Origin of the sequence: Stappia albiluteola, assembly GCF_014050225.1 — a bacterium.
Lineage (GTDB): Bacteria > Pseudomonadota > Alphaproteobacteria > Rhizobiales > Stappiaceae > Hongsoonwoonella > Hongsoonwoonella albiluteola.
Window position 1 is genome coordinate 56,973 of record NZ_JACFXV010000066.1, and the last position, 57,671, is coordinate 114,643.

43 protein-coding genes, 1 tRNA gene, 4 pseudogenes and 1 riboswitch (1 of these 49 only partly in view) are annotated in these 57,671 nt (G+C 64.4%); of the genes and pseudogenes, 18 read left to right on the forward strand and 30 right to left on the reverse strand.

Annotated elements, in window-relative coordinates:
* Positions 1-310: 310 nt before the first annotated feature.
* The 3 genes from choV to H2509_RS18795 all read right to left on the reverse strand — a co-directional run bounded on the left by choV (position 311) and on the right by H2509_RS18795 (position 3,249).
* The gene (choV, locus tag H2509_RS18785; RefSeq protein WP_182168004.1) at positions 311-1,372 is read right to left on the reverse strand and encodes a choline ABC transporter ATP-binding protein; all 1,062 of its coding nucleotides are present in this window, start codon (positions 1,370-1,372) and stop codon (positions 311-313) included.
* On the reverse strand, positions 1,369-2,214 hold the full coding sequence (gene choW, locus H2509_RS18790; protein WP_182168005.1) for a choline ABC transporter permease subunit: 846 nt from the start codon (positions 2,212-2,214) through the stop codon (positions 1,369-1,371). Before choW ends, choV begins: the two co-directional genes overlap by 4 nt.
* 84 nt (positions 2,215-2,298) lie before the next feature.
* Positions 2,299-3,249 carry a choline ABC transporter substrate-binding protein gene (locus H2509_RS18795; protein WP_182168136.1) on the reverse strand — a complete coding sequence of 317 codons (951 nt, stop codon included), beginning with the start codon at positions 3,247-3,249 and terminating at the stop codon, positions 2,299-2,301.
* 330 nt (positions 3,250-3,579) lie between these two features.
* Between H2509_RS18795 and betI the strand changes: the two genes are divergently transcribed.
* The 3 genes from betI to betB are packed head-to-tail and all read left to right on the forward strand — an operon-like array spanning position 3,580 to position 7,349.
* Complete coding sequence (gene betI, locus H2509_RS18800) at positions 3,580-4,179, forward strand: transcriptional regulator BetI (RefSeq protein WP_182168006.1); 600 nt, start codon at positions 3,580-3,582, stop codon at positions 4,177-4,179.
* The gene (betA, locus tag H2509_RS18805; protein ID WP_182168007.1) at positions 4,172-5,839 is read left to right on the forward strand and encodes a choline dehydrogenase; all 1,668 of its coding nucleotides are present in this window, start codon (positions 4,172-4,174) and stop codon (positions 5,837-5,839) included. The genes betI and betA overlap by 8 nt, the downstream gene beginning before the upstream one ends.
* A gap of 46 nt (positions 5,840-5,885) precedes the next feature.
* On the forward strand, positions 5,886-7,349 hold the full coding sequence (gene betB, locus H2509_RS18810; protein ID WP_182168008.1) for a betaine-aldehyde dehydrogenase: 1,464 nt from the start codon (positions 5,886-5,888) through the stop codon (positions 7,347-7,349).
* Positions 7,350-8,680: 1,331 nt separating this feature from the next.
* On the opposite strand, the gene H2509_RS18815 is transcribed toward betB, so the two are convergent.
* Positions 8,681-9,271 (reverse strand): TetR/AcrR family transcriptional regulator, encoded by a 591-nt coding sequence (locus H2509_RS18815; RefSeq protein ID WP_182168009.1) that lies wholly within the window; start codon positions 9,269-9,271, stop codon positions 8,681-8,683.
* A 326-nt stretch (positions 9,272-9,597) separates the two neighbouring features.
* Here H2509_RS18815 and H2509_RS18820 point away from each other — a divergent pair, with 326 nt between their 5' ends.
* Genes H2509_RS18820 through H2509_RS18835 form a run of 4 tightly spaced genes read left to right on the forward strand, consistent with a single transcriptional unit; the run spans position 9,598 to position 12,798 of the window.
* Positions 9,598-9,906: a hypothetical protein gene (locus H2509_RS18820; protein WP_182168010.1), complete on the forward strand. Its 309-nt coding sequence runs from the start codon at positions 9,598-9,600 to the stop codon at positions 9,904-9,906.
* Positions 9,906-11,546 (forward strand): sodium:solute symporter family transporter, encoded by a 1,641-nt coding sequence (locus tag H2509_RS18825; RefSeq protein WP_182168011.1) that lies wholly within the window; start codon positions 9,906-9,908, stop codon positions 11,544-11,546. The genes H2509_RS18820 and H2509_RS18825 overlap by 1 nt, the downstream gene beginning before the upstream one ends.
* Positions 11,540-12,043 (forward strand): YIP1 family protein, encoded by a 504-nt coding sequence (locus H2509_RS18830; protein WP_182168012.1) that lies wholly within the window; start codon positions 11,540-11,542, stop codon positions 12,041-12,043. Before H2509_RS18825 ends, H2509_RS18830 begins: the two co-directional genes overlap by 7 nt.
* A gap of 17 nt (positions 12,044-12,060) precedes the next feature.
* Entirely contained in the window at positions 12,061-12,798 is a 738-nt protein-coding gene (locus H2509_RS18835; RefSeq protein ID WP_182168013.1) for a haloacid dehalogenase type II, read from the forward strand.
* 103 nt (positions 12,799-12,901) lie between these two features.
* Here the strand turns inward: H2509_RS18835 and arsC are convergent, their stop codons facing one another.
* From arsC to H2509_RS18850, 3 genes are read right to left on the reverse strand one after another with little or no spacing between them, the layout of a single operon-like run.
* On the reverse strand, positions 12,902-13,249 hold the full coding sequence (gene arsC, locus H2509_RS18840) for an arsenate reductase (glutaredoxin) (protein ID WP_182168014.1): 348 nt from the start codon (positions 13,247-13,249) through the stop codon (positions 12,902-12,904).
* Positions 13,246-14,349, reverse strand: coding sequence for a quinone-dependent dihydroorotate dehydrogenase (locus tag H2509_RS18845; protein WP_182168015.1), 1,104 nt, complete (start codon positions 14,347-14,349; stop codon positions 13,246-13,248). The genes arsC and H2509_RS18845 overlap by 4 nt, the downstream gene beginning before the upstream one ends.
* The gene (locus tag H2509_RS18850; RefSeq protein ID WP_182168016.1) at positions 14,346-14,690 is read right to left on the reverse strand and encodes a DUF952 domain-containing protein; all 345 of its coding nucleotides are present in this window, start codon (positions 14,688-14,690) and stop codon (positions 14,346-14,348) included. Before H2509_RS18850 ends, H2509_RS18845 begins: the two co-directional genes overlap by 4 nt.
* A gap of 539 nt (positions 14,691-15,229) precedes the next feature.
* Between H2509_RS18850 and H2509_RS21285 the strand changes: the two are divergent.
* The 3 genes and pseudogenes from H2509_RS21285 to H2509_RS18860 all read left to right on the forward strand — a co-directional run.
* Positions 15,230-15,431: pseudogene (locus tag H2509_RS21285) on the forward strand (helix-turn-helix transcriptional regulator); the annotation flags it as partial.
* Positions 15,432-15,502: 71 nt separating this feature from the next.
* Positions 15,503-15,880: pseudogene (locus H2509_RS21290) on the forward strand (S24 family peptidase); the annotation flags it as partial.
* Positions 15,881-15,959: 79 nt separating this feature from the next.
* Positions 15,960-16,850: a thermonuclease family protein gene (locus tag H2509_RS18860; protein ID WP_182168018.1), complete on the forward strand. Its 891-nt coding sequence runs from the start codon at positions 15,960-15,962 to the stop codon at positions 16,848-16,850.
* Here H2509_RS18860 and H2509_RS18865 read toward each other — a convergent pair.
* Positions 16,825-18,471, reverse strand: a complete 1,647-nt coding sequence (locus tag H2509_RS18865; protein WP_182168019.1) for a lysine--tRNA ligase — start codon at positions 18,469-18,471, stop codon at positions 16,825-16,827. The genes H2509_RS18860 and H2509_RS18865 overlap by 26 nt on opposite strands.
* Positions 18,472-18,737: 266 nt before the next feature.
* Here H2509_RS18865 and H2509_RS18870 point away from each other — a divergent pair, with 266 nt between their 5' ends.
* The gene (locus H2509_RS18870; protein ID WP_182168020.1) at positions 18,738-19,151 is read left to right on the forward strand and encodes a tellurite resistance TerB family protein; all 414 of its coding nucleotides are present in this window, start codon (positions 18,738-18,740) and stop codon (positions 19,149-19,151) included.
* A gap of 628 nt (positions 19,152-19,779) precedes the next feature.
* Here H2509_RS18870 and H2509_RS18875 read toward each other — a convergent pair.
* Both H2509_RS18875 and apaG read right to left on the reverse strand, forming a co-directional pair.
* A complete protein-coding gene (locus tag H2509_RS18875; RefSeq protein ID WP_182168021.1) occupies positions 19,780-21,687 on the reverse strand; it encodes a putative bifunctional diguanylate cyclase/phosphodiesterase in 1,908 nt (635 codons plus the stop codon).
* 317 nt (positions 21,688-22,004) lie between these two features.
* Positions 22,005-22,397, reverse strand: a complete 393-nt coding sequence (apaG, locus tag H2509_RS18880) for a Co2+/Mg2+ efflux protein ApaG (protein WP_182168022.1) — start codon at positions 22,395-22,397, stop codon at positions 22,005-22,007.
* A gap of 476 nt (positions 22,398-22,873) precedes the next feature.
* On the opposite strand from apaG, the gene H2509_RS18885 reads away from it, so the two are divergent.
* Positions 22,874-23,482: a CDP-alcohol phosphatidyltransferase family protein gene (locus H2509_RS18885; protein WP_182168023.1), complete on the forward strand. Its 609-nt coding sequence runs from the start codon at positions 22,874-22,876 to the stop codon at positions 23,480-23,482.
* Between the two features lie 48 nt (positions 23,483-23,530).
* Here the strand turns inward: H2509_RS18885 and H2509_RS18890 are convergent, their stop codons facing one another.
* Complete coding sequence (locus tag H2509_RS18890; protein ID WP_182168024.1) at positions 23,531-24,733, reverse strand: O-succinylhomoserine sulfhydrylase; 1,203 nt, start codon at positions 24,731-24,733, stop codon at positions 23,531-23,533.
* Between the two features lie 43 nt (positions 24,734-24,776).
* Positions 24,777-24,856: riboswitch (SAM riboswitch) on the reverse strand.
* Positions 24,857-25,094: 238 nt separating this feature from the next.
* On the opposite strand from H2509_RS18890, the gene H2509_RS18895 reads away from it, so the two are divergent.
* The gene (locus H2509_RS18895; RefSeq protein WP_182168025.1) at positions 25,095-27,089 is read left to right on the forward strand and encodes a bifunctional 2',3'-cyclic-nucleotide 2'-phosphodiesterase/3'-nucleotidase; all 1,995 of its coding nucleotides are present in this window, start codon (positions 25,095-25,097) and stop codon (positions 27,087-27,089) included.
* 41 nt (positions 27,090-27,130) lie between these two features.
* Here H2509_RS18895 and H2509_RS18900 read toward each other — a convergent pair whose 3' ends face one another.
* From H2509_RS18900 to H2509_RS18910, 3 genes are all read right to left on the reverse strand, one after another.
* Entirely contained in the window at positions 27,131-29,218 is a 2,088-nt protein-coding gene (locus tag H2509_RS18900) for a PAS-domain containing protein (protein ID WP_182168026.1), read from the reverse strand.
* Positions 29,219-29,398: 180 nt separating this feature from the next.
* A complete protein-coding gene (locus H2509_RS18905) occupies positions 29,399-31,657 on the reverse strand; it encodes a CHASE2 domain-containing protein (protein WP_182168027.1) in 2,259 nt (752 codons plus the stop codon).
* Between the two features lie 95 nt (positions 31,658-31,752).
* Entirely contained in the window at positions 31,753-32,826 is a 1,074-nt protein-coding gene (locus tag H2509_RS18910) for a FecR family protein (RefSeq protein ID WP_182168028.1), read from the reverse strand.
* Positions 32,827-33,310: 484 nt separating this feature from the next.
* On the opposite strand from H2509_RS18910, the gene H2509_RS18915 reads away from it, so the two are divergent.
* A complete protein-coding gene (locus H2509_RS18915) occupies positions 33,311-34,405 on the forward strand; it encodes a 2'-deoxycytidine 5'-triphosphate deaminase (RefSeq protein ID WP_182168029.1) in 1,095 nt (364 codons plus the stop codon).
* A 116-nt stretch (positions 34,406-34,521) separates the two neighbouring features.
* Positions 34,522-34,595 (forward strand) — tRNA-Gly (locus tag H2509_RS18920).
* Here H2509_RS18920 and H2509_RS18925 read toward each other — a convergent pair.
* Positions 34,561-36,528 carry a glycosyltransferase family 2 protein gene (locus H2509_RS18925; RefSeq protein WP_182168030.1) on the reverse strand — a complete coding sequence of 656 codons (1,968 nt, stop codon included), beginning with the start codon at positions 36,526-36,528 and terminating at the stop codon, positions 34,561-34,563. The genes H2509_RS18920 and H2509_RS18925 overlap by 35 nt on opposite strands.
* A 189-nt stretch (positions 36,529-36,717) precedes the next feature.
* Here H2509_RS18925 and H2509_RS18930 point away from each other — a divergent pair, with 189 nt between their 5' ends.
* Positions 36,718-37,476 carry a transporter substrate-binding domain-containing protein gene (locus H2509_RS18930; protein WP_209002062.1) on the forward strand — a complete coding sequence of 253 codons (759 nt, stop codon included), beginning with the start codon at positions 36,718-36,720 and terminating at the stop codon, positions 37,474-37,476.
* Positions 37,477-37,498: 22 nt separating this feature from the next.
* Positions 37,499-38,143 carry an alpha/beta family hydrolase gene (locus H2509_RS18935; RefSeq protein WP_182168032.1) on the forward strand — a complete coding sequence of 215 codons (645 nt, stop codon included), beginning with the start codon at positions 37,499-37,501 and terminating at the stop codon, positions 38,141-38,143.
* A gap of 6 nt (positions 38,144-38,149) precedes the next feature.
* Here H2509_RS18935 and H2509_RS18940 read toward each other — a convergent pair whose 3' ends face one another.
* The 5 genes from H2509_RS18940 to H2509_RS18960 all read right to left on the reverse strand — a co-directional run bounded on the left by H2509_RS18940 (position 38,150) and on the right by H2509_RS18960 (position 46,285).
* Complete coding sequence (locus H2509_RS18940; protein ID WP_182168033.1) at positions 38,150-41,545, reverse strand: efflux RND transporter permease subunit; 3,396 nt, start codon at positions 41,543-41,545, stop codon at positions 38,150-38,152.
* Positions 41,546-41,549: 4 nt separating this feature from the next.
* Positions 41,550-42,944 (reverse strand): efflux RND transporter periplasmic adaptor subunit, encoded by a 1,395-nt coding sequence (locus H2509_RS18945; RefSeq protein ID WP_182168034.1) that lies wholly within the window; start codon positions 42,942-42,944, stop codon positions 41,550-41,552.
* A 184-nt stretch (positions 42,945-43,128) separates the two neighbouring features.
* Positions 43,129-44,151 carry an Hsp33 family molecular chaperone gene (locus H2509_RS18950; RefSeq protein ID WP_182168035.1) on the reverse strand — a complete coding sequence of 341 codons (1,023 nt, stop codon included), beginning with the start codon at positions 44,149-44,151 and terminating at the stop codon, positions 43,129-43,131.
* The gene (gene argF, locus H2509_RS18955; protein ID WP_182168036.1) at positions 44,148-45,089 is read right to left on the reverse strand and encodes an ornithine carbamoyltransferase; all 942 of its coding nucleotides are present in this window, start codon (positions 45,087-45,089) and stop codon (positions 44,148-44,150) included. Before argF ends, H2509_RS18950 begins: the two co-directional genes overlap by 4 nt.
* The gene (locus tag H2509_RS18960) at positions 45,086-46,285 is read right to left on the reverse strand and encodes an aspartate aminotransferase family protein (RefSeq protein ID WP_182168037.1); all 1,200 of its coding nucleotides are present in this window, start codon (positions 46,283-46,285) and stop codon (positions 45,086-45,088) included. The genes argF and H2509_RS18960 overlap by 4 nt, the downstream gene beginning before the upstream one ends.
* Before the next feature lie 739 nt (positions 46,286-47,024).
* Between H2509_RS18960 and H2509_RS18965 the strand changes: the two genes are divergently transcribed.
* A complete protein-coding gene (locus H2509_RS18965; protein WP_182168038.1) occupies positions 47,025-47,555 on the forward strand; it encodes a GcrA family cell cycle regulator in 531 nt (176 codons plus the stop codon).
* A gap of 81 nt (positions 47,556-47,636) precedes the next feature.
* Here the strand turns inward: H2509_RS18965 and phoB are convergent, their stop codons facing one another.
* From phoB to H2509_RS19010, 10 genes and pseudogenes are all read right to left on the reverse strand, one after another.
* Positions 47,637-48,335 (reverse strand): phosphate regulon transcriptional regulator PhoB, encoded by a 699-nt coding sequence (gene phoB / locus H2509_RS18970; protein WP_182168039.1) that lies wholly within the window; start codon positions 48,333-48,335, stop codon positions 47,637-47,639.
* Between the two features lie 51 nt (positions 48,336-48,386).
* Positions 48,387-49,097 (reverse strand): phosphate signaling complex protein PhoU, encoded by a 711-nt coding sequence (gene phoU, locus H2509_RS18975; protein WP_182168040.1) that lies wholly within the window; start codon positions 49,095-49,097, stop codon positions 48,387-48,389.
* Positions 49,098-49,143: 46 nt separating this feature from the next.
* Entirely contained in the window at positions 49,144-49,890 is a 747-nt protein-coding gene (gene pstB / locus H2509_RS18980; RefSeq protein ID WP_235975109.1) for a phosphate ABC transporter ATP-binding protein PstB, read from the reverse strand.
* Between the two features lie 108 nt (positions 49,891-49,998).
* A pseudogene (pstA, locus tag H2509_RS21205) lies at positions 49,999-50,898 on the reverse strand (phosphate ABC transporter permease PstA); the annotation flags it as partial.
* 441 nt (positions 50,899-51,339) lie between these two features.
* Positions 51,340-51,819, reverse strand: a pseudogene (locus H2509_RS21210) (DUF3333 domain-containing protein); the annotation flags it as partial.
* Positions 51,812-53,188 (reverse strand): phosphate ABC transporter permease subunit PstC, encoded by a 1,377-nt coding sequence (gene pstC / locus H2509_RS18990; RefSeq protein ID WP_182168042.1) that lies wholly within the window; start codon positions 53,186-53,188, stop codon positions 51,812-51,814. The pseudogene H2509_RS21210 and the gene pstC, both read right to left, overlap by 8 nt.
* Positions 53,189-53,293: 105 nt before the next feature.
* Complete coding sequence (locus H2509_RS18995; protein WP_328805128.1) at positions 53,294-54,313, reverse strand: PstS family phosphate ABC transporter substrate-binding protein; 1,020 nt, start codon at positions 54,311-54,313, stop codon at positions 53,294-53,296.
* Between the two features lie 160 nt (positions 54,314-54,473).
* Entirely contained in the window at positions 54,474-55,814 is a 1,341-nt protein-coding gene (locus H2509_RS19000) for an ATP-binding protein (protein WP_182168043.1), read from the reverse strand.
* A 201-nt stretch (positions 55,815-56,015) separates the two neighbouring features.
* Positions 56,016-56,498 carry an SRPBCC family protein gene (locus tag H2509_RS19005; RefSeq protein WP_182168044.1) on the reverse strand — a complete coding sequence of 161 codons (483 nt, stop codon included), beginning with the start codon at positions 56,496-56,498 and terminating at the stop codon, positions 56,016-56,018.
* A 194-nt stretch (positions 56,499-56,692) separates the two neighbouring features.
* Positions 56,693-57,671, reverse strand: partial view of an ABC transporter ATP-binding protein gene (locus H2509_RS19010; RefSeq protein ID WP_182168045.1) — the 3' portion only. The gene runs 77 nt beyond the window's last position; only the last 979 of its 1,056 coding nucleotides appear in the window; its start codon lies beyond the right edge, outside the window; the stop codon is at positions 56,693-56,695.

Here is a 57,671-nt window from a genome sequence, read left to right on the forward strand (position 1 = left end):
TTCGCCGGGCCCAGACCCGGCGATCCATGGAGAGTCTGCGGCAAGGGGAGACGCAGATTGGATACGCGGGTCAAGCCCGCGTATGACGAGCCGAGGGGTACGGCAGAGAGGCGGCCACATGCCCTGCCATGCCTGCACAGCCGCACATCCTGTTACGGACCAATGGGCCCACAATCTCTGTCATGCCCGGCTCGACCGGGCATCCAGTAGCCGCCAACGCCGGAGATTCAGCCACCAACGCATGCGTTTACTGGATCCCCGTTTTCACGGGGATGACACCGGAGTGTGGGGCGGACGGAGACAAACAACCTCAAAGCAGGCATTCGAGAATTTCCGCCTCGCCGATGGTGCCGACGGGGCGGCCGGCCTCTTCCACCAGAACCGGCATGCCGCCGCCATCGCCGATTGCCGCGGTCCGCAGGGCGATCACCTCGCGCACCGGCGTACGCGGCTGGCAGCGCGGAGCATTGTCCGGACAGCCGGTGCCATTGAGCGGCTTCATGATATCGCGGGCGCGCAACACGTTGAGGGGGTTCATATGGGCGACGAAATCGGCGACATACCGGGTGGCGGGCTTCCGGACGATCTCCTGCGGCGTGCCGAGTTGGATGACGCGACCGCCTTCCATGATGGCGATGCGCGAGCCGATCTTCGCCGCCTCGTCGAGGTCGTGGCTGACGAAGATGATCGTCTTGTTCAGCTTGTCCTGCAGGGCGAGAAGCTCGTCCTGCAGCCGGTCGCGGATCAGCGGATCGAGCGCGGAAAACGGCTCGTCCATCAAAAGGATCGGCGCGTCGGTGGCGAAGGCGCGGGCAAGCCCCACGCGCTGCTGCATGCCGCCGGAAAGCTCGTGCACCGTCTTGCCGCCCCAGTCGGACAGGCCGACGAGATCGAGCTGGTGGTCGACCTTCTCGGCCCGCTCGGCCGCCTTCATGCCGGCAAGCTCGAGCCCGAAGCCGACATTGTCGCGCACGCTGCGCCAGGGCAGCAGGGCGAACTGCTGGAAGACCATGGCGATGCGCGAGCGCCGCAACCGGCGCAGCCGCTCCGGCGCGCAGCTGGTGGGATTGACCCATTCCTCGCCGTCGCGCACCTCGACCTCGCCGCGAATGACGCGGTTGAGCCCGTTGACGGCGCGAAGCAGCGTCGACTTGCCGGAGCCCGAAAGGCCCATCAGCACGATCACCTCGCCCTCGCGGATATCGAAAGTGGCGCCGGCGACGCCGAGGATCTGGCCGGTCTCGGCCTGGATCTCCGCCCGCGTGCGGCCGGCGTCGATCAGCGGCAATGCCGAGCGCGGCTTGCCGCCGAAGACGATATCGACATTCCTGAAGGAGACGATGGCGTCTCCCGTGCCCGCCTGCGAGTTCATCGGCTCCCCCCGTTTTCGCGCACCCGGAAGAAGCGGTCGAGCACGATGGCGATCAGCACGATCGCCACGCCGACCTCGAAGCCCCTGGCGATGTTGACCGTATTGAGCGCGCGAAGCGTCGGCACGCCGAGCCCGTCGGCGCCGACGAGGGCGGCAATCACCACCATGGACAGCGACAACATGATGGTCTGCGTGAGGCCGGCCATGATCTGCGGCATGGCATAGGGCAGCTCGACCTTCCACAGAAGCTGGCGCTTCGTCGCGCCGAAGGCCTCGCCCGCCTCGATGAGCTGGGTGGGCGTGGAGGAAACGCCAAGCTGGGTCAGGCGGATCGGCGCGGGAATGGCGAAGATCACCGTCGCGATCAGGCCCGGCACCATGCCGAGGCCGAAAAGGATGAGTGCTGGAATGAGATAGACGAAGGTGGGGATCGTCTGCATCAGGTCGAGCACCGGCCGCATGGCGGCATAGAGCTTCGGCCGGTGCGCGGCGGCCACCCCGAGCGGCACGCCGACCGCCATGCAGACCGCCGAGGCTCCGACGACCAGGGCGAGCGTCTCGGTCGTCTCTTCCCAGTAACCCTGGTTGATGATGAGCAGCAGGCTCGCCAGCACGAAGAGCGCGAAGCCGACGGTGCGGTGAACGAAATAGGCAAGGCCGGTGGCCAGCGCCACGATGACGAGGGGATGCGGCGTCTGCAATAGCCAGAGGATCCCCGAGATCATCGTCTCCAGCACCATGGAGATGCCGTCGAAGAACCATGTCGCGTTGTCGGTGAGCCAGTCGACAAGCGCCTTGGCCGAGGGGCCGATCGGCAGCTTGTGGTCAGTCAGCCATTCCAACGGCTTGCCTCATTTTCTTGAAAGGAAATCGTCTGCGGGAAATGCCGCGCCGGAGACCGTCCCGGCGCGGCGGATTTCAGGTCCTCAAAGACCGAGCGACTGCTTCACCGCGGCGAAGGAATCGCCGCCGTCGAAGGTGGTCACGCCTTCCAGCCAGCCTTCGAACGTCGCCGGCTGCTCCTTGAGCCATGCGGCCGCGGCCTTGGCCGGCTCCTCTCCGTCATTGAGGATCGCGCCCATGATCTCGTTTTCCATGGAGAGCGTGAACTTGAGGTTCTTCAGGAGCTTGCCGACATTCGGGCACTCTTCGGCATAGCCCTTGCGCACGTTGGTATAGACCGTCGCGCCGCCGTAATTCGGGCCGAAGATGTCGTCGCCGCCTTCAAGATAGGCCATCTCGAAATTGGCGTTCATCGGATGCGGCTCCCAGCCGAGGAAGACGATGTCCTCCTTGCGCTTGGTGGCGCGCGCCACCTGGGCCAGCATGCCCTGCTCCGAGCTTTCCACCACCTCGAAGCCCTTCAGGCCGAAGGTGTCCTGGTCGATCATGTCGATGATCAGCCGGTTGCCGTCGTTGCCCGGCTCGATGCCGTAGATCTTGCCGTCGAGATCGCCCTTGAACTTGGCGATGTCGGCAAAGGACTTCAGCCCCTTGTCATAGGTGTATTTGGGCACGGCGAGCGTGTATTTGGCGCCTTCCAGGTTCTCGCGCACCGTCTCCACCGAACCGTCCTCGCGATAGGGCGCGATATCGGCCTCCATGGTCGGCATCCAGTTGCCGAGGAAGACGTCGATGTCCTTGTTCTTCAGCGATGCGTAGGTGACCGGGACCGAGAGGATCTTGATGTCGGTGTCGTAGCCGAGCGCCTCGAGAACCACGGAGGTCGCCGCCGTCGTCGCCGTGATGTCGGTCCAGCCGACATCGGAGAAGCGGACCGTCTTGCAGGCTTCCGGCTCGGCGGCAGTCGCCGCCCCGCCAAGCGCCCCGGCATTGACAACCAGGGCGAGCGCTAGCGCGGGCGCAAGCGTGCTCATGCCGGCCTTAAGACCGGAAATCATAGTCCTCATAGGCAAATCCTCCTGCAAATTCGTGCAAGCCCCGGTGAAGGGCAATTCTCAGCCAGTAATTCCCCTCTTCGCCGATTGTTTCGGCTGTAGATTTTCCTGCCGGCTCGCCGCTTCCCTGCGTCGCGTTGCATGTTTATGCCGCGATGCAATCCCAGCGGAGCGATCCGGCGCTATCAAACCACCTTTCACTCACTTTGGCAAATCCGCCCCAAAAACCGGTTTTTTTATTGATTGAACGATCAATCAAAATTAAATCTGCTATTGCTTGGGTTTGCCGGGTGGACCGTGGAGTTTGCGATGCCGCGCATTGGAATGGAGGCTCACCGCCGCAAGGCGCTGATCGACGCGACTGTGGAAACAATCCACGCGCGCGGCTTTCCGGATGCGACCATGGCCGAGATCGCCCGCCGCGCCGGCGTCTCGGGCGGGCTTGCCCATCACTATTTCGGCTCCAAGGCGGGGCTTTTGAACGCGACCATGCGCGCCCTGCTGGCCGACCTTTCCCGCGACCTGCGCGCCCAGATGGCGAAGGCCGAAACGGCCCGCGAGCGCATTTCCGCGACGATCGCGGCAAGCTTCGGCCCGGGCCAGTTCCAGCCGGCGCTGATCTCGGCCTGGCTTGCCTTCTACCTGCAGGCACGGGTGGAGCCGGAAACGCGCCGGCTCCTGCGCATCTACCACCGCCGCCTCGTCTCCAACCTCGCCCACGACTTCGCCCTGCTGATGGGCCGCGAGGAGGCGCGCCGCGCCGCGGAAGGCACGGCGGCGATGATCGACGGGCTGTGGCTGCAGCGCGTCTTCAGCGAGGGACCGCCGCAGCCGCGCTCGGCGGTCCGCATGGTCGAGGATTACGTGGAGCGGCAGATCGTGGCGGGCGGGCGCGACCGGCATGCGTAAAGCGACCTACATCATCGTCGGCGCCGGCTCGGCCGGCTGCGCGCTGGCCTACCGGCTTTCCGAGGACCCGGCCAACCGGGTGCTGGTGCTGGAATTCGGCGGCACGGATGCCGGCCCCTTCATCCAGATGCCGGCCGCGCTCAGTTACCCCATGAACATGTCGCGCTACGACTGGGGCTTTGCCAGCGATCCCGAGCCGAACCTGAACGGACGGCGGCTCGCCACGCCGCGCGGCAAGGTGATCGGCGGGTCGTCCTCCATCAACGGCATGGTCTATGTGCGCGGCCATGCCTGCGACTTCGACACCTGGGCGGAGATGGGCGCGCGCGGCTGGGACTATGCCCATGTGCTGCCCTACTATCGCCGCATGGAGACGAGCCACCATCCGGGTCATGACAGCGAACCGGGCCTGCGCGGCACGGACGGCCCGCTGCACGTGACGCGCGGCGCCAAGTGGAACCCGCTCTACGAAGCCTTCATCGAGGCCGGCCGGCAGGCCGGCTACGAGACCACCGCCGACTATAACGGTCTGAAGCAGGAAGGCTTCGCCGAGATGGAGATGACGGTGTGGAAGGGCCGGCGCTGGTCGGCCGCCAACGCCTATCTGAAGCCGGCCTTGAAACGCGGCAATGTCGACCTCGTCACCGGCGCGCTGGTGCGCAAGGTGCTGTTCGACGGCAGGCGGGCGATCGGCGTGGAATACGAGCGCGGCGGCCGCATCGAGACGGTGCGCGCGGAACGGGAGGTGGTGATCGCCGCCTCCTCCATCAACTCGCCGCGCATCCTGCTGCAGTCCGGCATCGGCAGGGCAGCCGACCTGCAGGCGCTCGGCATTGCCGTCGTCGCCGACCGGCCGGGCGTGGGCGCCAACCTGCAGGACCACCTGGAACTCTATATCCAGCAGGCCTGCACCCAGCCGATCACGCTCTACAAGCACTGGAACGTGTTTTCCAAGGGGCTGATCGGGCTGCAGTGGCTGTTGCGGGGCACCGGGCTCGGCGCCTCGAACCATTTCGAGACCTGCGCCTTCATCCGCTCGCGCGCGGGGATCAGGTATCCCGACATCCAGTACCACTTCCTGCCTTTCGCCGTGCGCTACGACGGCAGGGCGGCGGCCGAGGGCCACGGTTTCCAGGTGCATGTCGGGCCGATGCGCTCCAAGTCGCGCGGCCGTGTGGCGCTGACCTCGCCCGATCCGAAGGCGCCGCCCTCGATCCGCTTCAACTACATGTCGCACCCAGACGACTGGACGGAGTTCCGCACCGCGATCCGCCTGACGCGGGAGATCTTCGCGCAACCCGCCTTCGCGCCCTTCCGTGGCCAAGAGATCCAGCCCGGCGAAGCGGTGCAAAGCGACGAGGCGCTCGACGACTTCATCCGCGAGCATGCCGAAAGCGCCTTCCACCCCTGCGGCACCTGCCGGATGGGCGCGGCCGACGACCCCTATGCCGTGGTCGATCCGGAAGGCCGGGTGATCGGCGTCGACGGATTGCGGGTTGCCGACAGCTCGGTCTTCCCGCAGATCACCAACGGCAATCTCAACGCGCCGTCGATCATGGTCGGCGAGAAGATGGCCGACCACATCCTGGGCCGCGATCCGCTGCCGCCTTCCAACCAGGAAGCCTGGATCCATCCGCACTGGCAGACAGCCCAACGCTGATTACAATAAGCCGGTCAGGGCCACCGGCAGGACGAGGAAATTACCCATGCGCGCGCAGCCGACCGCATCCCATTACATCAACGGCGCCTATGTGGACGACCCGGAGGGTGCGGCGATCGAGAGCCGCTATCCGGCGACCGGCGAGGTGATTGCGCGGCTCAACGCGGCCAGCCACAGGACGGTGAACGCGGCGGTGGCGGCCGCGCGCGACGGCTTCAGGGTCTGGGCCGCGACGCCGCCGGCCGAACGCGGCGCGGTGCTCAGACGGGCCGCCGACATCCTGCGCGCCAGGAACCGCGAGCTTTCGGAACTGGAAACGCTCGACACCGGCAAGCCGTTGCAGGAGACGCTGGTCGCCGATGCGGCCTCGGGTGCCGACTGCCTCGACTATTTCGGCGGGCTGACGCGCACGCTGACGGGCGAGCATATCGATCTCGGCGGCTCCTTCGCCTATACGCGGCGCGAGCCGCTCGGCGTCGTCGCGGCGATCGGCGCCTGGAACTACCCGATCCAGATCGCCTGCTGGAAGGCGGCTCCGGCGCTCGCCTGCGGCAACGCGGTCGTCTTCAAGCCCTCGGAACTGACGCCGCTTTCAGCACTCAGGCTTGCCGAAGCGCTTACCGAAGCCGGGCTTCCGGCCGGCGTCTTCAACGTCGTGCAGGGCTATGGCGACACCGGCGCGCATCTCGTCTCGCATCCGGAAGTGGCGAAGGTATCGCTGACCGGCTCCGTGCCGACCGGCGTCAAGGTGGCGGAGCTGGCTGCGAAAACGCTGAAGCACGTGACGCTGGAGCTCGGCGGCAAGTCGCCGCTGATCGTCTTCGACGACGCGGATGTGGAGAACGCCGTCTCGGCAGCCATCAACGCCAATTTCTACTCCACCGGCCAGATCTGCTCGAACGGCACCCGCGTCTTCGTGCAGAAGGGCATCAAGGAAGCCTTCCTCAGGCGGCTCGCGGAACGCACCGCGAAGGCAAGGCTCGGCGATCCGCTGGACGAGGAAACGCATATCGGCCCTCTCGTCTCCAGGGCGCAGATGGACAAGGTGCTGGCCTATATGCAGCTGGGCCGCAACGAGGGCGCGCGGCTCGTCTGCGGCGGCGGGCCGGCCGAGGTCGCAAGCCTGCCCGAGGGCTATTTCGTGCAGCCGACGGTGTTCGCCGACGTCGCCGACCACATGCGCATCGCCCGCGAGGAGATCTTCGGCCCGGTCATGTGCGTGATCGACTTCGACACGGAAGACGAAGCGGTGGCCCGCGCCAACGCCACCGAGTTCGGCCTCGCCGCCGGCGTCTTCACCCGCGACCTTGCCAGGGGTCACCGGGTGGTGGCGAAGCTCCACGCCGGCACCTGCTGGATCAACACCTACAACCTGACGCCGATCGAAATGCCCTTCGGCGGATACAAGCATTCCGGCATCGGCCGCGAGAACGGCCATGCGGCGATCGAACACTACAGCCAGGTCAAGTCGGTCTATGTGGAGCTCGGCGACGTGGCGAGCGCGTATTGAATCAGGCGTGAGAGCGGGCTTTCGCCCGCAAAGATTTCCGGATCCCGGCTCATCGTTCGGCTACGCCTCACTCGCCCGGGATGACGGCGGAGAGTGCGGTCGCCTCTTTGCCGTAACCCCTCGGCTCGTCATCCGCGGGCTCGATCCGCGTATCCACACGGTGCCAGCACGTTTCGCCGTCGCCCGATGGATCGCCGGGTCTGGGCCCGACGAAGACGAGGGGAGAGGCAGTGCGTCCGTTGCGCAGCAGAATTAGATGCAGCCCCCCGCCCCACACTCTGATGTCATCCCCGTGAAGACGGGGATCCAGTAAACGCATGCGTTGGTGGCTGAATCTCCGGCCACCGTGGTTACTGGATGCCCGGTCGGGCCGGGCATGACAGAGATTGTGGCAGACCGCTTGCCACGTACTCCCGTCATCCCGGGTCATCGCTCGGCTGCGCCTCACTCGCCCGGTATAACGGCGGAGTATGCGGTTACCTCTCTGCCGTAGCCCCTCGGCTCGTCATACGCGGGCTTGACCCGCGTATCCAAGCGGCAGCACCGCTTGCCGCAGAGCTTCATGGATCGCCGGGTCTGGGCCCGGCGATGACGAGCGGAGAGGAAGTGGGTCTCGTCGAAGGCCGGCGGTCAGGCATGGAGTTGCCCACACTCCGGTGTCATCCCCGCAAAGACGGGGATCCAGTAAACACCTGTCTCAGCGGCCAAATTTCAGGAGCTGGCGGCTACTGGATGCCCGGTCGAGCCGGGGCATGACAGAGATTGTGGGCCCATTGGTCCGCAACAGGATGTGCGGCTGCGCAGGCATGGCAGGGCATGCTGCCGCCTCTCTGCCGCAACCCCTCGGCTCGTCATACGCGGGCTTGACCCGCGTATCCAAGCGGCGCCTGCATCGTGTACCACCGCCCTTGGATCGCCGGGTCTGGGCCCGGCGAAGACGAGGGGAGAGGCAGTGCGTCATCCGACGGTTGAGGAGTGAGGCTGGCGCCTGCCCTAAACTCTGATGTCATCCCCGTAAAGACGGGGATCCAGTAGACACCTGCCTCAGTGGCTAAATCTCCGGCGTTGGCGGCTACTGGATGCCCGGTCAAGCCGGGCATGACAGAGTATGCGGTAAACGCCCAACCCAGACTCCCGTGTCATCCCGGACCGCAGGCGCGCATGCGCATCGCGAGAGCCGGAATCCAGACATCGCTCGCGCAATGCGCGTCTTGAAATGATTAGGGAGCGGGCCACGCCCGCAAAGATTTCCGGTTCCCGGCTCATCGTTCGGCTTCGCCTCACTCGCCCGGGATGACGGAGTGTGCGGCTGCTTAGGGTTGCTGAAGGACCTACGCCGCCACGGGCTCGCGGCAGGCGGACAAAGCGGCTGAAACGATGCCCTCAAGCCGGGCGCGATCCGGCGATGTGCGGGCAATGACGTTGAGGCCCTGCGCGACGCAGACGAGGTAGCGGGCGAGATCCACCGGCTTCTGCCCGAGATGGACCAGGCCCGGATCGCGCTCCAGCGCGCGGCGGAAGGCATCCTCAAGCCGCAGGAAATGCTCCGCCATGATCTGCTGGACGAGGTCGTCCCGCTCGCCAAGCTCCATGAAGGCATTGGTGCCGAGGCAGCCCCATTGCCGCCGGCCGGCGACGATGCCGTCGATCAGGTAATCGAAATAGGCGCGGATGCCGCCAATGCCGGACGCGCTCTTCTCGATCCGGCCGATGCCCTCGCGGGTAACGTCCGAGATATACCGGCGCATGGCCAGCAGGAAGAGGTCGTGCTTGCTGCCATAGGCGGCATAGACGCTGCCGGGATTGAGGCCCATCGCCTCGCAAAGCTCCTGCATGCTGGCTGCGGTATAACCCCGCTTCCAGAACACGTTCAGAGCGCCGGCAAGCGCCACTTCCTCGTCAAACTCACGATGTCGAGCCATGGACCGCGCGTATCCTGTCTGCTCAGATCATTTGAACACATATGAATTGTAACGTTAGTTCGATCCGCCCCGCCCGGCAAGTGCGGGAAACCGCGGAATATACCCGAAAGCGCCAATAGACCGGCACCTCGCATCCTCCAATATGCTAACGTCGATTAATCTTGAATTGACATTCACGAAATTTCCTGAATTCTCGTTCAACATTGCGAGAGCCCGCGACGGGGGACGATTCCGGACAACCGGCATCGCACGAGCGTCGGCCTTGCAGCACAAAACACACCGCAAAGGTGGCCCCATCGACAAAACCGTCCAGGGAGCGACATGTCATGAATGCCTACAGGAAGGAGTGGCGATCGACGCTGGTCTTCGGCGCCCTCTATCTGGTGCTGGCGCATACCGGCCTCATCGCCATCTATACCGGGGTCGACAACTCCGTCCGAGTGCTCGGCTTTCCCATTCACTATTTCCTCGCGATCGTCCTCGGCTCCGCCGGCGTGATGGTGGTCTCCATCCTGTGGAACCGCTACGCGGACAATCTGGAAGACGAGATCGAGATGGAAAACGGCAAGGCGCCCCGCACGGGTGACGCCGAAATGCCGAACGCCGCCGCCCTCGCCAGGGAAGGAGCGCGCTGATGACCGAAGCGGACTGGCAAATCCAAAATATCTGGCTCGGCATGGGCATCAGCCTTGCCGTCTTCGCCATGTATTACATCGTCGCGCTGATCTCCAACAAGCAGACCCACACCTCCGCCGACCTTTACGTCGCCGGCCGGTCGGTCGGCCCGATGGTGAACTCGCTCGCCGCCGCCTCCACCTGGATGAGCGTGGCAACCTTCTTGGGCGTCGTCGCCCTGATCCAGCAGCTCCACCTGCCCTTCGTCTACATGTGGGTGCAGCTGATCCTCAGCGTACCGCTGCTCGTCCTGCTCTACGGCGCCTCGCTGTGGCGCGTCGGGGTCTATACGTCGGTGCATTTCGTGCAGCTGCGCTACGGCCGCACGGCCGGCTACCTGGCCGCCGGCTGGATGCTGCTGATCATGCTCATGTACATGGTCGGCCAGTTCATCGGCATCGCCAAAGTGTTCGAGGTGCTGCTGGGCCTGCCCTACCTGCCCTCGCTGATCATCTCGGCGTTGGTGATCACCGGCTACATCACCATCGGCGGCATGAAGGGCGCGACCTATAACGACGCCATCCAGATGGTGATCATGATGATCGCCCTGCTGGTGCCGCTGGCCGCGATCCTCAAGCAGATGGGCGTTTCCGGCTACTGGTTCCCGCCGCTCGGCTATGGCGACATGACCGATGCGCTGCTGGAGCGGATCCCGACCTTCTTCGACCTGAAGTTCGAGCCGCGCTTCTACATGGCGCTGTTCGTGGCGCTCACGCTCGGCACGCTCGGCCTGCCCCAGCTTGCCCAGCGCGTGCTAACGTCCTCCAGCATCAAGGCCGCGCGCCGCGTCGTGCCTTGGTTCTGCCTCTGGGTCGGCCTGATGTTCCTTGGCACCTATGCCATGGGCTTCGCCGGCGTCTATCACTTCGCCCTGATCGGCGAGACGCTGACGCCGGAAGCCGCCGACAAGACGACGCTGCTGCTGAACCTCGCCTACAATCCGGAATGGGTCAGCGCCTTCGTGATCGCGGGCGTGCTGGCGGCCGGCGTGTCGACCATCGCCGGACTGATGATCGGCGTCGCCACCATCGTCGGCCACGACATTGTCGGCAGCTTCAAGCCGGACATGCCGGACGTGAAGAAGCTGCGCTGGGGCTATATCGCGCTGGCCGGCACCGGCGTCGTGTCGCTGCTCGTCTCGCTCGACCCGCCAGCCTTCCTCATCACCAGCATCTTCTGGGCCTTCGGCCTGTGCGCCACGGCCGTGACGCCGATGGTGGTGCTGGGCGTGTGGTCGACCCGCATCAACCTGTGGGGCGCGATCCTGGGCAGTGCCGTCTCCGGCGCTCTCTACATCTGCCTGTCGCCCTACGTGTTCCCCGACTTCTCGGTGGGCAACGGACTGATCGCCAAGCTCGGCTATTCGGTGGCGCTGATCACCGTGCCGGTCGGCTTCATCGTCACGATCCTCGGCTCGCTGGTTGCCGAGAACCTGTTCGGCGAAAAGGCGAGCGGCGAACTGTCCCGCGCCCAGGAACTGGTGGAGCAAATGCACGGCTGGGCCACCGTCACGCGCGAGCGCTACAACGGCGTGCAGTGGCTGCTGATCCTCAGCGCGCTGTGGGTACCCGTCCTGATCTGGGGCCTGCAGCCTTGGTAACGGCAAACAAGCTGGCGCAGTACCGGGGGCTTACGGCCCTCGGTATTCCCCTGACCGGAATCCTCTGGAGCACCGGAGTGTATTTCGGCCGCGCCGGCGAAATCGAGGCTCTCGACGTTTCTCCGGCCCAGGCTTTCTTCCTGGTCGCAGTCGGCGGGGTCTCGCAAACGGTCGCCCTGTGGTTCGGCCTTGCCGCCGTAACCTGGGCGATGATCCGGGTGCTTCGCGCACGGATCGCCTTCATCCGGCTGCTTGCGCTTCTGTCCACCGCCTCCGTGGGGCTGTGGGCAGGAGCGCCGGCAGCCGGCTTTTATCTCACTTCCGAAGGACCGGCACGCCCGGCCGCCGCACTGATCGCCCTTGCCGGCGTGGCGGCGAGCCTTGTCATCGCCGCCGACGGCATCCGCGAAGCGACCGGCTGGACGAGCACCCGCGCCTGGTGCGCCATCGTCTTCACCGCGATCTTCGTGGCGAGCTTCGCCTCACTTTCAATCTGAACAACAGGACACGTACCATGACCGTGAAAGCCGTCGTTTTCGATGCCTACGGCACTCTCTACGACGTTCAGTCGCTCTCCTCGGTGACCGAGGAAATGTTCCCCGGCAAGGGCGAGCTGATCACCCAGGTCTGGCGGCTGAAGCAGCTGGAATATTCCTGGCTGCGCTCGCAGATGGGCGCTTTCCGCGACTTCTGGTCGATCTCGCAGGAATCGCTTGCCTATACGCTCGACTGCCTCGGCGTCGCCTATGACAAGGCAGTGTTCGAGACGATCATGGACAAGTACCGTCATCTCGATCCCTATTCCGACACGATCTCCTCGCTGCAGGGCCTTTCCAGCCTGAAGCGCGCGATCCTGTCGAACGGCAGCCAGGGGATGCTCGACGCGCTGGTGAAGAACACCGGCCTCGACCAGCATCTCGACGCCTGGATCAGCATCGACGCGGTGGAAATCTTCAAGCCGAACCGCAAGACCTACGGCCTGATCGAGGAAAAGTTCGGCGTCAAGCCGGAGGAAGTGCTGTTCGTCTCCTCCAACGCCTTCGACGCCTGTGGCGCCAAGAATTTCGGCCTCAAGGTGGCATGGATCGAGCGCGTGACCGCGCAGGCCCTGCGCGACGAGGTCGCCGGCCTCGACGTCGTCGGCCCGACCACCATGTTCAAGCTGCTGCGCATGCGCATGGAGCACTGGGGCCTCGACCCCGACTACCGGCTGAAGTCGCTGAACGAGCTGCCGGCGCTTTGCGGCGTCTGATACGCGGCAGTTCAGAAAATGAGTCAAGGCGCGGGGCCTTGTCCCGCGCCTTTTTCGTTTTTTCCTCTCAAGTGAGCCGCCTCATCCGGCCGCTAAGCGACCTTCAGATGATGTCCAGCACGGCTTCGGGCGGCCGCCCGAGCGCGGCCCTGCTGCCGGCGAACACCACGGGCCGCTCGATCAGGATTGGATTGGCGGCCATGGCGGCAACGAGAATGTCCGGGTTGATGACCTCGGCAAGCTTCATTTCCCTGTAAAGCGCCTCGCCCGTGCGCATCAGCTTGCGCGGGTCGTCGAAGCCGAGCGCGAGAAGCGCCGAGCGGATCTCCGCCTCGTTCGGCGCGTCCGACAGGTAGTCGCGCACCCGCACCTTCTCGCCCTTCTCCTCAAGCAGCGCCAGCGTCTGGCGCGACTTGGAGCAGCGAGGGTTGTGCCACATCAAGACGCTCATTCCGCTTCCTCCCCAAGTCGGGCCCAGGCGTCGCGATTGACGCCGCTTGCCTCGGAAATGCTTTTCAGGCCATGCGCATCGAGCTGCCGCGAAAGATGCTTCAGGATGCGCGCCACCAGGCCCGGACCTTCGTAGACGAGGCCGGTATAAAGCTGGATCAGCGTGGCTCCGGCGGCAATCTTCGTCCAGGCGGATTCGGGGCTGTCGATGCCGCCGACGCCGATGATCGGCAGATCGGGCCCGACCAGCTTGCGCATGCGGGCAAGCACGATGGTCGACTTGCGAAAGAGCGGCCGCCCGGAAAGTCCGCCGGCCTGTTTCGCGGTCGCCTGATCTCTCAGCCCGTCGCGGACGATCGTGGTGTTGGAGACGATGAGGCCGTCGACGCCCGAGGAAAGCACCTCTTCCGCGATCTCTTCCTGCGAAGCGGCATCGATGTCGGGGGCGATCTTCAGCAGGACCGGCACCTTGCGCCCCACCCTCTGGACAGCCGCATCGCGCGCGGCGAGCGAGCGGGCCAGCAGCTCGGCCAGAGCCTCGCGCGCCTGCAGGTCCCGCAGGCCCGGCGTGTTGGGCGAGGACACGTTGACGGTGAAATAGGAGGCGAGATCGGCGAAACGCTCGACCCCCGCGACATAGTCGGCAATGCGGTCGGACGCATCCTTGTTGGCGCCGACATTGACGCCGACGATGCCGCCGCGATGACGGCGCGCGGCAAGCCGCTCATACATCGCCGCATGGCCTTCGTTGTTGAAGCCGTAGCGGTTGATCACGCCGTGGTCCTCGACAAGGCGGAAGACGCGCGGCTTCGGGTTGCCGGCCTGCGCCAGCGGCGTCACGGTTCCCGCCTCGGTGAAGCCGAAACCGAGCTTCAGCACCGCATCCGGCACCTCGCCGTTCTTGTCGAAGCCGGCCGCCATGCCAAGCGGATTGGGGAAGGTGAGATCGAAAAGGTTCACGGCAAGCCGCCCGTCGCCACCGGGCGCGCAGCCCGGCATGAGGCCGCTCGCCAGCGCCTTGATCGTCAGACCGTGCGCGGTCTCCGGATCCAGAGAAAACAGGGCGCTGCGGGCCAGCCCGCCGACAAGACCGCTGATCATGCCAGATCCTCCGGGAAGCGATGGCCGCCATCGGCGCCGAGCGGCAATTCGACGACGAAGGACGCGCCTGCCGGGTCGAGCGGCGCATAGAGATGCGGGAACAGCGCGCCGCCGCGCGACACTTCCCACTTCAGCGCATCGCCCAGCCTTTCCGCCTCGACCGCGACGAGAAGGAGATCGCCCTGGCCCCTGAAATGCCTGGCAGCGGTCTCCCTCACCTGGGTGCCGTCGGAGAAATGAATGAAACCATCCGCATGATCGACGGGCGCGCCGTCGAAACGTCCCTTCGCTTCGGCTTCCCGCCACAGGGCCTTCGGAACGATCTTGTAAATCAGGGTCATCGGCAGCCTTCCGCTTCGCTTGCGAGGCTTTTAATGCGCTTTCCCGCGCGGGGAAACCACCTGCCCTCCACGATGGCTGCGGAAAACGGCCGACAGGGAAATGACGCAGCGGATAAAGGCTAGTCACTGGAACAAAACAGGAATATAGGGTCAGGACTCATTAATTTGACTGGAATGGCGTTCGAGATGACGAGAGATGGAAGGAAAAGCTCGAAGAGCGGGGCTATTCCCCCGGTCGAGGGCTTTGACGCGGCAGGTCGAAGTCAGCTCGATCGTCCTTTGGATCGGGCGGATCCGCACGGACTACTTTGTCGCAAACCCTTGCAAGGCTTTAGCCTTCCTGTGGGCTTGCTCCTCGTATCCGCACAAATCCGCTCCGACCATTTCAGCCAAATTAATGGGTCCTGACCCTAAACCGTGATCAACAACATAAAGGGATAAATTCCTCAAGCCTCCTGCAATGCCCGCACGGGTTCTGCAAGGTCTCTGTGCCAAGGCCCGGACCTCCGCCGGGCTGCGCTTCGCAAAGGAGCGATCCAATGCTTTCGCATGACAAGGTGTGGTCCGCCATCGACACCCTCGCCCGCCGCAACGGTCTCACGCCTTCCGGCCTCGCCCGGCGCGCGGGACTGGACCCCACGACATTCAATCCCTCCAAGCGGGTGGCAGGTGACGGGCGACCGCGCTGGCCGTCGACGGAATCGCTCGCCAAGGTTCTGGAGGCAACCGGCGCCGACCTGACCGAGCTGGCCGTGCTGGTCAACCAGGGCGAAATGGCCGCTTTCGGGCGGACGGCTTCGCTGGCACGGACCGTGCCGCTGCTCGGCCTCGCGCAGGCGGGCGCCGGCGGATATTTCGACGACGGCGGCTTTCCGGCCGGCACGGGCTGGGACGAGATCTCCTTCCCCGTTGCGCATGGCGAAAATGTCTACGCGCTGGAAGTCAGCGGCGATTCCATGCAGCCCCTTTACCGGGACGGCGACATCCTGATCGTCTCGCCGGGCGCGGCCATACGGCGCGGCGATCGCGTCGTGGTGCGTACGCTGGAGGGCGAGGTGATGGCCAAGGTGCTGCATCGCCAGACGGCGAAGAACATCGAACTGCACTCGCTCAATCCGGCCCATCCCGTCCGCCTGTTCGAGATGAAGGAGATCGAATGGGTGGCCCGCATCGTGTGGGCAAGCCAGTAGCCTTGACGTCGAGGCGCCGTTACACTGAGCCGGAATCGATGCTGGCAATATCCTGATCACACCCTGACGGGAGGCTCAGATGGGATGGCGGAGCTGGGCTTTCGTGGCGCTGGCGGGCCTTGCGGGCCTTGGCGGACTTAGCCTGATGCCCTCGCCCGACGACGGCCGGCAAAACGCCTCGGATGCCACCGTGCAGGCGCCGCTGATAGCCGCCCCGCCGATCCACCCCGACACGCTGCGCGACGTGACGCCGACGGGCATCCTGCCCCATCCCCCCGTCCATGCTCCCCTGAAGCGGGTGGCCCGCGAAAAGCCGAAGGAGCCGGAGAAGGAAAAACTTCCTGAGGTTCTGGAATTTCGCCTGCCGCTGGTGCTGGACGCCCGCACGCTGCGCGTGAAGAAGACGACGATCCGGCTTGCCCATCTCGAGGGGCCGGAGCTCAACGAGGAATGCTCCTCGCGGCTCGGCGGCAAATGGCCCTGCGGCATGCGCGCCCGCACCGCGCTGCGCTCCCTTGTGCTGCGCAACGCGATCCGCTGCGGAGACATTGCCGAGACGGAGAGCGACGAGGTGGTGGCGCATTGTGAGAAGGGGGCAACGGATCTGGCGCTGTGGATGCTGGGCCAGGGCTGGGCGCGGGCTGCCGAAGCCGCTCCCGCCGCCTATCGCGAGGCACAGGAAAAGGCGGAGGCCGCACGCAAGGGCCTCTGGCAGCTCGAAGGCCCCGTTCCCATCGCAGGAAGCGCGGATACGCCCTCCCTTCCCTCGCCCAATATCCTGCTTGAAGACATCGAGATCACGCCCGACGACGGCAGGGCCGTCGAGGCGGACGAAGGGTTATCCCAAGCAGAAGGCCGGGCGGACGAAGGACTGCCGCCGCCGGTGGAAGACCAGGCGGCCGCGGCCGTTCCCCGCAGCGAGCGACCCGCGGCTTTCGGCGCTTTCAGTGCGCCAGCGCCCTTGCGATGAGCGCCCGCGTCTCGGCAATGCCGTAAAGCGCAACAAAGGAGCCGAAGCGCGGTCCCCGCTCCTGCCCCAGCAGAAGCTGGTAGAGCGCCGCGAACCAGGCGACCGAAACGCCCGGACCGCCGTCCGGGCTTTTCTTCGCGTGATCCTGGTAGCGCTCGATCGCGCGCGCCACGTCGAGCACGGCATCCTGGATCTCCTCGCCGCTCGCGCCCTGCGGCAGCGAGGCAAGCTTGGCATCGAGCGCCTCGAGCGCCTGCCGCTCGGTCTCGTCCGGTTCGCGGAAGCTCTTGGTCGGCTTCACGAAATCGTCGAAGTAGCGGATCGCGTAGCCGACGAGTTCATCGAGCTTGGGATGGGTGGCCGGCGTCACTCCCGGCGAATAGCGGGAGATGAAGGCCCACAGCACATCCTTGTTTTCCGCGTTCGAGGCGGAGACGAGGTTCAGCAGCAGGGCGAAGGGCACCGGCATGTCGATCGCCGGCGGGTTGCCGGAATGGATATGCCAGACCGGATTGGCGAGCTTCTGCTCGACCGGCATGCCCGAAAACTTGCCGAGGAAGGTGAAATACTCGTCCACCGCCTTCGGGATGACATCGAAATAGAGCTTCTTGGCGGTACGCGGCTTCTGGAACATGTAGAGTTCCAGGCTTTCGGTCGGGGCGTAGGTCAGCCACTCGTCGATGGTCAGGCCATTGCCCTTGGACTTGGAGATCTTCTCGCCCTTCTCGTCGAGGAAGAGTTCGTAGACGTAGTGCTCAGGCGGAGTGCCGCCCAGCGCCGAACAGATGCGGTCGTAGATCGGCATGTTCGGCCCGTGATCCTTGCCGAACATCTCGAAATCGACGTCGAGCGCCGCCCAGCGCGCGCCGAAATCCGGCTTCCACTGCAGCTTCACCTGGCCCCCGGTGATGCCCTGGGTGATCTCCTCGCCGTCCTCGTCGATGAAGGTGATGGTGCCCGCCGCCGCGTCGACATGCTTCATCGGCACGTAGAGCACGCGGCCGGTCTTGGCCGAAATCGGCAGGAACGGCGAATAGGTGGCGCGGCGCTCCTCACCCAGCGTCGGCAGCATGATGTCCATGATGGCGTTGTAGCGCTCGGCGACGCGCTGCAGGATCGCGTCGAACTTGCCGGACTTGTAATACTCGGTCGCGCTGGCGAATTCGTAGTCGAAGCCGAACGTGTCGAGGAAGCGCCGCAGCATGGCGTTGTTGTGATCGGCGAAGCTCGCATAGTCGCCGCCGAACGGGTTCGGCACCGAGGTCAGCGGCTTGTGCAGATGCGGCTCCAGGAACGACTTGTCCGGCACGTTGTCGGGAATCTTGCGCATGCCGTCCATGTCGTCGGAAAAGCAAAGCAGCCGGGTCGGCACCTTGTCTTCGGTCAGCAGGCGGAAGGCCGTGCGCACCATCGTGGTGCGCGCCACCTCGCCGAACGTGCCGATATGCGGCAGCCCCGAGGGTCCGTAACCGGTCTCGAACAGCACCGGCCGGCCGCCGCCGCGCTTCTCCACCCGTTTGACCAGTTTGCGCGCCTCTTCGAAGGGCCAGGCTTTGGAAGCCCTGGCCGCCTCGACGAAGGAGGGCGACAGGTCAAGGACAGGCAGGGAGGCTTCGCTCATTTTTTCGAGGTTTCCGCAAGAAGAGACAGGTTCGCCAGGCAGGCTTGCGCGTGGCGCGTCGGATATTTGCCCGTTCGGCATTATTAAAGCGCCTGGGAGCGCGCGGAACCTAGAAAAGTACACGCCTCGCGTCAATCTTTCCGCGTGCCGCGGCCCCCTCTTTCCCGACGCATGGACCATCACGGGCAAAAGACGCCTTGCGTAGAAACGGCCACGGGCCTACCTGTCGAAGGCGGAACATTGAGAACGAAGGGTTTAGCAAGACGATGAGCGACCAGATCCCCCTTCAGGAAGCGCTGATCTATGTGATGGTCATCACCTCGGCCGCCGACAACAGCATGACGGACCGCGAGCTCTTTTCCATGGGCGACGTGGTGAAGACGCTGCCGGTTTTCCGGGACTTCGACGGCGAGCGGCTGGTGACGGTGGCACAGACCTGCGGTGAGCTGCTGCAGGAAAAGGACGGGCTGAACGTCGTCCTCGATCTGGTTACTCGCAGCATTCCGGCCAAATATCGCGACACGGCCTATGCGCTGGCCGTGGAAATCGCCGCAGCCGACCTCAACGTCAACCAGGAGGAACTGCGCCTGCTGCAGATCCTGCGCGATCGGTTCGATCTCGACAAGCTGACGATCGCGGCAATCGAGCGCTCCGCCCAGGCTCGCTACCGCAAGGCCTGAGGCTTCGGGACGCCCGGCAAAAGAACGATACGCACGAACGCGCAGGCCTTTCTGACGTTTGGACGCCGCACGGGCGCGGATGATGTCTGGGTCCCTGTGTGTTGCGTTTGTATCAGGATGGCTGCGGGCCGGGATGACGCTGGAGTGTGGGGCAAGCGCTTGTCCCACACTCAATCGTCGGAGGACGTGCCGCCTCTCCCCTCGTCTTCGCCGGGCCCAGTACCTGGAAATGCCCCCGCGATCCAACGGACGACGACGAAATGTGCCGGCGCCGCATGGATACGCGGGTCGAGCCCGCGTATGACGAACCGAGGGGTTAAGGCTGAGAGGCTACCCACTCTGTCGTGCTTGCTTGCACCAACGCCCACATACTCTTTCATGCCCGGTTCGACCGGTCATCCAGTAAACGCCGATGCTTGAGATTTAGCCGCCAACGCATGCGTTTACTGGTTCCCCGCCTGCGCGGGGATGACACCTGAGTGTGGGGCAAGGACTGCTCAGCACTCTGTCATGCCCACGAAGGTGGGCATCCAGTAAACGCCGATGCTTGAGATTTAACAGCTAAATCAGCCGTTTACTGGATCCACGGTCAAGTCGGGGATGACGGCGGAGGGTGGGGTGGACCGCCCTACCCGACCAGCACGTCGCATTCGGCGGCGCCGGCGCGCGCGGCCTCTGCCCATTCGACCGGCCTGCCGATAAAATACCCCTGTGCATGGGTCACGCCGAGATGGCGCAGCATGGCCAGCGTCTCGCCATCTTCGACGAATTCGGCGATCACCTCGATGCCGAGCTTCCTGGCGACCGCGACGATGCCGGCAACGATGGTCCGCTGCACTTCGTCGCGAACGATGTCGCCGATGATTGCGCCGTCGATCTTCATGCAGTCGATCTTGAACTGTTTCAGATAGGCGAAGGAGGACAGGCCGGTGCCGAAATCGTCGAGGATGACGCCGCAGCCGCGCTCCCGCAGTGCTTTCAGGAGCGCCTGCGCCGTGTCCATGCAGCGAACCGCCGCCGTTTCCGTGATCTCGAAGGATAGATGGCGCGCGAGATGCGGGACGGCGTCGAGCCTGGCGATGAGATAGTCCTTGAAGTCCGCATCTCCGATCGACTGGCCGGAAAGGTTGACGGTCAGACGCCTGGCCGGCTCCGCGGCATCGTGCGCGGTCTGGAGACGGCGCAGCACGTTGCAGATCACCCAGCGATCGACCTTGGGCATCAGGCCGTAGCGTTCGGCCGCCTGGATGAGCGGCGCGGGCGCGAGCATGTCGCCGTCGCAGGAGGCAACACGCAGCAGAACCTCGTGATGGAGCCGACCGCTGCCGTCGATCGCCTCGATCGGCATGACGAAGAGGCGCAGGCGATCCCCTTCCAGCGCGTCCTGGATGGCATGCAGGTTGCCGAGATCCTCGTGGCAGGCCTCCATCGCCGCATTGTCGGAGCGATAGACGACGACCCGGCCTCCACCCGCCTGTTTGGCGACGCGGCAGGCCTGATCGGCCCGGCGCAGGAAATCGTCAGCCGGCGACGGTCCGGCGACAGGCTCGCTCTCGTCGAGCAAAAAGATCCCGACCCTGCAGCTGACGCCATAGCTTTCTTCGTCCCAGACGAAACGCGAGGCCTGAAGGCCCTCCACGATCCGCCGGCCGGCCGCCAACGCGCCATCGGCCGCGGCTCCGGCCATCAGCACGGCGAATTCATCGCCGCCAAGCCGCCCGGCAACCGCAAGGCCGTCCCTTTCGAAGGACTTCAGCAAACCGGCTACATGCCGCAACAGGCTATCGCCCGCCGCGTGGCCGGCAAGGTCGTTGACGAGCCGGAAATTGTCGAGATTGACGACCAGCAGCGCACAGGTATCGCCCTTCGCCGCAACCGTCTGCGCAAGAAGTTCCAGAAATGCCTGGCGGCCGAGCACGCCGGTCAGTTCATCGGCCCGACGAAGCGGGAGACGGGTATCCGCCTCCCGCCTCTCGCCTGCATCAACAGCATAGTAGATCACGCCAGCGATTTTGCCTTTTGTGGTTGTCAGGGGCTCCAGTGCAATATCAAGGAGGGCTTCGCGCCCATCCTTCAGGACAGCCCGAAGGATGTCGCGCGAGGCACGGCCGGAAAGGGCTTCGCGAAAAGAGAAAGACAGACGCTCGAACAGGTTCGCGCCGACCACCTCGGCCAGGCACAGGCCGGTCAGGGCGTCGCGTCTGCTGCCGTGAAAATCGGCGAATGCGGCGTTTGCCGAAAGAATTGCGCCATTTCGTCCGCAGGTGGCGACCATCGCCGGCAAGGCATCGAGGATCGTCTCGCCGGCAAGGGTTACTCCGTTCGATCCGGGCCATTGATAAGCCGCAAGGCATCCCTGGCGGCGCCCCCACGGCTGCCGCCCGTCCGCCGACCATGCCGGACAGGCAGCCTGCGAAGCGAGGCCACAAGGCAACGCCGGCACCAGGGTGGACGAGGCACCCGTGTTTCGGCTGCTCGCGAGCAATCCTCCGGCAGGATAGCGGTCCGGCAGGCCGACGCCCTTTTCAGAATCCATCCCGGACATCATCATGACGAATTCCTCAAACCGAACCGAAGACAACAATTCACGAACGGCCATTTGCAAGGCCGCACCGCTTGAAAACACGCAGTGACCCATTGCGTTGCTTGAGTTTTCCAACTCAAGATCCGCATTTTTTATATTTTCCGGTAAAACTGCCAGAAAGCTCCGGCGAGACTTATTTTAAGTCCGGATAATATTTAATAACAAAACAAATACACAAAATTCAATTCGTAATTGCCCTCATATCAAACATAGATGGGCACGAACACTATCCGTATTGAGACTTATCTTAGGTAATTTTTAAGACTATCTCAGTTGAGAACCCGGGGAGTACCCGGTTTGTCGAGCGAGAAGGCAGGAATGGCCACGTGGAAGATTTCCCCGTTGGGCGCCTGCATCTGGTAGGAACCGGACATGATGCCGGACGTCGTGGTCAGCGGGCATCCGGACGTATATTCGTAGCGTTCACCCGGCGCGATCAGCGGTTCCTCGCCCACCACGCCTATGCCACGCACTTCGTTGACCCGGCCGAAAGCGTCGGTGATCTTCCAGTAGCGACTTCTCAGCTGTACCGCTTCCTTGCCCAGATTGACGATCTCGACCGAATAGGCCCAGAAAAAATGGTCGTCGTCCGGGTCGGATTCTTCCGCCATGTAGTGCGGCACGACGGTTACCTGGATATTGCGCGTGACGGCCCTGTACATGCGTAACCCCACCCTTCAGTGGATCAATCCGGGCCGCGGACGCTACAACCGCGATCGCCGTCATGACTACTTATTCCAAATTTGGTACAATCCAAAGCTGCGCCATCTCGGCACAGTACGCAAACTTCTCTTTCGCCTTTTGCGCGTTTTTTCACCGAACTTGGCAAATCGATGCCCGGTTATATTGTCAGTTTTTCCAATTTAACTGTAACTGCATCTTTCAATCGTACCGGTCAGGCACAGCAGGAGCCTCGCGACCAGGGTCAAGGCCGGCACCGCGAGAGGGCCGCCGCTTCCGGCCGGGCCGAATGGTGGCGGAATAGCCCTTCTCCCTTGCCGGCAGGATAGATCACGCCTTGGCATTGGCCGCAAGTATGGTCAATTGCTCATGCTGCCACACTTCCCGTTGCGTGATTTGCCAAGCGCGGAGAATTCGGCCAAGAGCATCGAAACAGCAGGATGGATGATCACGCCACATGTTCGACGCAGCACTTCGCAGGGTGATCGACCCGCCCCTGGACACGATGGGGCGCCGGGTTGCCGCAGCCGGTATCACCGCCGACCAGATTACAGTCGCCGGGTTCATGTGCGGAGTTGCGGCGGCGGCGGCAATTGCCTTCGGCGCGATGGCTTTCGCCGCGCTTCTGATCGTCCTCAACCGGCTGGCCGACGGGCTTGACGGCGCGGTGGCGCGGGCGACGCAGAAAACCGACCTTGGCGGCTATCTCGATATCGTGCTGGATTTCTTCTTCTACGGCGCGGTGCCCTTCGCCTTCGCGATCCACGATCCGGCAGCCAACGGCTATGCCGCCGCAGCGCTGCTGCTTGCCTTCTACATGAACGGCGCGACCTTCCTCGGCTTTGCCGTCATGGCGGAAAAGCGCGGGATGAAGACCGACATCCAGGGCGCGAAGTCGCTCTACTATCTGGGCGGACTGGCGGAAGGCGCCGAGACGATCGCCGTGTTCCTGGCCATGTGCGTCTTTTCGGAAAGCTTTGCCGCGATCGCCTGGGCGTTCGCGGCAATCTGCGTCGTCTCCGCCTGCGCCCGGCTGATCCTGGTCACCGGCATGCTCAGGCGATAAAAGGCGGATGCGGGCCGGCCCCGTATCACAGGGCCGGCACTTTCGGTATCACGCGGCCCTGGCGAGCGCGTTCGTCAGGTCGCGAAGCAGGTCCCCGGCATCCTCAAGGCCGACGGAAAGCCGCAGCAGGCCGTCGGAAATGCCGAGTTCCGCGCGCGCTTCCTCTCCGATCGACTGGTGCGTCGTCGTTGCCGGATGGGTGATCAGGCTCTTGGCGTCGCCCAGATTGTTGGACAGCTTGACGATCCTGAGCGCGTTGAGCACCGCGAAGGCAGCCTGCTTGCCGCCCTTCACCTCAAGGGCGATCAGGGTGGAGCCGGCTCCCATCTGGCGCCTGGCAACCTCCGCCTGCGGGTGGTCCGCACGTCCCGGATAGATCAGCCGCGAGACCGCCGGGTGGCCGGCCAGTTCATCGGCGAGCATCGCCGCCGTCGCGGTCTGACGCTCGACGCGCAGCGGCAGCGTTTCCAGCCCCTTCAGGAGCACCCAGGCATTGAAGGGGCTCATATGCGGCCCGGTATGCTTGACGAAAGGCATCACCTCGTCGGCGATCCACTTTTCATCCGACAGCACGACGCCGCCAAGGCAGCGCCCCTGCCCGTCGATATGCTTGGTGGCGGAATAGACGACCACGTCGGCACCAAGCTTCAGCGGCGACTGCCAGAGCGGGGTTGCGAAGACATTGTCGACGATCAGCCGCGCACCAACCGAGCGGGAAATCTCGGCAAGAGCGGCGATATCGATCACTTCCAGCGTCGGGTTCGTCGGGCTTTCGAGGAAAAGGGCGGTCGTGTTCGGCCTGACCGCCTTGCGCCACTGGTCGAGATCGGCGCCATCGACAAGGGTCGTCTCGACGCCGAAGCGCGGCAGCAGGGTTTCGACGATATAGCGGCAGGAGCCGAACAGCGCCTTGGCGGCAACGACGTGATCGCCGGCCTTGCAGGCGGCCATCAGCGCCAGGTTCACGGCCGCCATGCCGCTTGCCGTCGCGCGGGCGGCTTCCGCGCCTTCAAGCGCGCACATGCGCGCCTCGAACATCGCCGTGGTCGGGTTGGCGTAGCGCGAATAGACGAAGCCCGGCGCCTCACCGTTGAAGCGTGCCTCGGCCGCCTCCGCGGTGTCGTAGACGAAGCCCTGGGTCAGATACATGGCCTCCGACGTCTCGCCGAATTGCGAACGCGTCACGCCGCCATGCACCAGCCGGGTCGCCGGCTTCCAGTCGTTGCCGGCCAGATCGATATCCTTCGTCATATTCCTGTCTCCAAATGCAAAAAACCCCGGCCGTCGGCCAGGGTTCGCACGAAACCCGGCCTTTTTAGCAAGTTGTTTAACGTGGCTGCAAGCCGGCCGGCTCAAATCACCACGGACCGCGCCTGTCATACGCCAAGGGTGGCGGGCCGTCAACGCCGGCATGGGAACCGCCTTGCGCGCGATAGTAGACGCGCGAACCGGTTTCGGGCGCAAATCACGTGGAAATTGATCGGCCGCCGCTCAATTGATGCTTTCCTGTCATCGAGGCTGGATTAGCCTCACTTCATACCAGCCGCGCAAAGCGCCACCGGCAAGAAGCGCCGCCGCGACATAACAGCCCCTATCTGGCAGAGGGACCGTCATGCGCTCGATTTTCGAACCCAAGCTTTCCCGCCGCGATATCCTGAGAGCCTCGGCAGCCGCCAGCGCGCTCGCGGCCCTCCATCCCTTTTCCGCCTTCGCCAGCGCCAACCAGGCGCATCTGCGGCTGATGGAAACGACGGACCTGCATGTCCACGTACTGCCCTACGACTATTACGGCGACAAGCCGTCCGACGCGGTCGGCCTTGCCCGCACTGCCAGCATTATCAAGGAAATCCGGGCGGAGGCGACCAATTCCATCCTGATCGACAACGGCGACTTCCTGCAGGGCAACCCGATGGGCGACTACATCGCCTACGAGCGCGGCATGAAGGAGGGCGACATCCACCCGATCGTCGCGGCGATGAACACACTCGGCTACGAAGTGACGACGGCCGGCAACCACGAATTCAACTACGGCCTCGACTTCCTGATGAAGACGGTTGCGGGCGCCAATTTCCCGCTCGTGTGCGCCAATGTCGCCAAGGGCACGCTCACCTCCAGCCCGCTTTCCGACAGCCTGCTTTCCGACAGCCTGCTCTTCAAGCCCTACGTCCTGATCGACCGCATGATCAAGGACGGCGCCGGCCAGGAACACGCGATCCGCATCGGCTTCATCGGCTTCGTGCCGCCGCAGATCATGAACTGGGACCGCCGCCATCTGGAAGGCAAGGTCAACACCCGCGACATCGTGGAAACCGCGAAGGCTTACGTGCCGCAGATGCGGGAGGCCGGCGCCGACATCATCATCGCCCTCTCCCATTCCGGCATCGGCGAGGCCAACCATACCGACGGCATGGAAAACGCCTCCGTGCCGCTGGCCGCCGTGGACGGCATCGACGCGCTGGTGACCGGCCACAGCCATCTGGTTTTCCCGGGCGAGAAATATCGCGGCTTTGCCGCAGTCGACGCCGACCTCGGCACCATCCACGGCAAGCCGGCGGTGATGGGCGGTTTCTGGGGCTCGCATCTCGGCCTGATCGACCTGCTGCTGGAACACGACGGCGGACGCTGGCACGTGGCCGGCTTCACGACCGAGGCGCGCGGCATCTATCGCCGCGAAGGGCGCGAGAACATTGCCCTGGTCGAAAGCCAGGACAGCGTCGAGACCGCCGTGAAGGCGGAGCACGAAGCGACGCTTGCCTATGTCCGCCGTCCCGTCGGCAAGACGGCGGCACCGCTGCACTCCTATTTCGCGCTGGTCGCCGACGACCCCTCGGTGCAGATCGTCAGCCAGGCGCAGACCTGGTACATCGCCGACCTGATGAAGGGCACGAAATGGGAGGGCCTGCCGATCCTCTCCGCTGCGGCTCCCTTCAAGGCGGGCGGGCGCGGCGGCCCCGACTACTACACCGACGTGAAGCCGGGCGACGTCGCGATCAAGAACGTCTCCGACCTCTACCTCTATCCCAACACGGTGCGGGCCGTGGCAATCACCGGCGCGCAAGTGGCGGAATGGCTGGAAATGTCGGCCGGCATCTTCCTGCAGGTGGAAGCGGGCAAGGCGGACCAGCCGCTCATCAACCCCGCCTTCCCGTCCTACAATTTCGACATCATCGACGGCGTCAGCTACCAGATCGACCTCACGCAGCCCGCCCGCTACGACGCCGAGGGCAATCTGGCCAACGAGGGCGCCCGCCGCATCGTCAACCTGAGCTTCAACGGGGCACCGATCGACCCGGCGCAGAGCTTCGTCGTGGTGACCAACAATTACCGCGCCAGCGGCGGCGGCAACTTCCCCGACATCAACGACAAGGTGGTGATCTACGAGGGGCCCGACACCAATCGCGACGTGCTGGTGCGCTACATCGTCGAAAAGGGAACGGTGAACCCTTCCGCCGACGGCAACTGGACCTTCAAGCCGCTTCCCGGCACCTCGCTGATCTTCGAGACCGGGCCTGGCGGCAAGGCCTATGCGGCGGATGTGAAGGGCGTGAGGATAGAACCGGCTGGCGACGGAGCGGAGGGTTTCGCACGCTACCGGATCACCCTGTGAAGGCGGGGCAAGGGTCGTCCGCCTGAGATCGGGCCGGCGGCCTATCCGGCCGCCGCGCCGAGCCTGCTGGCAGCGTCTTCATGGAAACGGAAGCCGTTGCGTCCGTCAGCCTTGACCTTGTAGAGAGCGCTGTCGGCGTTGCGCTGCAGGATATCCGGCGTGTTGCCCTGCTCCGGCCCGACCGCAAGGCCGATGCTGGCGCCGATATCGACCGCGAAACCGTCGATGATGTAGGGAGCGCCGAGCGTTTCGACGAGCCGCGCGGCAATCAGCGCCGCCGTCTCCCGCAGGTTCGTGCTGCCTTCGATCAGCAGTGCGAATTCGTCGCCGCCGATCCGAGCCACGAGATCGTCGGGGCGTACGCATCGACGCATGCGTTCCGACACCTGACGCAGAACCTCGTCGCCGACGGCGTGGCCGTGGGTGTCGTTGACCGACTTGAAATGATCGAGGTCGACGATGGCGACGCAGAGCCCGCCGCCGGTTGCCGCGATCCGGCGCAGCGCGTCGTCGACGGTCCGGGTGAACAGGGCGCGGTTGGCCAGACCCGTCAGCATGTCGTGATTGGCCGCATGGACGATCTTGGCCGCCGCCCTTTCGCGCTCGGTGACATCTTCATGCGTCCCGACCCAGCCGCCGCCCGGCATCGGCGCATGAACCGAGGAAACCACCCGCCCGCTCGCCAGCTCGAAGCGGCACCTGACCGTCTCGCCCTGCGCGAGCCTTGCATGAAGGTCGGCGACATGCGCTTCGGGATCTCCCGCAAAGTCGCCACGTTCACTTTCCAGCCGGATCAACTCCAGCAGCGTCATGCCGACCTTCGCCTCGCCCGGCGCCTTGGCGAAGACCTCCTCGTAGCGTTCGTTGAAATGGGTGAGCCGGCCCTCCGCGTCGAACACGGAAACGCCCTGATTCATGTGCGCGAGCACCACTTCCAGCTCGGCGCTCTTTTCACGCGCGCGCCGTTCGCTGCCGATCAGCGCCTTTTCGATTTCCTTTCGGATCGTCACGTCCATGTGGGAGAAGACGTAACCGCCGCCGGGAACGGGCGTGCTGCGCACCTCCATGACGAGGCCGTCCGGCCGCTCGTGTTCGTAGACATGCGGATAGGGCCGGCAGACGAAGGCGATCCGACGGGCGACCAGTTCCTCTACGAGGCCGGGGCCATATTCGCCGCGTTCCGCGTTGTAGCGAAAGATATCCGCCAGCTGCACCTCACCGTGTTCGACAAGGCCTTCCGGATATTGCATGAAGTCGCGATATTTGGAATTGGCGCTGCGCAGCACCAGGTTTTCGCAGAAATAGGCGATACCGCCCGGAAAATTCTCGAAGGCGGCCTGCAGTGTCGCCGCCTGACGCTTGACTTCGGTAATGTCGGTTCGAAAGCCGACGATGTAGCCGGACGGCGTCACGCGTTCGCGGATCTGGACGAAACGGCCATCGTCCAGCTGTTGGACGATGCTCTCGCCTTGAGGATTGTAGTGCCGGCCCATGCGATCGGCGATCCATGCTTCCCGCTCCGTCTCATCGTCGCTCGCCTCGGGATATTGGCCGTTCGCCAGCCCGTAGCGCAGGATCTCTTCGAAGGAGGTGCCGACCTTCAAGGCAGCGGAAGACGCCCGATAGAAATGGCGATAGGCGCTGTTGCATTCCAGAAGCCTGTCCTGCGGGTCGTAGACCACGAAGCCTTCAGGGATGGATTCCAGCGCTTCGCGCAGGATTTCCTTCGCCGACTTGCGCTCGCTGATGTCGTGATGGATGGAGACGTAGCGCATTGCGCCCGCCCCCTTTTCGGGTGGCCGGCCGTCATCGAGGACCGGCACGATCGTCGCGTCGACCCAGTAGAGACAGCCGTCCTTGGTGCGATTGCAGATCTCGCCGCGCCAGGTTTCGCCGTTCGCCAGGCATGACCAGATATCGGCAAAGAACGACGGTTCGTGGTAGCCGGAGTGCAGAATGCGGTGATCCTTGCCGATCAGCTCATCGAGCCGATAGCCGGTCATCGTGCAAAAGGCATTGGTGGCGTGGAGTATCCGGCCCTGATCGTCCGTGATGGACATGACTGCCCGGCCGGCCAGCGCCGCGGCGTAGCTTGCAAGGATCTCCCCGTTCGGCCAGCCCTGGTCCATCTACCTTCTTCGCTCTGCCCCGAGCCAGACCCGGCGCATTCCCTGCCATCATTCGATCCAGGCATCGCGGGCTTGTGAAAATTACGCAGCGTAATGCTACGTAAGTACATTGCCCAAGAATATCGACGAAAGTGTAAAATTTGGGTTTCAGGGCCGGGGAGGCCCTAGGGTCAGGACCCATTAATCGCCCTCCGCCCGCCCGGCCGAGGCTCGCAACCGTTCTTCCACCGGGAACCGGGCGATCTTCGGCACGGGGGCTTCGTGGAAATCGTCCTCTCGCTCGGTAATGCGGTCGTAGAAGCTGCCCAGCGGGGCATCCATGCCCTGCGCCAGTTCCTTGCAGGCGGCGATCAACGCCTCGACTTCACGCTCCTCCACTTCATTTTCCAGAGCCGTCATCAGCCGGTCATGAGCATCGCGCAGCTCCACGAATTGCCGGCTTTGCGCAAGGATCTCGTCGCCGACGAGAATGAAGGTCGGCACGGTCTGGGCCTTCCCCTTTACGTGGATGGTGCCGGCGCTGAGGATTGCGAGCGTTTCAGCACCTGCTGCGGTCGTGCCGGACAGGACAATATCGAAGGCAATGTATTTGCTGGCCGTCTCCACCCGGGAGGCGATGTTGACGGTATCGCCGACGGCCGAATAGTCGAAGCGGCTTTCAGACCCCATATTGCCGACGCAGGCCATGCCGGTATTGATGCCGAAGCCGACGGATATCGCCGGAAGCTCCCGTCCCCAGCCTGTCGCCGCCCTTCCCTCGTCGCCCGCATTGAAGCGGCCCACGGCCCTGCGCATGGCGAGCGCGGCGCGGCAGGCATGCAGGGCATGATCCGGCATGAGGAGCGGTGCATTCCAGAAAGCCATGATGCAGTCGCCGATGAATTTGTCGATGGTTCCCTCCTCCGCGATGATCTGGCGGCTCAGGCTGCTCAGCAGGGCGTTGAGAAACTGCACGACCTCCACCGGAGTGAGCCTTTCGCTCAAGGTGGTGAAATCGCGGATATCGCCGAAAAGAACGGTTACCTCCCGCGTTTCGCCGCCCAGCGCCAGCGTCTCGGGATGCATCTCGATCTGCTCCAGCACCGCCGGCGCGACATATTGCGTGAAGGCCCGCCGGATCTGCCGCTTCTGCCGGTCGGCAATGAAATAGCGGAACGTCGTCATCGCCAGGTAGACGAAGAGGCCGCCGCTCGCCGGAAAGGTGGGATCGAACAGCAGCCCGTAACGCGCATAGGCAAGCCAGGTACCCACGGCAAGCCCGGCCGCCAGCACGCCACCGGTCAGGAAGGAAATCAGCGGACCGGTCGCCAGCGACATGCCGACGACGAAACATGCCACGAAGATGAAGCCGAAGAGTTCCAGGCCGTCGACCCAGTCGCTGCGATAGACGTAGGTGTTCGTCAGCACCTGCTCCAGCAGCTGGGCATGGATGGAAACGCCCGGAACGTTTTCGCCCACCGACGTTGCACGAATATCGTGCAGCCCGATCGCCGACGTGCCGATCAGGACGATATGGCCCGCGACCTTCTCTACTGTCTGAGGGTCGATGGCATCGCTCAATATGGCGGAAGCCGAGATATAGCGTTCCTTGTTCTCCCGGCTGTAGCGCATCCAAAGCGCGCCGTCGGCGGTCGTCGGGATGTCGATATCGCCGACGCGGATCGCCTGCACGATGACACCCTCGTCGTCGATGGCATGGACGACAAGGGTCGACACGCCCATGGCGACGCGCAGCGCCTCGATGGCCAGCCCCGGATAGAGCGCGTTGCCGTCCGACCAGACGAGCGGCACCTTGCGGACGACCGAGACGGACTCCGTCGGCGACAGGCTGATGCTGCCGAGCCCGATTGCAGCGTCGTCCAGCGGTGCAAGGTTCCGTGCCGCCCCCAGCATGCGGGCGACCGCGGTGAAAGGAGGAGCGCCCGTGTAGGCAAAGCCCGCCTTGACCCGCGGCAGGCTGCCCTGCCCTTCCGAGACCTGCGCGAAACCGAGCACCGCCGGGACCTGAGACAAGGCGTCGGCAAATATCGCATCGTTGTTGGTGACCTCGCCGGCGAGCTTTGCTAGCTGCTCCTGATCGAGGTACTGGGCAAGGGCCGGATCGCCGACCAGCCGCGACGGCGACAGACGGTCAGGCTCGGCAAACAGCATATCGAACGCGATCGCCGCCGCGCCCATTTCGCCCAGCCTCAACGTCAATTCGGCCATAAGCGAGCGCGGCCACGGCCACTGGCCGAATTTTCTCAAAGAGGCTTCGTCCACATCGATGATGCGGACGGGCGTTTCCTGGAAGGGGCGGGGCGACAGGCGCTGGAACTGGTCGAAGGCGGTTTCGCGCATCGTGCGCACGAAATAGGGATCGGCGACGCGGACGCCGGCAAGGGCAATGATGCAGGCAAGGCCGAACAGCATGGCCAGCACCGCCGGTCGGCTGATCACGTCTCCCCCTTTCCCTCCTCAATCCGCCGGACTGCCACCGGCGTCTCCTAGGTCATGAACTCATACCATTCCCACCAGATTTATGAGTCCATGACCTAACGTCCAAAGCCGCCGCCTCCACCGTCGCGATCGCGTCCGAAACCGCCGAAACCGCCGCCTCCGCCACCGAAGGCGCCCCCAAATCCGCTTCGGTCATCGCCGTTACGGCCAACACTGAAGCCGCCGGTGCCGTCCGAGCCAAGGCCGCGGAACTCCACGGATGCCCCGAAGCCGCCCGTCGCCTCGCCGTCGCCCGGCCGCGTGGTCGTCACGTTCGCTGTGGGCCCGGAGCCGCCGCCGAAGCTGAGCGTGCCCTGTGTTTGGCCGCCGCGCGGCCCCGTTACCGTCACGACGATCGACGGACGCGTCACGCCGGGAGGCGGTTCGGGCGGCGGAGGCGCAGGTTCCACGGCTATCGGGGCAGCCGCGGCATTGCGCACGCGCTCGATCTGCTGGCGCTGCCGCTCGGGCGGCGGTTGCAAGAGATCGCAGCCACGCAAGGATACGCGGAAGTCACGGCGCAACGGCTGTTGCGAGGCGATATAGGGGAAATTCGCCCGTAGCGCTCTGGCACGAAGCTCCCGGTCCTGGATGGAACGGACGTTCTGCCTGGGTGCGGCCTGCACCATGGTGCAGCGTCCGTTCAGCACCTTGCAGCCGCCGCCATTGCGACCGCATACGGTGGCCTCGCCGCTGAAGAGCACGACCTCCGTCATGCCGCTGCGCTGGACGGTGAAGTCGAACTCCGTACCGCGCACGCCGATCGTCGCCGTCGGCGTGGTGATCTTGTAGGCCTGTTTGCGGCTCTTGCCCGTGATCATGCGGAAGGATCCGCCGAGAGCGCGGATCGAGAAGCTGTTGGCGCGATTGCTCGACCTCAGCAGATAGCTCTCGATGACAAGCGAGGAACGGGGTCCGACGACGAGCTTCGTTTCGTCGCTGAACAGCAATTGCACCAGCCCTCGCGCATCTGTCGTGATGCGATCGCCCTGCGTGACCGCTGTGCCGCTGACGATCACAACCTTCACGCGGGAATTCGAGAGCTCGGCATCGGGTTGGGCGTCAACCGCCTTGCCGGCGACCGGCGCGGCGGACACCATGCCCGCGGCAAGTACGCCCCATGCGAACATGCCGCAGGCCAGAGCTGACAGACGCAGTCCTGGAAAGACGGTAAACACAACGCTCCCCCTATACGAATACGTGGCTTGTGGGCGGCCTCGACGACAACGCGGCAAAAAAGGCGGCCGCGTCGCGGGGAGAAAGAACCTTACATGCAATTTATATGATTTGAAACTAAATTTGATTAATACACGTTAACGATTGAATCACGTCGCTATTCATAAAAATAAAACATCAAAAAACACACGGAAATTACATATAGCTTGCCTAAACAAAATGCATATTCCTCTTAGGCATGTTTGCTCGCATGCCAATTGCACCCACATGCCGGGAGGTTTCATTTGACGGAACCTGAAATGCAGCGTTGTAGAGGCGCCACGCCGGCCTGCGCCGATGCGTTGAAAGACCGCCGCGCGGGGCCGGTTGCGCTTTCCCTCGTTTCGCCATTGCGCTAAGAGACCAAAATCGAAGGATATGACGGATCGGGCGGCACGAATGACAGAAGCGGCGGAAGGGATCTTGCCGGCTCAGGCCTTGCGGGCGATGTTCGCGAATGGAACGATTGCCGCGCCGCGGCCGACCGACCCGGACCAGATCCAGCCGGCAAGCCTCGACCTCAGGCTCGGCAGCGTTGCCTACCGCGTCCGCGCGTCCTTCCTGCCCGGCCCCGGTTCCACGGTGGAAACGAAGCTTGCGCGGCTGAAGCTGCACGAGATCGATCTTTCCAGAGGCGCCGTGCTGGAAACCGGCTGCGTCTACATCGTGCCCCTGCTGGAGAGCCTCGAACTCCCGTCCGGGCTTTCGGCTACGACCAATCCAAAGAGCTCGACCGGCCGGCTTGACGTCTTTACCCGCGTGATCGTGGACGGCGGCCGTGCTTTCGACAGCGTGCCGGACGGTTACCGCGGCCCGCTCTACGCCGAAATCAGCCCCCGCACCTTCCCCGTCCTGGTGCGCGAAGGCTCGCGCCTGTCGCAGATCCGCTTCCGAAGCGGCGAGCCGCTGGTCAGCGACGAGGATCTGGGCGCCGTTCATGCAGCCGAGCAATTGGTGTTCGGCGGCGAGGAACTGATCGGCGGCGGCGTGCAGCTGACGATCGACCTTGGGGGAAGCGGCGAAGGCAGCCTGATCGGCTACCGCGCCAAGCGCCACACCGGGGTCATCGACGTCGACAAGAAGGCAGCCCAGGATCCGCGCGATTTCTGGGAGCCGATCTACAATCACGGCGACGCGGCGCTGATCCTCGACCCGAACGAGTTCTATATCCTCGTCTCGCGCGAAGCGGTGCATGTGCCGCCGCTGTTTGCCGCCGAGATGGTGCCCTTCGATCCGCTGGTCGGCGAGTTCCGCGTCCATTATGCCGGCTTTTTCGATCCCGGCTTCGGCAACATGGGCGCCGGCGGCAAGGGCTCGCGCGCCGTGCTGGAAGTCCGCTCGCACGAAGTACCCTTCATCGTGGAGCACGGACAGACCGTCGGCCGCCTCGTCTACGAACGCATGGCCGAACGCCCGGAGCGCCTCTACGGAGAAGGCATCGGCTCCAACTACCAGGGCCAGGCGTTGAAGCTTTCCAAGCATTTCCGCCTGTGATGCGGAGTTTCGGGACCACCGAAGGAATTCGGTCCGTTCCTCCAATGCTTTCCGTTGCAGCGGCCAGCGTTGCCGCTTGACAGAATGCCCCGACGCCGCCGATATAAATGCCGCAGGCGGGTGTAGCTCAATGGTAGAGCAGAAGCTTCCCAAGCTTACGACGAGGGTTCGATTCCCTTCACCCGCTCCAGCTCTTCAATCCTTCCGAGACCAGCAGGCCGATCCGCGAGCCCATGCGGCGTCTTGCGCCAGTGATGCGGCCGCAGGACGAGATCGATCACCGCCGAATAAAAGGCAAAGCTCTGCAGCAGCCAGTACAGCGGAATGCCGGCAATATCGCGCAATCCCACCGCTATTCCCCTGCATCGTCCGCCTGAAATCATGCTACAGGCGGTGCCCGCGTAGCTGAGCAACAGGCTCGCGACGACCATCACCAATATGCATGTGCCAACGAAAGTCCCGGCCAGCGGCAAGGGCAGCAGCCCCGAAAAATGCAGGGCGACCAGGGCGATAAAAAAGGGATGCACCGTCAGTGTCAGCGTGATGCAGCCGAAATAGGTGAGAATGACCGCCAGATCCGCCCTCGGCAATTCTTCGGCGAGCGCCGTGGGGTCGCGAAACGCAACAAGGAGGGTTTGAAGCCATCCCTTAAGCCAACGGCTTCTCTGGCTATGCCAGATCCGCCAGGTCATGGGCGCTTCCTCGAATGTGGAACTGTCGACCATCGAAAGGCGGTAGCCATGCCGGACCAGCCTGATGCCGAGATCGGCATCCTCCGTCGTGTTGAAAGGGTCCCAGCCTCCGACGCGCTCCAGGGCTTCGCGGCGAAAATGATTGGACGTTCCGCCGAGCGGCAGCGGCCATCCCCGGGCGCTGAGCCAGGGCAGCAGGCGATCGAACAAAGCCGCATATTCCAGAGCGAACTGCCGGACGAAAAAGCGGTCGTCGACGTGATCGATGGTCAGGTGCGCCTGCAGCGCCGCCACCTGGCGAGGAAGGAGTGCAAAGCACTCGGCCGCCAACCGCAACTGATCGCGTTCCGGCCGATCCTCGCCGTCGAAAATCGTGATCAGGTCGCCTCGCGCCTCGACAAGCCCGTAGGCGAGTGCCCTGGGCTTGGTCTTGGGCCAGCCTTCCGGGACAATCACGACCCGCATTCCCGGCCGAAGAACATCCGCGACCGCCCGGCGCGTCTCGATGTCGTGTTCTTCCAGCAGAAACAGAATTTCAAGCTTTGCAGCAGGATAGTCCAGCTGCCCGAGCGCATCGACGAGTGTGGGAACGACCTTGCTTTCCTTGTGCAGCGGCACGAGCACCGAATAGGCCGGGTAATCCGCCTCCCCGAGCCGGAGTTCCGGGCTGTGGGTCAAACCCGGCGAGAAGGCCGAAAGCGTCCGGACCGTGCTGAGCAGCAGACTGCAGATCGTGGTCGCGAGAGAGGCGAGCAGCGCTCCGACCTCCAGCGGCAGGATTACTCCGATGGCGGTCGTCAGGAAGATTATGCCGAAGAACCAGCCCTGTTCCGGCGTCATCCGGCTTCGCGCGGAATGGGCCGGCTTGCGGACCGAAAGGCGAAGCGCCGGGTCCCCTTGCTCGATAGCTTCCGCAATCGCACCGGGGCTCGCGATCCTCAGCCGCGGCAGCATTTCGGGATAGCGCTCCAGGTAGCGGTAAAATTCCGGCAGCGCTTCCGGCGGAGGCGCGACGACGACGCATTCCTTGCCGGCATGATCGCGAAAAAGCGGCTTCGGGCCCCTGTCGCACGGCCTTTCGCCACGGCAGATATCGACCGGCAGCAAGGAAAACGCCCCGCGCGGCAGAAACGGCAAGCCGCAAAGTTCTGCAATCGCGCTGTAGTAGGCCTCCTCCGTAACATGCCCCTCGTCCAGCAGGAGGCGTCCGACGGGAATGCCCTGCAGGACCGCGGTCGATGTGAGGCCCATTGCAACCGTGGCGTTCAGGCCCCGTTGGCGCAGGATTTCGATTTCGGAAACCTGGACGATCTGAGGATTGTCGTCCTTGGCCTCCGTCCAGGGTTCCGGCCAACCGCCAAGCGTCGCGCGCCACCCGACCTTCTGTGCTAATGTCGCTCCCGTACGCGGGAGCAATTGATCAAGATGCATGCGCCTCGCCCCCCGGCTGGCGCGGCGGCCAGCCAACCCGAAACGGATGCTTGGACACCGGCAAAAATGCGATTCAAGGCAAGTAACTTGGTAAAAAAGACAGCTAAGCAACTCGCATATTATGCAACCATGACGATAATAACAACACTACTGGTTGTAAATTCTTCGTATGGTCAGCCCGCCGACGGAATGCCCGTCCCGCCGAATTTCTGGGATCCGCGGGCAACGGCGGAAAACGCCGGCGTGACGCCGGAAGCGATCCAGTTCCTGGCGACCGACGACTTTCCGCCCTTCGCATTCCGCGACTCCACCGGACGGCTCACCGGCTTCAACATCGACCTTGCCCGGGCGGTCTGCGAGGAACTGAAAATAGCCTGCTCGCTGAGGGTAAAGTCCTTCGACGCGCTTATTCCCGCCCTGATGCGCGAGGAGGGCGACGCGATCATCGCCGGCCTGAGACCGACGGAAGCCAATCTCAAGACGCTGCGCTTTTCCGACGACTATCTGGGCCTGCCTGCCCGCTTCGTGGCGGGCCGCGGCGCCAGGATCGATGCGACGCCGGAAGGCCTCGACGGCCAGGCCATCTCCGTTGTCGGCGGCACGTTGCACGAAGCGTTCCTGAAGCGCTTCTTTCCGCGCTCGCAGCTCGTCGTCTTCGAAACGACAGAGGAAGCGCGCGATGCGGTCAGGACCGGCGCCGTGACCGCCCATTTCGGCGATGCGCTTTCCCTTTCCTTCTGGCTGAACGGCGAGCTTTCCGCCGATTGCTGCGCCTTTGCCGGCGGCCCCTGGCTGGAGCCCGGCTATTTCGACCGCGGACTTGCCGTCGCCTTCCGGGCCGATGACGAATTGCGCCAGCAGGCGCTCGATTACGCCTTGCGCCGCCTGCAGCAGAAAGGCACCTATTCGGAGCTTTACCTGCGCTACTTCCCGATCAGTTACTACTGACCATCCAGGACGACTTCCCAAAATGACCGACTTTCTCTGGACGCGGCCCGACGGCGAGGCCGCCGGCACGCTGCTTCTCGCCCATGGCGCGGGTGCTGCAATGGATTCAAGCTTCATGAACCGCTTCGCAGAAGCGGCGGCACTTGCCGGGATAGCCGTCGCCCGCTTCGAATTCGCCTACATGGCGGCACGCCGCACGGGCGGGCCGAAGGCGCCGCCGCCACGCGCCGACAAGCTGGTCGGCGAATATCAGCGCGCCGTTCAAGCGCTGACGGAGCAGGCGGAAGGACCGGTCTTCGTCGGCGGCAAGTCCATGGGCGGGCGCGTGGCGGCCATGTTCTGCGGATCGGCCTCCCTGCCGCGACGCGTCCGCGGTCTCGTCTGCCTCGGCTACCCGTTCCACCCGACGGGCAAGCCCGACCAATGGCGGCTGGAACCGCTCGAAAAGTGCCGGCAACCTGCGCTCGTCCTGCAAGGCGACCGCGACCCTTTCGGCAACAGAATGGAGGTGGAGGAGCAAACCCTGCCCTCCCGCATCGAATTCGTCTGGCTGGAAGACGGCAATCACGACTTCGGGCCGCGCGGCAGCTCGCCGGCGACATGGGACGGCAACCTGAAACGGGCAGCCGAAGCCGCCGCAGGCTTCTGTGTCCGGCACAGGGGGTGACGGCGACTATTCGGCCGGCGTGATGTCGCGCGCGGACGAAGGCTCGTCCGGATCATCCCGGTCGATGAAGATCAGCCGGGCGATGTCCGAGCCGATCCCCATGAGGGCGGGCACCAGCACCAGCACCAGGATCGTCGCGGAAGCAAGGCCGAAAACGATGGTGATCGCCATCGGCATCAGGAACTGGGCCTGCAGGCTCTTCTCGAAGAGCAGCGGCAGCAACCCGCCGATGGTGGTCAGGGACGTCAAAAGCACTGCGCGAAGGCGATCCTGCGAGGCTCCGACCACTGCCTCGGCGATGCTGTCGCCTTCCTTCAGCCGCTCGTCGGCACGCGAGACCAGGATGATGGAATCGTTGACCAGGATGCCGGCGAGGCCCAGCAGGCCGATCAGGCTCAGCACGGTGAGCTGGAAGCCGAGCAGGTAGTGGCCGACGATGGCGCCGACGATCCCGAAGGGGATGATCGACATCACCACCAGCGGCCGGCTGTAGCTGGCGAAGATCGCCGCCAGGATGATGTAGATCGCCGCCAGCGCCGCCAGCGTCCCCACCTTCAGATCGGCGAAGGCTTCCTGGCGCTCTTCCTCGCGGCCGGAAAAGGCGAAATCGATGCCGTATTTGCCGGCGATCGCCTGAAGCTTGCCGGCGGTCAGATCTTCCAGGATCTCGATATTGGAGGTGACTTCGTAATCGACGTCGGCCGTCACGCTCACCGTCGTCTTGCCGTCGCGCCGCTGGATCGCGGCAAAGCCCTGGCGATCCTCCAGCGTGACGATCTCGCTGAACGGCACGAACTCGCCGTTCGGCGCCCTGAGCGACAGGTTGCGCAGCATCGAGGCGCCGCTTTCCTCAACCGTCTGGCGCACGCGGATGGTGATTTCCTCGTCATTTCGGGTGAATTTGCGCGGGATCGCGCCTTCGAAGGCATTGCGGATCTGGCGCGCCGCACCTTCGACCGTGAACCCGAGGGCACGACCGCGCGGCGTCAGTTCCATCACCAGTTCCGGCTTGCCGAAGGCCAGGTCGTCGGCCACCCCCGACACGCCCGGATACCCCGTCAAAAGCTCCTGCAATTCAAGCGACGCCGCCTTCAGGTCCTCCGGCGTCCCGTTCTGCAGGCGGATATCGAGATCGCGGCCGGGAGGCCCGCCGCGCCGCTCGTAGATCGCGATCCGGCTGATGCCGGGAATGCGCGGCAGGTTGGCCCGCCAGGCGCGCAGGATCTCGGCCGTGCGCACGCTGCGCCGTTCGGACGCGGCAAGTTGCACGTCGATGCCGGCGACATGGTCGCCGCGATTGAAGCCCGCCTCGCCGAGCGTGGCGAAGGAGGCGACGACGAGCTTCTCGCCGCCGTCTTTCGTCAGATCCTTCTCGACCGCCCGCAAGGTGCCTTCGATCTCGCGCAAGGCGGCGATCGCCTGCTCTTCCGGAATTCCGGGATTGAAATTGACGGTGGCGCGGATGTTCTCCGCCTCGGGAGAGGGAAAGAAGACGAAGCCGACGCGGCCGCCCCGCACCATGCCGACGGCGACGATCAGCGACGCGACGACCATGGCAAGCGTCGCATAGCGCCAGTTGAAGGCGAAGCGCACGAAGGCGCGGAACGGACGGTCGCGGAACCAGTCGAAACCGGCATCGAAGGTGCGGCGGAACCAGCCCGGCCGCTCCGCCTCGTCACGCCGCCGTGCCGCCCGGCGCATCAGCATCAGGCACGCCTCGATCATCAGCGCGAAGGCGAAGCCCATCGAGAGCAGCACAATATCGAAGCCGAGCGCGCCGAGATCGCTGCGGAAAGCGCGAGCCGGAACGGCGATCGGATCGAGAAGCGGCGGCACGGCGATATCGGGCCGCGCGGCGAGCGCGATGACGAAAAAGGCCGGTGCCGCGGCAAGCAGCAGCACCCGCCACCAGTTCCAGGCCGGGCGGCGCTCCAGCGCATGGGCAAGGTGGCCGGGCAGGACGAAGAAGCACTCGATCAGGCTAGCGGTGACGACGGCGACGACGACGAGCGGCAGCACGCCCATCACCTGGCCGATCGCGCTGCCGACCAGCAGGATCGGCAGGAAGGAGGCGATCGTCGTCAGGCTCGCGGCAACGACCGGCAGGATCATGCGTCCGGCCCCTCTTTCCGCGGCGAGGTAGGGATCGTCGCCCATGGCGTAGCGGGTGGCCGTGTGCTCGCCGACCACGATCGCGTCGTCGACGATGATGCCCAGCGTCATGATCAGCGCGAACAGCGAGATCATGTTGATCGTCTCGCCCATCACCCACATGAAGCCGATGGTCGCCATCATCGCGACGGGAATGCCGGCGACGACCCACAGCGCGATGCGGGAATTGAGGAAGGCGAACAGGATTACCGCCACCAGCACCAGACCGGACAGGCCGTTCTTCACGAGGAGAAAGATGCGGTCGTTCAACAGGTCGGCGCGCACCTCGTATTTGACGACTTCCAGACTGGCGGGCAGCTCGGGCGCGATCTCGGTCAGATAGGCGTCGAGGATCTGGTTGGTCTTCAGCGTGTCCGCGCCAGCCGAACGCTGGACATTGAGCTCCACTGCGCGCAGTCCGTCGGAAAAGCCCCGCGTCTGCCCATCCTCGAAGGATTGCACCACCGTGCCGATATCGCTGATCCTGACGCGCTCGCCGGTCGGGAAGGACTTGATCTCGATCTTCGCGACGGCCTGCGGCGACGTGGTATCGGAAAGGGCGCGGATCTGGCGCTCCACGGCGCCTTTCAGGTCGCCGGACGGAAGGTCGCGCGTGTTCTCCGCAATCTTGCCGGCCACATCGCCGACGGTGAGGTCCAGTCGCCGGAGGTCCCGCTCGGGGATCTCGACGAGGTATTCCGTGTCGCGGAAGCCTGAGAAGGAGACCTTGTCGATGCCGCGCGCGATCATCCCGTCGCGGATGCGCCGGGCGAAGGTCTTCAAGGCATCCTCCGAGAAGGGGCCGCGCAATGCCACCCGCGCCACGCTGTCGAACCAGGTGGAGACGGAAACGACCGGCACTTCCGCGTCCTCCGGCAGCGTGGTGATTGCCGAAATCGCCTGATCGACATCGGAAAGCGCCTTCTGCATGTCGGCGCCCTCGACGAAATCGAGCTGGATCGAGGCCGATCCCTCGCGGGCATAGGAGGTGATCTCGTCGATATTGTCGATGAAGCGCAGCTCCGGCTCCACGAGCTGCAGCACGTTCTTCTCCACATCCTGCGAACTCGCGCCGGGCCAGGCGACGGTGACGCGGATGCGGTCGGTGACGATCTGGGGGAAGAATTCCGTATTCAGCTTGGCAAGCGCGAAGGCGCCGCAGAGGATCATCAGCGCCATGACCAGATTGGCGGCGTTCGGATGACGGATGAACTGCCCGATCAGCCCGACAGGCGTGAAGGCATGCCGCATGGCCTCAGCCTCCCGCCCCGGCAGCCTCGCGCCGCTGCGCCTCCAGCGCCTCGGCCGCGTCCATGACCTTGATGCCTTCGCCTGCTTCCGCAAGGCGCGTCGCCATCACGATATCGCCCGTCTTCAGGTCGCCGGAGACGATGATGTGGCCGTCGTCAAAAGCGAGCACCCTGACATCCCGTTTCATGGTGCGCCCCTCCTCGATAACGAAGACATGGTCGCCGCCGAACAGGGCCGCCTCGGGAATGCGCGCGGCACTCCGATAGGTGCGGTCAGCCAGATGCAGCTCGACGAAGGCGCCGGGCCGCAGGGGCGTCTGGCCGGGGACCATTTTTACCCTGGCATAGACGTCGACGCCGCCGCGCTCCACCGCGACCTCCGCGCCGACGCGAACGATCTCAGCCTCGTAGATCACCGGCTCGCCGCCGATATACCATTGCACTTCGACCGGGCGGCCGATCACCGCGCCTTCGCCGGCAAGGATGCGCCCGTATTGACTGTCAGACAGGGTCAGCCGCACTTCGAGGTCATTGCGGTCATAGAGAACGGCGACAACGTCATTGACATTGACGAGGCGCCCGATTTCGGCGGCCTGTGCACGAACGATCGCGTCGAACGGCGCTTTCAAAACGGTGTCGGCAAGATTGCGTTCGGCCTCCGACAGGCGCCATTGCTGACGCTCGATCACCGCCCGCTGCTGGGTGACGCGGGCCTCGGCCACGGCGAGGGCATTGCCGCGCTGGTCTACGGCCTGCGCGCGCTGCGAGACGAGAAGGTCGCGTTCCTCGACCGTGCGTTCCGTGACGGCTCCCGATTTCAGCAGGGACTTCGCGCGCTCAAGATCGCGGGAGGCGAAAGCCAGTTGCTCGCGCGCCCGTGCAAGATTGTCCCGTTCCGCCGCTACCTCGCCCTGGAATTCGACAAGCCGCGCCTTGGCTTCCGCCAGGTTGGCGCGCGCTTCGAGCAACGCTCCCTCATAGGCGAACGCATCGATGCGAACCAGTTCGGCCCCCTTGTCAACCGTTCCGCCGGCCTTGAGGCTGTCGTTGACGGCGATCACCTCACCGCCGACCAGGGCCCGCAGGTCGACCGCCCGCCCGGCGACGACCTCGCCGTAAAGACGCAGCATCGGCGCATGATCGCCGACCTCGACGCGCGCCTTCTCGACCACATAGACGGTTTCGCGCGGCGGTCGAACCGGCACTTCGGGCTTGCTGAGGATGAGGGCGCGCATGCCCTGATAGGCGCCGAAAAGGATCGCCGCCACGATGACCGTCTGCAGGGCAGCCTTGAAGACCAGCACGCCGCGGCCGGTCAGGCGCGCGTCGCCCGCCCGCCGCCGCAACGGCGAAAGGGAGCGCCCGTTCTCCTCGCGCGCCTCTTCGAGCGATTTCAGCATTCGTCTTCGATCCTCTTGCCGCATGCCTGATTATACAGGCATTTTCGCGCGGAACGGACATGGGCCGGCAGCGCATGCCGCGCATCGGTTCAGTCAAGGATTTAAAGACGCATGGTAAGACCGCCCGCAACAGCTTTCGTGTAACAAAGTGTCGCGGGCGGGAAAGCTTCGCAAAGCCGCCCCGTTACGGGGCCTGCTCGTCCTTCTTGGCGGCCAGGATCGCTTCCGCCTTGAAATCATAGCGCGAATTGCAGAAGTGGCAGGTCACGTCGATGCCGCCGTCCTCGACGGTCATGTCGTTGATTTCCTCGACCGTGAAGCCCTTCAGCATGGACTCGATACGATCGCGCGAGCACCGGCAGCGATCCTCGATCGCCTGCGCCGGGAAGATGCGCACGCCGCGTTCGTGGAAAAGGCGGAACAGTACCTTCTCGACCGAAAGCTCCGGATCGATCAGTTCGTCGTCGCGCAAGGTTTCCACCAGGGTGCGGGCCTCGACCCAGGCGTCGTCTTCCTCGAAATGATGCTCGGCCGCGTGTTCCGGCGCATCGCCCGGATGAAGGTCGGGCTTGCGCATGCGCTCCGGCGCCTCGGGCAGGAACTGGGCGAGCACGCCGCCCGCGCGCCAGCGATGGCGCGGCCGCTCGCCTTCCTGCCGGTCGAGGATCTCGCCGACGGCGAGGCGCACCACGGTCGGGATCTGCTCGGACTGGTCGAAATAGCGATGCGCCACTTCCTCAAGGCCGATCCCGTCCAAAGCGACGATGCCCTGGTAGCGCTGCATATGCGACCCCTGGTCGACGGTCATCGCCAGATGACCGCGCCCCAGCAGGCTCGCCGCATCGGTCCGCCCTTCCGCCTCGGACGCGGCGACGGCGTCCGCATCGAATTGCGCGCAGGCGCGGATCGCGTCCGGCGTCTCGAAATCCACCACCAGCATCGATACCGGGCCGTCGCTCTGTGTCTGCAACGTGAAGCGGCCGTTGAATTTCAGCGACGTGCCAAGCAGCGCGACGAGCGTCACCGCTTCAGCCAGAAGCCTCGATACGGCAACGGGATAGTCGTGCCGGTCGAGTATCCGGTCGAGCATCGGCCCGAGATAGACCGCGCGCCCGCGCACGTCGAGAGGCTCGACGGCGTAGGGCAGCACGGCATCGTTTCCAGCGAGCGCGATACCGCGCTCCCGCAGTTCCTGTTCAATCTTCATGAGGTCGGTAACGCGTCAAAACACCAGGCCAGGATGCCCTTTTGGGCATGCAGGCGATTTTCTGCTTCATCGAAGACGACCGACTGCGGGCCGTCCATGACGTCGGAAGTCACCTCCTCGCCGCGATGGGCGGGAAGGCAGTGCATGAATACAGCGTTCCGGTCCGCTTGCGCCATAAGGCGGCTGTTGACCTGGTAAGGCTTCAAGAGATTGTGACGGCGCCCCTCGTCCTCGTCGCCCATCGACACCCAGCAGTCGGTGACGACGCAATCCACGCCCTTCACCGCCTCGAACGGGTCGTCCGTCAGCACGATTTCGGCGCCGCCGCGGCGCGCCTGGTCGATCAGCGCCGCGGGAGGTGCGAGCTCCGAAGGCGTCGCGATGTTCAGCGCGAAGTCGAGTTTCGCAGCCGCGTGCACCCAGGAGGCCAGCACGTTGTTGCTGTCGCCCGTCCAGGCGACCGTGCGCCCGGAGATCGGCCCCTTGTGCTCCTCGAAGGTCAGCACGTCGGCCATGATCTGGCAGGGATGGGTGCGCTTGGTCAGGCCATTGATCACCGGAACGGTGGCATTCTCGGCCAGTTCCCTCAGCGCGTCGTGATCAAGGATGCGGATCATGATCGCATCGACATATCGCGACAGCACGCGCGCGGTGTCGGCAATGGTCTCGCCACGGCCGAGCTGCATTTCCGCGCCCGTCAGCATCAATGTCTCGCCGCCAAGCTCGCGCATGCCGACGTCGAAGGAGATGCGCGTGCGCGTCGACGGCTGCTCGAAGACCATGGCCAGCACCTTGCCGGCCAGAAGCCCCTCGCCGCGGCGGACGCGGATTTCTCCGCGCCCTTCCTTGATCGTGCGGCTGCCGTTGAGGATCGACCGGATCTCGGCGGTTTCGATTTCGGGCAGATCGAGAAAATGCTTTGGCTTCCTGGCGGTCATTCGGCCGCTCCCTTGTCGAGCTTCGCCTCGACCGCAGCGGCCGCCTTTTCGACCCTCGCGACGGCTTCGCCGATCTCTTCCTCACTGATGATGAGCGGCGGCATGATCCGCAGCACGTTTTCGCCGGCGGCGACCGACAGCAACCCGTTCGCCCGCATTTCGGCAAGCACCTCGGCGCTCGGCACCCGGCAGCGCAGGCCGAGCATCAGCCCGGTGCCGCGGATCTCCTCGAAGACGCGCGGATGCTGGTCGACGACCGCCGCAAGGCGCTGCTTCAGCAGGAGGCCCTTGCGCTGCACGCTTTCCAGGAAACCCTCGGAAAGCACGACGTCCAGCACGGCATTGCCCACGGCCATGGCGAGCGGATTGCCGCCATAGGTCGATCCATGCGTGCCCGGAACCATGCCCGCAGCCGCTTCTTCCGTCGCAAGGCAGGCGCCGAAGGGGAAGCCGCCGCCGATGCCCTTGGCGATCGCCATGATGTCCGGCGTGATCCCCGCCCATTCATGGGCGAAGAACCTGCCGGTACGGCCAACGCCGCTCTGCACCTCGTCGAGGACGAGCAGGAGGCCGTTCCGGTCGCAGATTTCGCGAAGGGCGCGCAACGTCTCGGTCGGCAGCGGACGAATGCCGCCCTCGCCCTGCACCGGCTCCACGAGAATGCCGGCGGTTTCCGGCCCGATCGCGGCCTTCACGGCATCGAGATCGCCAAACGGCACCTGGTCGAAACCGGGCATCTTCGGGCCGAAGCCCTCCAGATACTTCTCCTGGCCGCCGGCGGCGATCGTCGCCAGCGTCCGTCCGTGGAAAGCGCCTTCGAAGGTGATCAGGCGGTAGCGCTCACCCTCCCCCTTGTCATGGAAATAGCGGCGCGCCGTCTTGATCGCCGCCTCCAGCGCCTCGGCGCCGGAATTGGTGAAGAACACGCGGTCGGCGAAAGTCGCCTCGATCAGGCGCCTGCCGAGCTTTTCCTGCTCCGGGATCGTGTAGATGTTGGAGACGTGCCACAACTTCTCGGCCTGCGCCTTCAGCGCCTCGACGAGATGCGGATGGGAATGGCCGAGCGAATTGACGGCGACACCCGAGGCGCAATCGAGGAATCGTCGCCCGTCCACGGTCACCAGCCAGACACCTTCACCGCGCTCGAACGAAAGTTCGGAGCGTGCATAGGTCTTGTAGAGCGGAGACGTCGACATCGTATCCTCGCTTGGGTCCTTCGCCGGACGAACCGCAACGGTCCGGCCAGCCGGATGCCTGATAAAACGATGGGCCTCGCCTGCCCCAAGGTTATGAGCAGGCTGCCCGGTTGGGCTTCGGCTTTGCCGGGCCGCAAGGGCCGGCTATCGCCAATGAGTGTCAAGGCATTCAGGAGGCGTCGTTTTCCGCGTTTGCCCAAGGCGGCGGAAGGCCTCTTCCAGCTTCGACCGGCAGGCGGTAAAGCAATGCTTGACGCCTGCCAGAAACGACACGTGCCGCCCCGAAAGGCGGCACGGCATTTCAGGGCACTATATACACCGTCCGGGGGCTTCGCTGTCAACGCAAACCCAGCTTTTTCGCCGCGTGGCGTCATGCCCGCCGGCCGTGCGGCACGCGTCCGGCCGAAGCCACTGTCCAAGAGTCAGGAAAAGCCCGAATATTTAGTATTTTAGATAAATGCCCCAGTAATCGGCTCTGGAGGCATCGAATTACCATCTTTGCGCCACTTTCTGGGGAAAACCGGGTTGATCCCCAGCCTTGTGGCTTCCTCGCCTTGAAACGAAAACCCGCCATATTGTAGATTAATCCCTGTTAAATACGATATCTCGTATGGCAATCTCGCTGTACCCCTTCATCTAAGCCTCCAGTCCCTGGATTGAGGTGGCGGACACGCTGTCGCGTGCCGGCGGGGAGAGTTTGCCTGATCGTCGCGGTCGAAGAGAGACGGAGTGCTTGCGCATGACCTGGACCACCGAACGTGTCGACCTCTTGAAGAAGCTCTGGACCGACGGCCTGAGCGCGAGCCAGATTGCCGGAGAGCTGGGCGGCGTCACGCGCAACGCGGTGATCGGCAAGGTGCATCGGCTCGGCCTGTCGGGCCGCGCGAAGGCCCCGGCTCCCGTGCAGAAGGCGCGCAAGATCGCCAAGCCCGCGACCGGCGCCTCGGGTGGATCTTCCCTTCCGTCAAAGGGCGGGATGATGCCGCAGAGTCACGGCGCCACGGCGCTGAAGATGGAAAGCGCTCCCGCGCCGGCACCCGCTCCGCAGGAACGGCCGGTCGCCGAACTCGTTCCGCTGTCCCAGCGTGCGACGATCCTGACGCTCAACGAGCGCACCTGCAAATGGCCGATCGGCGATCCGACCTCGGACGACTTCTATTTCTGCGGACATTCCTCCGATCCGGGCGTGCCCTATTGCGCCTATCACTGCCGCATCGCCTATCAGCCGGCGACCGACCGCAGGCGGGACCGCAAGGCGGCAGCGGGCTGATCCAGGCTCTGCGCGCGCACAAAAAAGCCCCGGTCATTCGGCCGGGGCTTTCGTTTTGCCGCTGTCGGTTCCTGAAACTGTTCAGTCGACGGTCGCGAACTGATCGTTGAAGGCATAGCCCGCACCCCGCACGGTGCGGATCGGATCACGCGAGTTGCCGCGGTTGATCGCCTTCCTGAGCCTGCCGACGTGAACGTCAACCGTGCGCTCGTCGACATAGACGTCGTGACCCCAGACACCGTTCAGCAATTGCTCGCGCGAGAACACGCGGCCGGGCGATGTCATCAGGAATTCCAGCAGGCGGAATTCGGTCGGACCCAGATGGATTTCCCGGTTGTTGCGGCGGACGCGATGGGTCTCGCGGTCAAGCTCGATATCGCCGGAACGCAGCAGGGTGGAAACCACTTCCGGCTTCGAGCGGCGCAGGATCGCCCTCACCCGCGCCATCAGTTCGGGGATGGAAAAGGGCTTCACCACATAGTCGTCGGCGCCGGTCGAAAGCCCGCGGATACGCTCGGATTCCTCGCCGCGCGCCGTCAGCATGATGATCGGCATGCGCTCCGTTTCCGCGCGCCCGCGCAGGCGGCGACACAGCTCGATGCCGGAAATTCCCGGCAGCATCCAGTCGAGCAGAAGCAGGTCCGGCTGGTGCTCGCGCAGCCGCAGCTCCGCGTCGTCGCCCCGGTCGCACACCTCGACCGCGTAGCCTTCCGCCTCCAGATTGTAGCGCAAGAGAAGGCTCAGCGGCTCCTCGTCCTCGACGATCAGCACCTTCGGCATTCACTCAAACCCTTTGCATTTCATCTTAGGGCTTCGCGCCTTCAAGTGAAGTCAGGCGTTCTCGCCGTCGAGGAAGCCGGTTTCGTCGACCTTCGGCCGCTCGTCCTGCGGCTGCCGGCCGGTCACCATGTAGGTGACGTTTTCCGCGACATTGGTCGCATGGTCGCCGATCCGCTCGATATTCTTGGCGCAGAAGAGCAGATGCGCGCAGATCGAGATCTGGCGCGGATCCTCCATCATGTAGGTCAGCAATTCGCGGAAGATCGAGGTGTAGATCGCATCGACCTCGTCATCGTGGATGCGCACGTTTTCCGCCGCTTCCGCGTCACGCTCCGCATAGGCATCGAGCACGCTCTTCAGCTGTTGCAGCGCCAGTTCCGACATGTGCTCCACGCCGAGCGCGAAACGCTTCGGGCTCATGCCCCCGTCGATCGCCACGACGCGCTTGGCGATGTTCTTCGCCAGGTCGCCGACGCGCTCCAAATCGTTGGAGATGCGCATGGCGGCAACAATCTCGCGCAGGTCCTGGGCGACCGGCTGGCGGCGGGCGATGATCAGCACCGCCTGCTCCTCAAGCTCCGCCTGAAGCTGGTCGAGACGCTTGTCCGCCTGGATCGTCTTCTGCGCCAGCTCGCTGTCGAGCTTCACCAGCGAGGTGACCGAATTGGAGACCATGCTTTCGGCAATGCCGCCCATTTCGGCGACCTTGCTCGCAAGGCCCTTCAGTTCCTCGTCATAGGAGGTGACGGTGTGCTGAACCATTCCAGATCTCCCTCAAGCCGCTCTGGCTGCCTTCATCTTCACGATGTTAGCCGAAGCGGCCGGTAATGTAGTCCTGCGTCCGCTTGTCGCGGGGATTGGTGAAGATGTCCTGCGTCGGGCCTTCCTCGACCAGATTGCCGAGATGGAAGAAGGCGGTGCGCTGCGAGACGCGGGCGGCCTGCTGCATGGAGTGGGTGACGATGACGATCGTGTAATTCGCGCGCAGTTCGTCGATCAGTTCTTCCACCTTCGCGGTGGCGATCGGATCGAGTGCCGAGCAGGGCTCGTCCATCAGGATCACTTCCGGACTGACGGCGATGGCGCGGGCGATGCAGAGGCGCTGCTGCTGGCCGCCCGAAAGCCCGGTGCCCGGCGCGTCCAACCGGTCCTTCACTTCCTCGAACAGGCCCGCCTTCTGCAAGCTCGACGCCACGATGTCGTCAAGCTCCGCCTTGTTGCGGGCAAGCCCGTGGATGCGGGGACCATAGGCGACGTTCTCGTAGATCGACTTCGGGAAGGGATTGGGCTTCTGGAACACCATGCCGACGCGGGCGCGCAGCTCCACCACGTCGATGGACGGATCGTAGATATCCATGCCGTCGAGCGTCAGCCTGCCCTCGACCCGGCAGATGTCGATCGTGTCGTTCATCCGGTTGAGGCAGCGCAGGAAGGTCGACTTGCCGCAGCCGGACGGGCCGATCAGTGCGGTGACCATCCGCTCGCGCACGTCGAGATCGACGTCGAACAGCGCCTGTTTCTGGCCGTAGAAGACCTTGACCTTGTCGCCGCGCATCTTCACCGGGTCGCCGTCGACGGTCACCTCCGCCGCTGCCGGGGCCCTGGCGGCTGCCGCCGCCGCGCTCATCGTCGCATCCATAGTCATGCTCATACCCTTTGGATCTCACCAGCGCCGCTCGAAGCGTTTGCGCAGGACGATGGCGATCGCGTTCATCGCAATCAGGAAGCCGAGCAGCACCATGATGGCTGCCGACGTCTTCTGCTGGAAGGCGGGTTCGGGGAAATCCGCCCACATGTAGATCTGCACCGGCAGCACCGTCGCCGGATCGAGAGGCCCGCCCGGAATATCGACGATGAAAGCCACCATGCCGATCATCAAAAGCGGTGCCGTTTCGCCGAGCGCCTGTGCCATGCCGATGATCGTGCCGGTGAAGATGCCGGGCATGGCGAGCGGCAGCACATGGTGGAAGACCGTCTGCAGCCGCGACGCGCCGATGCCGAGCGCGGCCTCGCGGATCGACGGCGGCACCGCCTTCAGCGCGGCGCGCGCGGCGATGATGATCGTCGGCAGCGTCATCAGCGCCAGCACCATGCCGCCCACCACGGGAGCCGAACGCGGCAAGCCGAAAACGTTGAGGAAGACCGCAAGGCCGAGCAGGCCGAAGACGATGGAAGGCACCGCCGCGAGGTTGTTGATGTTCACCTCGATCAGATGCGTGATCCGGTTCTTCGGCGCGAACTCCTCCAGGTAGATCGCCGCAGCAACGCCTACGGGGAAGGACAGGAGCAGCGTCACCAGCATCGTGTAGAACGAGCCGACGACGGCGCCCCAAATACCGGCCATCTCCGGCTCGCGGCTGGCGCCGGAGGTGAAGAAGATCGTGTTGAGGCTGGTTTCGATCAGGCCCTTTTCGGCCAGGAAGTCCGTATAGGCGATCTCCTGGTCGGAGAACTTGCGCTCGGCCTCCGGCGTATCGATGCGCTTGATCGACCAGCCGCCCGCGCCCGCTTCCGCCTCCGAGGCGAGAGGCACGAAGGCCGTGCCCTCGATGGAGGTCGCGTCGACCTTTTCCACCTTCACCACGCCGCCGTTGATCTCCACGAGATAGGACGGCAGGTTGGTGGTCATCGTCTCCGGCTCGTTGACCGCATTGGCGCGCGCGGTCAGGCCGGCGGCTTCGCCCTTCAGGCTGTCGATCTGCGAGTTGACCGAAGCCAGCGCCGACCGGGCGCTCTCAAGCTCCCGCTCGATTGCGGGCCTTGCCGATGCATCGGCAGAGGCGGCGCGCTGCTCGAGCGCGGCGACCGAGGCTTCGAGCGAGCGGGCGCTGCGGCCCTTCGCCTCGATGTCTCTGGAAAGCGCGTTCGCCCGCGCCGCGAGATCGGCCTTCACTTCGGCGAGGATGGCCTGGAAGTCGCTGGAGGTCGACAGGATGCGCACGCTTCCTTCGGTGCCGACGGGAGACGCGGCTCCCTGCCCGTCCGTCGTCGCAGTGTCCGTGATCAGACCCTTGACGTAGAGATCCGCGAAATCCGACAGCGGCACCGGGCGAGCCTGCGATGTGCCGAGCATGTCGGAGGCGTCGAGCACCTCGTTGCGCAAAATGATGTTCGCGCCGCTGGAGACGAGGGAATAGAGAACCTTGCGGTTGCGGCGGTCGCCGGCGAAAGGCGCCTCCGCCTTCAACCCATCGCGGATGATGGCGTTGTAATCGGCGGCGCCGGGATCGTTCGGGTCGACCTTCTCCGCCGACAGGTCGATTGGCAGCGATACATAGCTGTGGGTGAAGGCAGGCAGGCCCTGCGACACGATGGTCGACAGCAGCAGCACCAGGAAGAGAGCAGCGGCGAGCACCGCGGCCAGGCCGTAATATTTGAACCTGGCCTCGGCGCTATAGCGCTTCGCCAGACGCCTGCGCGCTTCGGCGCTGGTGTGTAGGTCGCCGGAGGGGGCCGCGGCAACCTGATCGACGATCTCAGTCATACTGTTCCCTGTATTTCTGGACCACGCGCAGCGCGAAGATGTTGAGAAGCAGCGTCACGCAGAAGAGCAGCAGGCCGAGTGCGAAGGCGGCCAGCGTCTTGGCGCTGTCGAATTCCTGATCGCCGACCAGAAGGGTGACGATCTGCACGGTGACCGTCGTCACCGCTTCCAGCGGATTGACGGTGAGATTGGCGGCAAGGCCGGCGGCCATGACCACGATCATCGTCTCGCCGATTGCCCGGGAAATCGCCAGGATCAGCGCCGAGACGATCCCTGGCAGTGCCGCCGGCAGCACCACCTTGCGGATCGTCTCCGACCTGGTGGCGCCAAGCCCGGCCGACCCGTCGCGCAGCGACTGCGGCACGGCGTTGATCACGTCGTCCGACAGCGAGGAGACGAAGGGTATGATCATGATGCCCATCACCACGCCGGCGGCGAGCGCCGATTCCGACGAAACCGACAGGCCGAGCGACTCGCCAAAGCCCCTGAAGGCCGGCGCGACGGTCAGCGCGGCGAAGAAGCCGTAGACCACCGTGGGAATGCCGGCGAGGATCTCCAGCACCGGCTTTGCGACGGCGCGTACCGGCCCGGACGCGTAGTCGGAGAGATAGATCGCGGCGAAGAGGCCTACGGGAGCCGCTACCAGGATCGCGATCAGCGTGATCAGCATGGTGCCGGCAAGCAGCGGTATCGCGCCGAAGGTGCCTTCGGAGCCGACCTGATCAGCGCGAATGGCCGTTTGCGGGCTCCACTCAAGTCCGAAGACGAAGGAAAAGAAGTTCACCTTCTCGAAGAACCTGAGCGATTCAAAGATGAGCGACAGGACAATGCCGATTGTCGTGAGGATCGCAACCACCGAGCAGACGATCAGCACGGCCATGACCGTGCGCTCGACCACGTGGCGGGCGCGCATGCGCGGCGAAATCCGCTTCGCGCCAAATGCAAATCCCGCGATGGCGAGGATCGCCATCGACGCCCAGAGTGCCTGCGTGCTCAGTTCGTCATAGGCGCGGTAGAGCGAGGCAGCTTGCTCTTTCGCGGCATCCGTGAAACCGACAATGCCGCCGAAGGCAATGGCGCGCGCGTCGCGAATGAAGGCCTGAAGTTCGGGCTTGCCAAGACCGGAGACGGCGTCCGCGCTTTTCGCGATCACCATGCTGTCTATCACCTTCGGGGCGGCGATCGTCCACACGACCAGCAGCAGGAAGGCCGGCAGCACCGTCACGATGGCAAGATAGGCGCCGTGGAAGGAAGGCAGCGAATGCAGGGCGGCAACATCGCCGTGGACCACCTGCCCCGCCCTGATGCGGCCGAAGACGAAAGCCGCGACAAGCACGACCGCGAGAATGAGAAGGCTGGTCCAGAACATGTCTCTTGCCGATCAGGTCGCGTTGCAATTCCGCCCGGACGGGAAAGCGCCGGAGCGGCGGTCGAACGGCCGGCCCGTATCCCGGGCCGGCCGTCCTGTCAACGATCAGAGGCTGAGGGGCGCCAGCGTCTTTGCGCCATTCGCGACAGCTTCGCGCTCATCGGCCGGCAGCGGGATCAGGCCCTTGTCGGCGAGGTAGCCTTCCTCACCAAACGCGCCTTCGCTGACGTATTCGGCGATGAATTCCTCCATCCCCGGAATGACGCCGATGTGCTCCTTCTTGCCGTAGATATACAGCGAGCGGGAAACCGGGTAGGCGCCGTCGGCGATGTTTTCGAAGGTCGGCTCAATGTCGCCGATTTTCGAGCCCTGCAGCTTGTCGGCGTTCTGGTCGAGGAACGAGAAACCGAAGATGCCAAGGGCTTTCGGATTGGCTTCCAGCTTCTGGACGATCAGATTGTCGTTTTCACCGGCTTCGATGAAAGCTCCATCCTCGCGGATTTCGTGGCACTTCTTGCCTTCCAGGCCGAGCTCCTTGGCACCGGCGATCTCGCCGCAGCCGCCTTCCATGGCCAACTCGACGAACGCGTCGCGCGTGCCGGAGGTCGGCGGGGGACCGAGAACCTCGATCTTTTCGGCCGGCAGGGACGGATCGATGTCCGACCAGGTCTTGTAGGGGTTGGCGACGAGCTTGCCATCGACCGGAACTTCCTTGGCCAGTGCCAGGAAAAGCTGGCCAAGGCTCAGTTCGTACTGCTGATGCCCCTTGGAGTTGGCGACCACGATACCGTCGAAGCCGACCTTGATCTCGACCGGGGTCACGCCATTGGCGTTGCAGGTCTCAAGCTCCGACTTCTTCATGCGGCGCGAGGCATTGGTGAAGTCGGCCGTCCGCTCGCCCACGCCCTCGCAGAAGAGCTTCATGCCGCCACCCGTGCCGGTGGATTCAACGACCGGGGTCTTGAAGGACGACTTCTGGCCGAACTGCTCGGCGACGGCCGTCGTGAAGGGGAAAACCGTCGAGGAGCCGACGATCTGGATCTGGTCGCGCGCGGCGGCGGCACCGGCAACCATGGAGCTAGCAGCGGCAAGCGCCAGCGCGCTCACGAGAGTCTTGATCTTCACCTGACCTCTCCCTTTGGGTCTGCAGGATTTTCAGTGTCCGTTCCGAACTTCTGACCGAGCGGAACTGGGCGGACCCTAGCGGCCTCAGGTGAGACTTCTATGACAGTTGATTATCACTTTTGTGACAGTTCAAGTATTTGATATTAAACAATAATTTTCTCTAGACATTTGCCAGTTCCCGTACGACTGCGGGGATTCTGACATAAAAGCAGGCGCCCTCGCCCACCGTGCTCTCGATATCCAGCCTGGCGCGATGCCTGGTCAGGATATGCTTGACGATGGCAAGGCCCAGCCCCGTGCCCTTCATTTCCCGGCTCGTCGCCACGTCGACGCGGTAGAATCGCTCCGTCAGGCGCGGCAGATGGGCCGCTTCTATCCCTGGCCCGTAGTCCTTGACCTTGACGGCCCACCAGGGTGCATTCTGCGGCCCGATCTCGGAATAGACTGAAATATCTATATATTTTCCGGATGCACCGTATTTCAGCGCGTTCTCGACGATGTTCTGGAACACCTCCGCCATCTCGTCGCGGTCGCCGAGGATCGTCAATGGCTTCTGCGGCAGGTCCGTCCGGATCTCGACGTCGAGCTTGGCGGCAAGCGGTTCGAGCGCCTGCACCGTGTCGCGGATCACCGATCCGAGGTCGATCTCCGCCTGCGGGCGCACATGCGCCCTCAGTTCGATTCGCGACAGGGACAGCAGGTCGTCGATCAACCGTCGCATACGGCCGGCCTGTTCCAGCATGATCCCCAGAAAGCGCTCGCGTGCGTCCTTGTCCTCGCGCGCCGGGCCCTGCAGGGTTTCGATAAAACCGGTAAGCGAGGCAAGCGGCGTGCGCAGCTCATGGCTGGCATTCGCCACGAAATCGGCCCGCATCCGCTCAAGCCGCCGCTGCTCCGTGAGATCGCGCACGGCAACGAGAATGAAGCCGTCCGCCCGGCGCGCGCCTTTCTCGCGCCCGTCCTCGACCGTCTGAACGGGGCCGATATGCGCTTCAAGCCAGCGTTCGGTCGGAACCTTCTCGCTCCATTCGATCCGTTCCGTTCCGCCGTCGGCGATCACCCGGTCGAGCGCTTCCAGCAAGGCCGGCGGCCGCAGGCGAAAGGAAATCGGGTCGCCCGGCCGCACCTTGCCGAACCGTTCGCGCGCAGCCCGGTTCGCGTAGCGGGTGATGCCGCGCCGATCGACGATGAAGCAGGGATCGGGCAGCGCGTCGACCACCATCTTCATGCCGGTATCCGGCCAGAGCGCAGCCCCCGCCGCGCCCTGCGCAGCATGTCTTGCCCGGATCGCCGGGCGTCGCGCCGACAGCATGACGGCGACGAGAACGGCAACAATGGCGACAGCAGCCGCAAGGATCGATACATGGCCGGACACGACGCCAAGGGCGGCAAGCACGATCGCCATCGCGATGACCCAACGGGCCGCATAAATCTTCTCGCGGTGGTCGAAGCCCTCCGAGTCGGCCGGGCCCGGGGAAGTCGCGGTCGTATCGTCGCTCATGATGCCCGTTGCGTCGGATCGTGCATGAAGATATCCGGCGGTGCTCCCGCCATGGATGCGAAAATAGCATATCCGCCATGACGTTCGCGCGACAAACCCGGGTTCCGGGAGTGACGATTCGCTTAGCGGGCTAAAAAATGCGACCTGATATCAGCCATTGGCGCTGCTTGCCATTCTTCGTTGCAGGAGGCCTTTTCGCCTTCAGCGCCGCGCAAGCGCCTCCGCCTTCTTGCGGAAGGCTTCGAGGCAGCGGGGCCAGCCTTCTTCCGATGCCATGGCCTCCCGATAGGCTTCGCCATTGACGCCATGGCGCAGGAACTCTGAATGCGTCAGTTCCATCGACGACCCCTCGCGCAGCTCGCGAAAGACCACCATCACCCGGCTCGCCGCCGCCGGGTCGGCGATGATTTCGCGGTCCGGTCCGATCTGCCAGGCAAGACGGATATAGAGCGGCCGTTCAATCGACAGCACGGTGCCCCAGACGATCCGCTGACCCGTTGTCGTCTGTTCGTAGCAGGCCCCGCCAAGCTGCGGCTCGATGCCGATCTCCTGCAGGGTGTCGCCGGAAAACGCATAGTCCTTCGGCCACCAGTTGCCGAAGCCGTCGACGAACAGATCGAAGGCCGCCTCCCGCGAGCACGGCAGGGAGAGGGTAAAGCTGCAGCCTTGGTCAGGTGCCGACATGATCCTTCTCTCGCGGTATCGGGTTCCCGCACGGCCTCGCCGATACATCGGCGGGACCTTGCCATATCGGATAGTAGCGCGAAGAAATCGTCAGAGCATATGCCATTCAGATCAAAACGGTCTGAATGGGGAGACTACGGGCCCCGCATTGCTCCAGCATGACGGGCAAGACGGATCTCCACGCGCGACGCCGTTCAGTCGCCGAGAACGAGGATGTCGGACGGAGCGATGGAAAGCGTCAGCTCCGAGCCGGTCACCGGCAGTTCGGCACCCGCCCGGTTGAATGCGTCGAGCGAGATGGACGCCTCGCCCACATCGACTTTCAGACGGATCACCGCGCCAAGGAACTGCACTTCCGAAATCCGGCCCCTGACCGGGATTTCCCCCTCGCCCTTGCCCATGTGAAGGGCCTGCGGCCTGAAGGCGAGCGCGACCGACGCTCCCTTCGGGTGGGAAAGCTTGCGTTCCAGCGCGAGCGACTGCCCCGCCACTTCGACCACGCCGCGTTCCGGGTCAGCCACCGTGGCCTCGATCTGGTTCAAGGTGCCGACAAAGTTGGCGACGAAACGGGTGGCCGGATGGTTGTAGATCTCCACCGGCGTTCCGATCTGGTCGGCAATGCCGCGATGCATGACCACGATCCGGTCCGACATCGACAGCGCTTCTTCCTGATCGTGCGTCACGTAGACGGTGGTGATGCCGAGCTTCTGCTGGATGGCCCGGATTTCGGAGCGCAGCGACACGCGGATCTGCGCGTCGAGCGCCGACAGCGGCTCGTCGAGAAGCAATACCTGGGGAGCCGGCGCCAGCGCCCGTGCCAGGGCCACGCGCTGCTGCTGCCCGCCCGAAAGCTGGAAAGGATAGCGCTCGCCCAGATCGGGCAGGCCGATCATCGTCAGCATTTCCTTCAGCCGGGTATCGATGGTCGCCTTGTCGCGGCCCGCCACCTTCAGGCCGAAGGTCACGTTCTGCGCCACGGTGAGGTTCGGAAACAGCGCATAGGACTGGAACACCATGCCGATATTGCGCTGGTTCGGCTTGACGTTGACCACGTCCTTGCCGCCGATGCGGATCGAGCCTGCCGTCGGCGTCTCGAAGCCCGCCACCATGCGCAGGGTCGTCGTCTTGCCGCAGCCGGACGGTCCGAGAAAGGAGATGAACTCGCCCTGTTCC

Excerpts from the sequence above, each read along its gene's own strand:
- choV (WP_182168004.1), bottom strand. The coding sequence starts at position 1,372 with ATGAACTCGCAGGCGGGCACGGGAGACGCCATCGTCTCCTTCAGGAAT.
- H2509_RS18795 (WP_182168136.1), bottom strand. The coding sequence starts at position 3,249 with ATGAGCACGCTTGCGCCCGCGCTAGCGCTCGCCCTGGTTGTCAATGCC.
- betI (WP_182168006.1), top strand. The coding sequence starts at position 3,580 with ATGCCGCGCATTGGAATGGAGGCTCACCGCCGCAAGGCGCTGATCGAC.
- betA (WP_182168007.1), top strand. The coding sequence starts at position 4,172 with ATGCGTAAAGCGACCTACATCATCGTCGGCGCCGGCTCGGCCGGCTGC.
- betB (WP_182168008.1), top strand. The coding sequence starts at position 5,886 with ATGCGCGCGCAGCCGACCGCATCCCATTACATCAACGGCGCCTATGTG.
- H2509_RS18815 (WP_182168009.1), bottom strand. The coding sequence starts at position 9,271 with ATGGCTCGACATCGTGAGTTTGACGAGGAAGTGGCGCTTGCCGGCGCT.
- H2509_RS18820 (WP_182168010.1), top strand. The coding sequence starts at position 9,598 with ATGAATGCCTACAGGAAGGAGTGGCGATCGACGCTGGTCTTCGGCGCC.
- H2509_RS18825 (WP_182168011.1), top strand. The coding sequence starts at position 9,906 with ATGACCGAAGCGGACTGGCAAATCCAAAATATCTGGCTCGGCATGGGC.
- H2509_RS18835 (WP_182168013.1), top strand. The coding sequence starts at position 12,061 with ATGACCGTGAAAGCCGTCGTTTTCGATGCCTACGGCACTCTCTACGAC.
- arsC (WP_182168014.1), bottom strand. The coding sequence starts at position 13,249 with ATGAGCGTCTTGATGTGGCACAACCCTCGCTGCTCCAAGTCGCGCCAG.
- H2509_RS18845 (WP_182168015.1), bottom strand. The coding sequence starts at position 14,349 with ATGATCAGCGGTCTTGTCGGCGGGCTGGCCCGCAGCGCCCTGTTTTCT.
- H2509_RS18850 (WP_182168016.1), bottom strand. The coding sequence starts at position 14,690 with ATGACCCTGATTTACAAGATCGTTCCGAAGGCCCTGTGGCGGGAAGCC.
- H2509_RS18860 (WP_182168018.1), top strand. The coding sequence starts at position 15,960 with ATGGGATGGCGGAGCTGGGCTTTCGTGGCGCTGGCGGGCCTTGCGGGC.
- H2509_RS18865 (WP_182168019.1), bottom strand. The coding sequence starts at position 18,471 with ATGAGCGAAGCCTCCCTGCCTGTCCTTGACCTGTCGCCCTCCTTCGTC.
- H2509_RS18870 (WP_182168020.1), top strand. The coding sequence starts at position 18,738 with ATGAGCGACCAGATCCCCCTTCAGGAAGCGCTGATCTATGTGATGGTC.
- H2509_RS18875 (WP_182168021.1), bottom strand. The coding sequence starts at position 21,687 with ATGGATTCTGAAAAGGGCGTCGGCCTGCCGGACCGCTATCCTGCCGGA.
- apaG (WP_182168022.1), bottom strand. The coding sequence starts at position 22,397 with ATGTACAGGGCCGTCACGCGCAATATCCAGGTAACCGTCGTGCCGCAC.
- H2509_RS18885 (WP_182168023.1), top strand. The coding sequence starts at position 22,874 with ATGTTCGACGCAGCACTTCGCAGGGTGATCGACCCGCCCCTGGACACG.
- H2509_RS18890 (WP_182168024.1), bottom strand. The coding sequence starts at position 24,733 with ATGACGAAGGATATCGATCTGGCCGGCAACGACTGGAAGCCGGCGACC.
- H2509_RS18895 (WP_182168025.1), top strand. The coding sequence starts at position 25,095 with ATGCGCTCGATTTTCGAACCCAAGCTTTCCCGCCGCGATATCCTGAGA.
- H2509_RS18900 (WP_182168026.1), bottom strand. The coding sequence starts at position 29,218 with ATGGACCAGGGCTGGCCGAACGGGGAGATCCTTGCAAGCTACGCCGCG.
- H2509_RS18910 (WP_182168028.1), bottom strand. The coding sequence starts at position 32,826 with ATGTTCGCATGGGGCGTACTTGCCGCGGGCATGGTGTCCGCCGCGCCG.
- H2509_RS18915 (WP_182168029.1), top strand. The coding sequence starts at position 33,311 with ATGACAGAAGCGGCGGAAGGGATCTTGCCGGCTCAGGCCTTGCGGGCG.
- H2509_RS18925 (WP_182168030.1), bottom strand. The coding sequence starts at position 36,528 with ATGCATCTTGATCAATTGCTCCCGCGTACGGGAGCGACATTAGCACAG.
- H2509_RS18930 (WP_209002062.1), top strand. The coding sequence starts at position 36,718 with ATGCCCGTCCCGCCGAATTTCTGGGATCCGCGGGCAACGGCGGAAAAC.
- H2509_RS18935 (WP_182168032.1), top strand. The coding sequence starts at position 37,499 with ATGACCGACTTTCTCTGGACGCGGCCCGACGGCGAGGCCGCCGGCACG.
- H2509_RS18940 (WP_182168033.1), bottom strand. The coding sequence starts at position 41,545 with ATGCGGCATGCCTTCACGCCTGTCGGGCTGATCGGGCAGTTCATCCGT.
- H2509_RS18945 (WP_182168034.1), bottom strand. The coding sequence starts at position 42,944 with ATGCTGAAATCGCTCGAAGAGGCGCGCGAGGAGAACGGGCGCTCCCTT.
- H2509_RS18950 (WP_182168035.1), bottom strand. The coding sequence starts at position 44,151 with ATGAAGATTGAACAGGAACTGCGGGAGCGCGGTATCGCGCTCGCTGGA.
- argF (WP_182168036.1), bottom strand. The coding sequence starts at position 45,089 with ATGACCGCCAGGAAGCCAAAGCATTTTCTCGATCTGCCCGAAATCGAA.
- H2509_RS18960 (WP_182168037.1), bottom strand. The coding sequence starts at position 46,285 with ATGTCGACGTCTCCGCTCTACAAGACCTATGCACGCTCCGAACTTTCG.
- H2509_RS18965 (WP_182168038.1), top strand. The coding sequence starts at position 47,025 with ATGACCTGGACCACCGAACGTGTCGACCTCTTGAAGAAGCTCTGGACC.
- phoB (WP_182168039.1), bottom strand. The coding sequence starts at position 48,335 with ATGCCGAAGGTGCTGATCGTCGAGGACGAGGAGCCGCTGAGCCTTCTC.
- phoU (WP_182168040.1), bottom strand. The coding sequence starts at position 49,097 with ATGGTTCAGCACACCGTCACCTCCTATGACGAGGAACTGAAGGGCCTT.
- pstB (WP_235975109.1), bottom strand. The coding sequence starts at position 49,890 with ATGCGCGGCGACAAGGTCAAGGTCTTCTACGGCCAGAAACAGGCGCTG.
- pstC (WP_182168042.1), bottom strand. The coding sequence starts at position 53,188 with ATGTTCTGGACCAGCCTTCTCATTCTCGCGGTCGTGCTTGTCGCGGCT.
- H2509_RS19000 (WP_182168043.1), bottom strand. The coding sequence starts at position 55,814 with ATGAGCGACGATACGACCGCGACTTCCCCGGGCCCGGCCGACTCGGAG.
- H2509_RS19005 (WP_182168044.1), bottom strand. The coding sequence starts at position 56,498 with ATGTCGGCACCTGACCAAGGCTGCAGCTTTACCCTCTCCCTGCCGTGC.